This window comes from Brevibacterium atlanticum (genome assembly GCF_011617245.1).
Classification (GTDB): domain Bacteria; phylum Actinomycetota; class Actinomycetes; order Actinomycetales; family Brevibacteriaceae; genus Brevibacterium; species Brevibacterium atlanticum.
In genome coordinates this window covers 3,049,253-3,106,923 of sequence record NZ_CP050152.1, presented here as the reverse complement: position 1 = coordinate 3,106,923, position 57,671 = coordinate 3,049,253, and the positions used below count along the sequence as shown (strand labels likewise).

52 protein-coding genes and 1 pseudogene (2 of these 53 running past the window's edge) are annotated in these 57,671 nt (G+C 66.5%); 41 read left to right on the top strand and 12 right to left on the bottom strand.

Annotation, left to right across the window (positions count from 1 at the left end; all coding sequences use genetic code 11):
- Positions 1-478: the final stretch of a mechanosensitive ion channel gene (locus GUY23_RS13890; RefSeq protein WP_166973227.1), read on the top strand. 950 nt of this gene lie to the left of the window's left edge; only the last 478 of its 1,428 coding nucleotides appear in the window; its start codon lies off the left edge, out of view; the stop codon is at positions 476-478.
- 386 nt (positions 479-864) lie between these two features.
- Here GUY23_RS13890 and GUY23_RS13885 read toward each other — a convergent pair whose 3' ends face one another.
- Entirely contained in the window at positions 865-1,554 is a 690-nt protein-coding gene (locus GUY23_RS13885) for a LysE family translocator (RefSeq protein ID WP_228282353.1), read from the bottom strand.
- Between the two features lie 217 nt (positions 1,555-1,771).
- Between GUY23_RS13885 and GUY23_RS13880 the strand changes: the two genes are divergently transcribed.
- The 8 genes from GUY23_RS13880 (at position 1,772) to GUY23_RS13845 (ending at position 9,581) form a co-directional block, all read left to right on the top strand.
- The gene (locus GUY23_RS13880) at positions 1,772-2,683 is read left to right on the top strand and encodes a LysR family transcriptional regulator (protein ID WP_166973223.1); all 912 of its coding nucleotides are present in this window, start codon (positions 1,772-1,774) and stop codon (positions 2,681-2,683) included.
- Between the two features lie 124 nt (positions 2,684-2,807).
- Positions 2,808-3,941, top strand: a complete 1,134-nt coding sequence (locus GUY23_RS13875) for a GuaB3 family IMP dehydrogenase-related protein (protein WP_166973221.1) — start codon at positions 2,808-2,810, stop codon at positions 3,939-3,941.
- Positions 3,942-3,996: 55 nt separating this feature from the next.
- On the top strand, positions 3,997-4,998 hold the full coding sequence (locus GUY23_RS13870; RefSeq protein ID WP_228282351.1) for an SURF1 family protein: 1,002 nt from the start codon (positions 3,997-3,999) through the stop codon (positions 4,996-4,998).
- Complete coding sequence (locus GUY23_RS13865; RefSeq protein ID WP_166973219.1) at positions 4,995-5,432, top strand: DUF3817 domain-containing protein; 438 nt, start codon at positions 4,995-4,997, stop codon at positions 5,430-5,432. The genes GUY23_RS13870 and GUY23_RS13865 overlap by 4 nt, the downstream gene beginning before the upstream one ends.
- A gap of 156 nt (positions 5,433-5,588) precedes the next feature.
- Complete coding sequence (guaA, locus tag GUY23_RS13860; protein WP_166973217.1) at positions 5,589-7,172, top strand: glutamine-hydrolyzing GMP synthase; 1,584 nt, start codon at positions 5,589-5,591, stop codon at positions 7,170-7,172.
- Positions 7,173-7,378: 206 nt separating this feature from the next.
- Positions 7,379-8,119: a biotin transporter BioY gene (locus tag GUY23_RS13855; protein ID WP_166973215.1), complete on the top strand. Its 741-nt coding sequence runs from the start codon at positions 7,379-7,381 to the stop codon at positions 8,117-8,119.
- Positions 8,116-8,844, top strand: a complete 729-nt coding sequence (locus GUY23_RS13850; protein WP_228282349.1) for an energy-coupling factor ABC transporter ATP-binding protein — start codon at positions 8,116-8,118, stop codon at positions 8,842-8,844. The genes GUY23_RS13855 and GUY23_RS13850 overlap by 4 nt, the downstream gene beginning before the upstream one ends.
- Positions 8,841-9,581, top strand: a complete 741-nt coding sequence (locus GUY23_RS13845; protein WP_228282348.1) for an energy-coupling factor transporter transmembrane component T family protein — start codon at positions 8,841-8,843, stop codon at positions 9,579-9,581. Before GUY23_RS13850 ends, GUY23_RS13845 begins: the two co-directional genes overlap by 4 nt.
- Positions 9,582-10,083: 502 nt before the next feature.
- Here the strand turns inward: GUY23_RS13845 and GUY23_RS13840 are convergent.
- Positions 10,084-10,533 (bottom strand): hypothetical protein, encoded by a 450-nt coding sequence (locus GUY23_RS13840; RefSeq protein ID WP_166973213.1) that lies wholly within the window; start codon positions 10,531-10,533, stop codon positions 10,084-10,086.
- A gap of 615 nt (positions 10,534-11,148) precedes the next feature.
- Between GUY23_RS13840 and GUY23_RS13835 the strand changes: the two genes are divergently transcribed.
- From GUY23_RS13835 to GUY23_RS13825, 3 genes are all read left to right on the top strand, one after another.
- Positions 11,149-11,517, top strand: coding sequence for a CbiQ family ECF transporter T component (locus GUY23_RS13835; RefSeq protein WP_166973211.1), 369 nt, complete (start codon positions 11,149-11,151; stop codon positions 11,515-11,517).
- Positions 11,518-11,627: 110 nt separating this feature from the next.
- Positions 11,628-12,629 (top strand): hypothetical protein, encoded by a 1,002-nt coding sequence (locus GUY23_RS13830; RefSeq protein WP_166973209.1) that lies wholly within the window; start codon positions 11,628-11,630, stop codon positions 12,627-12,629.
- 73 nt (positions 12,630-12,702) lie between these two features.
- Positions 12,703-13,272, top strand: a complete 570-nt coding sequence (locus tag GUY23_RS13825) for a cysteine hydrolase family protein (RefSeq protein WP_228282346.1) — start codon at positions 12,703-12,705, stop codon at positions 13,270-13,272.
- Positions 13,273-13,406: 134 nt separating this feature from the next.
- Here the strand turns inward: GUY23_RS13825 and GUY23_RS13820 are convergent, their stop codons facing one another.
- Positions 13,407-14,588 (bottom strand): glycosyltransferase family 4 protein, encoded by a 1,182-nt coding sequence (locus GUY23_RS13820; protein ID WP_228282344.1) that lies wholly within the window; start codon positions 14,586-14,588, stop codon positions 13,407-13,409.
- 210 nt (positions 14,589-14,798) lie between these two features.
- Between GUY23_RS13820 and GUY23_RS13815 the strand changes: the two genes are divergently transcribed.
- The 3 genes from GUY23_RS13815 to GUY23_RS13805 all read left to right on the top strand — a co-directional run bounded on the left by GUY23_RS13815 (position 14,799) and on the right by GUY23_RS13805 (position 19,067).
- A complete protein-coding gene (locus GUY23_RS13815) occupies positions 14,799-15,404 on the top strand; it encodes a LemA family protein (protein ID WP_166973207.1) in 606 nt (201 codons plus the stop codon).
- Entirely contained in the window at positions 15,401-16,255 is an 855-nt protein-coding gene (gene truA / locus GUY23_RS13810; protein ID WP_166973205.1) for a tRNA pseudouridine(38-40) synthase TruA, read from the top strand. Before GUY23_RS13815 ends, truA begins: the two co-directional genes overlap by 4 nt.
- Positions 16,256-16,451: 196 nt before the next feature.
- Positions 16,452-19,067 carry a bifunctional metallophosphatase/5'-nucleotidase gene (locus GUY23_RS13805; protein WP_166973203.1) on the top strand — a complete coding sequence of 872 codons (2,616 nt, stop codon included), beginning with the start codon at positions 16,452-16,454 and terminating at the stop codon, positions 19,065-19,067.
- A gap of 164 nt (positions 19,068-19,231) precedes the next feature.
- Here the strand turns inward: GUY23_RS13805 and GUY23_RS13800 are convergent, their stop codons facing one another.
- Positions 19,232-21,526 carry an alkaline phosphatase family protein gene (locus tag GUY23_RS13800; protein WP_228282343.1) on the bottom strand — a complete coding sequence of 765 codons (2,295 nt, stop codon included), beginning with the start codon at positions 21,524-21,526 and terminating at the stop codon, positions 19,232-19,234.
- Positions 21,523-24,180 carry a hypothetical protein gene (locus GUY23_RS13795; protein ID WP_166973201.1) on the bottom strand — a complete coding sequence of 886 codons (2,658 nt, stop codon included), beginning with the start codon at positions 24,178-24,180 and terminating at the stop codon, positions 21,523-21,525. Before GUY23_RS13795 ends, GUY23_RS13800 begins: the two co-directional genes overlap by 4 nt.
- A 268-nt stretch (positions 24,181-24,448) precedes the next feature.
- Between GUY23_RS13795 and rplM the strand changes: the two genes are divergently transcribed.
- The 4 genes from rplM (at position 24,449) to GUY23_RS13775 (ending at position 28,442) form a co-directional block, all read left to right on the top strand.
- Entirely contained in the window at positions 24,449-24,892 is a 444-nt protein-coding gene (gene rplM / locus GUY23_RS13790) for a 50S ribosomal protein L13 (protein ID WP_166973198.1), read from the top strand.
- 32 nt (positions 24,893-24,924) lie between these two features.
- Positions 24,925-25,434, top strand: a complete 510-nt coding sequence (gene rpsI / locus GUY23_RS13785; protein WP_166973196.1) for a 30S ribosomal protein S9 — start codon at positions 24,925-24,927, stop codon at positions 25,432-25,434.
- 502 nt (positions 25,435-25,936) lie between these two features.
- Positions 25,937-27,289: a phosphoglucosamine mutase gene (gene glmM / locus GUY23_RS13780; protein WP_166973194.1), complete on the top strand. Its 1,353-nt coding sequence runs from the start codon at positions 25,937-25,939 to the stop codon at positions 27,287-27,289.
- Positions 27,290-27,665: 376 nt separating this feature from the next.
- On the top strand, positions 27,666-28,442 hold the full coding sequence (locus GUY23_RS13775) for a PDDEXK family nuclease (RefSeq protein ID WP_166973192.1): 777 nt from the start codon (positions 27,666-27,668) through the stop codon (positions 28,440-28,442).
- A 201-nt stretch (positions 28,443-28,643) separates the two neighbouring features.
- Here GUY23_RS13775 and GUY23_RS13770 read toward each other — a convergent pair whose 3' ends face one another.
- Both GUY23_RS13770 and coaA read right to left on the bottom strand, forming a co-directional pair.
- Positions 28,644-30,506, bottom strand: coding sequence for an ABC transporter ATP-binding protein (locus tag GUY23_RS13770; protein WP_166973190.1), 1,863 nt, complete (start codon positions 30,504-30,506; stop codon positions 28,644-28,646).
- A gap of 274 nt (positions 30,507-30,780) precedes the next feature.
- Positions 30,781-31,818, bottom strand: a complete 1,038-nt coding sequence (gene coaA / locus GUY23_RS13765) for a type I pantothenate kinase (protein ID WP_166973188.1) — start codon at positions 31,816-31,818, stop codon at positions 30,781-30,783.
- A gap of 14 nt (positions 31,819-31,832) precedes the next feature.
- Here coaA and GUY23_RS13760 point away from each other — a divergent pair, with 14 nt between their 5' ends.
- From GUY23_RS13760 to GUY23_RS13705, 13 genes are all read left to right on the top strand, one after another.
- A complete protein-coding gene (locus GUY23_RS13760; RefSeq protein ID WP_166973186.1) occupies positions 31,833-32,003 on the top strand; it encodes a hypothetical protein in 171 nt (56 codons plus the stop codon).
- A gap of 47 nt (positions 32,004-32,050) precedes the next feature.
- The gene (glmS, locus tag GUY23_RS13755; protein ID WP_166973184.1) at positions 32,051-33,925 is read left to right on the top strand and encodes a glutamine--fructose-6-phosphate transaminase (isomerizing); all 1,875 of its coding nucleotides are present in this window, start codon (positions 32,051-32,053) and stop codon (positions 33,923-33,925) included.
- An 88-nt stretch (positions 33,926-34,013) separates the two neighbouring features.
- A complete protein-coding gene (locus tag GUY23_RS13750; RefSeq protein WP_166973182.1) occupies positions 34,014-34,472 on the top strand; it encodes a holo-ACP synthase in 459 nt (152 codons plus the stop codon).
- A gap of 24 nt (positions 34,473-34,496) precedes the next feature.
- Positions 34,497-34,829, top strand: coding sequence for a DJ-1/PfpI family protein (locus tag GUY23_RS18640; RefSeq protein ID WP_228282846.1), 333 nt, complete (start codon positions 34,497-34,499; stop codon positions 34,827-34,829).
- A gap of 45 nt (positions 34,830-34,874) precedes the next feature.
- A complete protein-coding gene (locus tag GUY23_RS18790; RefSeq protein ID WP_266096808.1) occupies positions 34,875-35,009 on the top strand; it encodes a hypothetical protein in 135 nt (44 codons plus the stop codon).
- A gap of 66 nt (positions 35,010-35,075) precedes the next feature.
- Positions 35,076-35,381 (top strand): nucleotidyltransferase family protein, encoded by a 306-nt coding sequence (locus GUY23_RS13740; RefSeq protein ID WP_166973180.1) that lies wholly within the window; start codon positions 35,076-35,078, stop codon positions 35,379-35,381.
- A complete protein-coding gene (locus GUY23_RS13735; protein ID WP_166973178.1) occupies positions 35,371-35,730 on the top strand; it encodes a HepT-like ribonuclease domain-containing protein in 360 nt (119 codons plus the stop codon). Before GUY23_RS13740 ends, GUY23_RS13735 begins: the two co-directional genes overlap by 11 nt.
- Before the next feature lie 73 nt (positions 35,731-35,803).
- A complete protein-coding gene (locus tag GUY23_RS13730) occupies positions 35,804-37,111 on the top strand; it encodes a M20 metallopeptidase family protein (protein WP_166973176.1) in 1,308 nt (435 codons plus the stop codon).
- Between the two features lie 133 nt (positions 37,112-37,244).
- Complete coding sequence (locus GUY23_RS13725; RefSeq protein WP_166973174.1) at positions 37,245-38,765, top strand: NAD(P)H-hydrate dehydratase; 1,521 nt, start codon at positions 37,245-37,247, stop codon at positions 38,763-38,765.
- An 801-nt stretch (positions 38,766-39,566) separates the two neighbouring features.
- On the top strand, positions 39,567-40,871 hold the full coding sequence (gene alr, locus GUY23_RS13720) for an alanine racemase (protein WP_166973172.1): 1,305 nt from the start codon (positions 39,567-39,569) through the stop codon (positions 40,869-40,871).
- Positions 40,868-41,473, top strand: a complete 606-nt coding sequence (gene tsaE / locus GUY23_RS13715) for a tRNA (adenosine(37)-N6)-threonylcarbamoyltransferase complex ATPase subunit type 1 TsaE (RefSeq protein WP_166973169.1) — start codon at positions 40,868-40,870, stop codon at positions 41,471-41,473. Before alr ends, tsaE begins: the two co-directional genes overlap by 4 nt.
- Positions 41,470-42,243, top strand: a complete 774-nt coding sequence (gene tsaB / locus GUY23_RS13710; RefSeq protein ID WP_166973167.1) for a tRNA (adenosine(37)-N6)-threonylcarbamoyltransferase complex dimerization subunit type 1 TsaB — start codon at positions 41,470-41,472, stop codon at positions 42,241-42,243. The genes tsaE and tsaB overlap by 4 nt, the downstream gene beginning before the upstream one ends.
- Positions 42,240-42,761 carry a GNAT family N-acetyltransferase gene (locus tag GUY23_RS13705; protein WP_166973165.1) on the top strand — a complete coding sequence of 174 codons (522 nt, stop codon included), beginning with the start codon at positions 42,240-42,242 and terminating at the stop codon, positions 42,759-42,761. The genes tsaB and GUY23_RS13705 overlap by 4 nt, the downstream gene beginning before the upstream one ends.
- On the opposite strand, the gene GUY23_RS13700 is transcribed toward GUY23_RS13705, so the two are convergent.
- Complete coding sequence (locus tag GUY23_RS13700; protein WP_166973163.1) at positions 42,758-43,396, bottom strand: biliverdin-producing heme oxygenase; 639 nt, start codon at positions 43,394-43,396, stop codon at positions 42,758-42,760. The two genes, GUY23_RS13705 and GUY23_RS13700, sit on opposite strands and share 4 nt — an antisense overlap.
- A 173-nt stretch (positions 43,397-43,569) precedes the next feature.
- On the opposite strand from GUY23_RS13700, the gene GUY23_RS13695 reads away from it, so the two are divergent.
- Genes GUY23_RS13695 through GUY23_RS13680 form a run of 4 tightly spaced genes read left to right on the top strand, consistent with a single transcriptional unit; the run spans position 43,570 to position 46,739 of the window.
- The gene (locus GUY23_RS13695) at positions 43,570-44,517 is read left to right on the top strand and encodes an aldo/keto reductase (protein WP_228282342.1); all 948 of its coding nucleotides are present in this window, start codon (positions 43,570-43,572) and stop codon (positions 44,515-44,517) included.
- A complete protein-coding gene (locus GUY23_RS13690; protein ID WP_166973161.1) occupies positions 44,514-45,122 on the top strand; it encodes an SRPBCC family protein in 609 nt (202 codons plus the stop codon). Before GUY23_RS13695 ends, GUY23_RS13690 begins: the two co-directional genes overlap by 4 nt.
- On the top strand, positions 45,119-46,198 hold the full coding sequence (gene tsaD / locus GUY23_RS13685) for a tRNA (adenosine(37)-N6)-threonylcarbamoyltransferase complex transferase subunit TsaD (protein ID WP_166973159.1): 1,080 nt from the start codon (positions 45,119-45,121) through the stop codon (positions 46,196-46,198). The genes GUY23_RS13690 and tsaD overlap by 4 nt, the downstream gene beginning before the upstream one ends.
- Positions 46,185-46,739 carry an NUDIX domain-containing protein gene (locus GUY23_RS13680; RefSeq protein ID WP_166973157.1) on the top strand — a complete coding sequence of 185 codons (555 nt, stop codon included), beginning with the start codon at positions 46,185-46,187 and terminating at the stop codon, positions 46,737-46,739. Before tsaD ends, GUY23_RS13680 begins: the two co-directional genes overlap by 14 nt.
- 306 nt (positions 46,740-47,045) lie before the next feature.
- Here GUY23_RS13680 and GUY23_RS13675 read toward each other — a convergent pair.
- The 4 genes and pseudogenes from GUY23_RS13675 to GUY23_RS13660 form a co-directional block, all read right to left on the bottom strand.
- Positions 47,046-48,174 (bottom strand): annotated as a pseudogene (locus tag GUY23_RS13675) (glutamate--cysteine ligase).
- 131 nt (positions 48,175-48,305) lie between these two features.
- Entirely contained in the window at positions 48,306-49,403 is a 1,098-nt protein-coding gene (locus tag GUY23_RS13670; RefSeq protein ID WP_166973155.1) for an ABC transporter ATP-binding protein, read from the bottom strand.
- Between the two features lie 7 nt (positions 49,404-49,410).
- On the bottom strand, positions 49,411-51,000 hold the full coding sequence (locus GUY23_RS13665; protein ID WP_166973153.1) for a xylulokinase: 1,590 nt from the start codon (positions 50,998-51,000) through the stop codon (positions 49,411-49,413).
- Positions 50,997-52,040 (bottom strand): sugar-binding domain-containing protein, encoded by a 1,044-nt coding sequence (locus GUY23_RS13660; protein WP_166973151.1) that lies wholly within the window; start codon positions 52,038-52,040, stop codon positions 50,997-50,999. The genes GUY23_RS13665 and GUY23_RS13660 overlap by 4 nt, the downstream gene beginning before the upstream one ends.
- A gap of 131 nt (positions 52,041-52,171) precedes the next feature.
- On the opposite strand from GUY23_RS13660, the gene GUY23_RS13655 reads away from it, so the two are divergent.
- The 5 genes from GUY23_RS13655 to GUY23_RS13635 all read left to right on the top strand — a co-directional run.
- Positions 52,172-53,530: an ABC transporter substrate-binding protein gene (locus tag GUY23_RS13655; protein WP_166973149.1), complete on the top strand. Its 1,359-nt coding sequence runs from the start codon at positions 52,172-52,174 to the stop codon at positions 53,528-53,530.
- 106 nt (positions 53,531-53,636) lie between these two features.
- A complete protein-coding gene (locus GUY23_RS13650; RefSeq protein ID WP_407647363.1) occupies positions 53,637-54,578 on the top strand; it encodes a carbohydrate ABC transporter permease in 942 nt (313 codons plus the stop codon).
- Positions 54,575-55,534 carry a carbohydrate ABC transporter permease gene (locus GUY23_RS13645; protein WP_228282338.1) on the top strand — a complete coding sequence of 320 codons (960 nt, stop codon included), beginning with the start codon at positions 54,575-54,577 and terminating at the stop codon, positions 55,532-55,534. Before GUY23_RS13650 ends, GUY23_RS13645 begins: the two co-directional genes overlap by 4 nt.
- Positions 55,531-57,099, top strand: a complete 1,569-nt coding sequence (locus GUY23_RS13640) for a mannitol dehydrogenase family protein (protein WP_166973145.1) — start codon at positions 55,531-55,533, stop codon at positions 57,097-57,099. Before GUY23_RS13645 ends, GUY23_RS13640 begins: the two co-directional genes overlap by 4 nt.
- 119 nt (positions 57,100-57,218) lie before the next feature.
- A protein-coding gene (locus GUY23_RS13635) for a glycoside hydrolase family 3 N-terminal domain-containing protein (protein WP_228282336.1) crosses the window boundary here: on the top strand, positions 57,219-57,671 show its 5' portion. The gene runs 1,194 nt beyond the window's last position; only the first 453 of its 1,647 coding nucleotides appear in the window; the start codon lies at positions 57,219-57,221; its stop codon lies beyond the right edge, outside the window.

The window sequence follows — 57,671 nt, the reverse complement described above, 5'->3', positions numbered from 1 at the left end:
GATCATGGCCACCCGGATGCTCGGCTTCCCCGAGATCACGAACATCCTCAACGAGATCCTCGACCTCGGCGGCAGCGTCCTCTTCGGTGCTGCGATCATCGCCGCCGGCTTCCTCATCGCCGCGATCATCGGGAAGTTCATCACGAACAACCTCGCGTCGAAGGTCCTGCGCTACTCGGCCATCGCGCTGTTCATCGCGATGGGGCTGCGCTACATGGGACTGGCCGATTCGATCATCAACCTCGCCTTCGGCGCGGTCGTCATCGGCGGTGCAGCGGCAGCGGCTCTGGCCTTCGGCCTCGGCGGCCGTGATGCGGCGGCGAAGATGCTCGACAAGGTCGACCTCGACGAGGTGGCCGATGACAAGGGCGCAGGCGGAACCACGCACACCGGCACCGTCGGCAACGGCGGGGTCGCCGGAAACGGCGGACCCGGTGCCAGCGGAGGAGCCGCCTCGGCGGGTGATCCTCAGAACTGATGGACTGAACCGATTCGCGACCGGCACCTGAGGTCGGGCGCGACCAGGGGTGGGGAGTCGAGACAGAATCTCGACGCCCCACCCCTTCATCGTCCCCGCCCATGAGGAGAACAGCCCTATTCCGACCCCCGGGAGTGGGAGCGGGTAGCCCCGTGATCTCCACGTGCGGTCATTTCACCGTGGAGGTTCCGTCGGTTACGCGGATCCTCCTCGACGCGTGTCATCACGCTTGTTGGGTGGGCGAAATGGTCGGGAGATCTCGCGGAATCTCCGACCATTTCGCCCACCCAGGATGCTCCGCGAAGCGCCGTTGAGTGATGACCAACGAGCCGCGGATGACGGGCGCGGAACTGAGCTCGGGAAGCCGTGCGGCGAATGTCGCTGGTTCAGATCGGGATGGCGATGACGGCGATGCCGATGACGAGCAGAATGATCGAGGAGGCCGACTCGATGACGAAATCGGCGCTGCGATGGGCCATCGCCGAGGCGGCGAGGCTCGCCATGCACGCGAGGATCAGCTGATACGACAGCAGCACGCCGAGGACGAGGACGATGAGGACCGCGTAGTCGACTCCGCTCGGTGAGGCGGGCACGAGCGTGGGCAGGATGGCGAGGAAGAACAGGCCGACCTTCGGGTTGCTCAGCGAGGAGATGATGCCGCGGCGGTAGGACACGACCGAGCGCAGGTGCCCTCGCGTACTCGACTCCATGACGGTCGCGATCTCGCTGACCGGGCCCTCGGACGGGCTCGCCGAGGTGGCCCGCAGTTCGTCGCGCAGCCGACGACGGAGCCGGATGGCCTGGCGGGCGGCGAGGATCCCGAGGAAGCAGAGGTAGAGGCCGCCGATGATCTTGAGGACCTGCACTGCCGCGGGGTAGACGGTCAGCAGCGCGGAGACGCCGGTGAGTGCGAGCACCATCCAGATGACGGTGCCGGTGGCCGTGCCGAGTGCGTAGACGAGTCCGGCCTTCCGGCGCAGGGAGGAGAGGCGGATGGTGAGGATCGTCTCGGGGCCGGGTGTGACGGCGAGGGCGGCAGCGGCGCCGGTGACGGTGATGATCTCGGGACCGGTCACGGCTCTCCTTCGGGTGGGGCGGGCGGTTGGTGTGCGTCCATCGGCGGTGCGGTTGGTCCGGCCGGTGCGGTCCGGGCCGGGAGGAGTGCGCCCCGTGGAAACGACACGTATCCCACGGGGCACAAGACCATTCTGCAGGCCTCGATCAATCATGAAAAGCAATTGATGATGAATGATCATCAGGTTTTCTCTAATGGTTGTGGGCTAGGCTGTGACCATGTGGGATCTCAATCGGCTGCGGGTCTGGCGAGCCGTCGTCGCCACCGGCTCCGTCGTGGCCGCGGCGAAGAGCCTCAACTACACGCCCGCGACGGTCAGTCAGCACATCACCACGCTGCAGAAGTCGGTCGGCGCCTCGCTGTACCGGCGGTCTGGCCGCGGCATCGAGATCACCGAGTTCGGCAAACGTCTGGCCGAGGACTCCGGCGAGGTCTTCGCTTCGGTGGCCAAGCTCGACGATCTCGTCGAGAGCTTCCGCAACGTCAGCCGACCCCGCATGCGCATCGCCGCCTTCACCTCCTTCAACGCCCGCCTGCTGCCGGGCATCATCGAGGCCGTCGCCACGGAACATCCAGACCTGCGCTTCGACATCCAGCTCAACGAGCCGGCGAAGGGCGGGCGCAGCCACTGCCTCATCGAGGTCCGCGCCGAAGTGCCGCAGGAAGGCGAGGTCCATCTGCCCGGGATGACGCGCATCCCGCTCTTCGACGACGACTATCGGGTCGTCGTCTCCGAACGCCACGAGCTCGCCGGCTGCGAGTCGGTGCCGTTCATCGGCCTCGCCGAGCAGCATTGGGTCGACCACGACCTGTGGGCGGGACCGACGAGCACGGTCGTCGACCTCGCATGCGCGGCCGCGGGATTCGAGCCGCGGAACTTCGCGGCCTGCGAGGACGACTTCGCGGCACTCGCGCTCGTGGCCTCGAACCTCGCGATCACCGTGCTGCCCCGTCTGTCGACGCTGCAGCTGCCGCCGGGCCTCGTCGCCGTCGACCTCACCGATCCGGTGCCGGTTCGGCGGATCGTCATGCATGTGCGAGACAAGGATGCGCACCTGCCGCACGTGCGTGCCTTCACGACCGCCGCCGAGGCCGCCGTCGCCACCCACCTCACCTCTCTTACTACCTGACGGCGGCCCAGCAACCTGGCGCGAGGTTGCTGGGCCGCCGTCAGGTAGTTCTGGGAGGGGAGACGCCGTGTTCCTCATAGTGGGCTGAGACCCCGCGCAGAGGGTGGTGGGATAGGCTGTTGGCGTGAGTTCTGAAATCGAAATCGGCAAAGGCAAGCGCGGCCGTCGCGCCTATTCGCTCGACGACATCGCCATCGTCCCCGCTCGGCGCACCCGCGATCCCGAAGACGTGTCCCTGAACTGGCAGATCGACGCCTACCAGTTCGAGCTGCCGTTCATCGGCGCCCCGATGGACTCGGCCATGTCGCCGGAGACCGTCATCGCCCTCGGCCGCTTCGGTGGTCTCGGCGTACTCGACCTCGAAGGCCTGTGGACCCGGTACGAGGACCCCACCCCGCTGCTGGCCGAGATCGCCCAGCTGCCGGCTGAGATGGCGACCTCACGGATGCAGGAACTCTACTCCGCACCCATCCAGGCCGAACTCATCACCGCCCGCCTCGAGCAGATCCGTGAGGCCGGAGTCACCGTCGCCGGAGCACTGACCCCACAACGGACCCAGCAGTTCTACAAGACCGTCATCGATGCCGGCGTCGACATCTTCGTCATCCGCGGCACCACCGTCTCGGCCGAACACGTCTCGACTCACACCGAACCGCTCAACCTCAAGCAGTTCATCTACGAACTCGACGTGCCCGTCATCGTCGGCGGCGCCGCCACCTACACCGCGGCCCTGCACCTCATGCGCACCGGTGCCGCCGGCGTCCTCGTCGGCTTCGGCGGGGGAGCGGCTGCCACGACCCGCAAAACTCTGGGCATCCACGCCCCGATGGCCACGGCCGTCGCCGACGTCCACGCCGCCCGCCGGGACTACATGGACGAATCCGGCGGCCGCTATGTCCACGTCATCGCCGACGGCGGACTGGGCACCAGCGGCGACATCGTCAAGGCCTTCGGCGTCGGAGCCGACGCCGTCATGCTCGGCACCGCCCTGGCCCGGTCGACCGAGGCTCCGGGCCGCGGCATGCACTGGGGCGCCGAGGCTCACCACCCGGAGCTGCCGCGCGGCCACCGCGTGGAACTCGGCACCGTCGGCAGCCTCGAACAGGTGCTCTTCGGACCCGGCCGCACCGCGATCGGCGAACTCAACCTCGCCGGTGCCCTGCGTCGCGCCCTGGCCACCACCGGCTACCTCGACCTCAAGGAATTCCAACGCGTCGACGTCACCGTCTCGCCCTACCAGACCGGAACGGTGGTCTGATCTGTTCCGCCTGGCACTGACCCCCAAATGGCTGGGGTCCCTGCTCCTCGTCCTGGTGCTCGTCACCTGCTTCGTCGGTCTCTCGGCGTGGCAGGTCAACCGCGCCCAGCACAAGAACGACGTCGAGGAGTCCTCCGAGGTCGAGAAGCTCAAGGACTTCAACGACGTCATGGACGCCCAGGCCCCGATGCCCGGCATCCTCGCCGATCAGCGGGTCAGCCTGTCCGGGCACTGGCTGCCCGAGGACCAGGTCGTCGTCCCCGGCCGCGTCCAGGACGGCAAGGACGGGTACTGGGTGGTCACGATGTTCGCCCCCGACGGGGCCCACCTCGGCGAGGGCATCAAAGCGACGGATGCCGATGAGAAGACGATCGCGATCCCCGTCGTGCGTGGTTTCACCACCGACGCCGAGGCGGCCGCGAAGTCCCGTGCCGGTGAGGGCAAGGTCGATCTGACCGCCCGCATCGGACCGATCGAGGGCCCCGAACCGGGCAATGATCTGCCCGATGGTCAGGTGCGCACCGTGTCGACCTCGCAGCTGATCAACATGTTCCCCGACCTGCTCACATATTCGGGGTTCCTCATCCCCGAGACCGCCAGCGGGGCCGCCGCCTCGGTCGGCACCGACGGTCTGGCCCAGGTCCCGCCGACGACGACCCGCGACGAAGGCGGATTCGATCTGAAGTCGGCGGTCTACGCGGTCGAATGGCTGATCTTCGCCGCGATGTCCCTCTACATGTGGTTCCAGCTGCTGCGCGATGACTTCCTCAAGCGCCGCCTCGGCGAGGATTCCCAGGATCCGGAGAACCCGGTCGAGTATGTTGTCGTCAAGGCCGCCGGCCGATCGACCATCGACCCCGAGGTGATGTCGGGCATGACCGGGCTCCCGGCCCACCGCCACGGTGGCAAGAAGCCCGCCAAATCGGCCAAGCGCGGCGGCCGCACCGCCGACACCTCGACAGGCATCGACACCTCGACAGGCGCCGGAGATTCCACAGACACTGGCACCGACAGCACCACCACCGACAACCGCACGACCGGAGGAAACTCATCGTGAGCGACGACCGCGAGTCCTTGGACGCCCGCCCCGACTTCGACGAGAGCAACGTATGGAGCGTCAAACGCTTCACCTCGGCACGCAATGCGCTGAAGTTCTACCGCGTGATGGCCCTCATCACCGGCACCATGCTGCTCATCCTCACGGTCGAGATGATCTACAAATACCTCATCGCCGCCGACTCCGAGACCGCCCTGAACTTCGGCGGCTTCAACCTCGCCGCGGCCATCGCGATCTGCCACGGCTGGTGCTACGTCGTCTACCTCATCGGCTGCTTCTGGCTCAATCAGCAGATGCGCTGGAGCCTCGGCCGCTACCTCATCCTCGCGCTCGCCGGCGTCGTGCCGGTGATGTCGTTCATCCTCGAACGCCGCATCCACCGTCAGGTCGACGCCGAACTCGAAGCCGCCGTCGTCGTCGCCCCCAAGAGCTGAGAGCCCGTGGTCGGCCGGCGATTCACCTCGCCGAGGCGGTCCTGACCTTCCGTGCCCACCCTCGCCGAGGTGGCCCCGACCGGGCCGCAGACGTGGCCTGACCGTGGGGTGTGGCCCGAATTCGGGCGACGCGTCACCGGCGCATAGAATTGGACCATGACGCAATCCCAGTCCACGCAGGTGCCCCCTGTCCTCGTCGTCGATTTCGGCGCCCAGTATGCCCAGCTCATCGCTCGCCGCATCCGCGAGGCCGGCCTGTACTCGGAGATCATCGCCCATGATGCCCCGGCCGCCGAGTTCGCGGCGAAGAAGCCGGTGGCCATCGTGCTCTCCGGCGGACCCTCGAGCGTCAACGACGAGGGAGCACCGAGCTTCGACACGTCCGTGTTCGACCTCGGCATCCCGACCATGGGCATCTGCTACGGCTTCCAGCTCATGTCGGTAAGCCTCGGCGGACGTGTGGCGAAGACGAACAAGCGCGAATACGGTTCGACCCCACTGGCCGTGAGCGATCAGGGATCGCTCCTGGCCGACACCCCCGCCGCGTACAAGGTGTGGATGTCCCACGGTGACTCCGTCGCCGAGGCGCCCGCCGGCTTCGATGTCCTCGCCTCCACCCCCGACACCCCCGTGGCCGCCTTCGAATGCCCAGAGAAGAAGTTCGCCGGCGTGCAGTGGCACCCCGAGGTCCTCCACTCGGAGAACGGGCAGAAGATCCTCGAGAACTTCCTCTTCAACGTCGCCGGCCTCACCGCCGACTGGACGAACGAGTCTGTCATCGATGAGCAGGTCGAACTCATCCGCGCCCAGGTCGGAAACAAGAAGGTCATCTGCGCTCTGTCCGGCGGAGTCGACTCCTCGGTGGCCGCCGCACTCGTCCACAAGGCCATCGGCGACCAGCTCACCTGCGTCTTCGTCGACCACGGTCTGCTGCGTCAGGACGAGCGGAAACAGGTCGAGAACGACTACGTCGATTCGATCGGCGTCCGCCTCGTCACCGTCGATGCCCAGGAGCAGTTCCTGTCCCAGCTCGCCGGGGTCACCGACCCGGAGGAGAAGCGGAAGATCATCGGCCGCGAGTTCATCCGCACCTTCGAACAGGCTGCCTCCGACCTCGTCCTCGAAGCACAGGAAGGTGACGGCGAGGAGATCGCCTTCCTCGTCCAGGGCACCCTCTACCCCGACGTCGTCGAATCCGGCGGCGGATCGGGTACAGCGAACATCAAGAGCCACCACAACGTCGGCGGTCTGCCCGATGACATCCAGTTCGAGCTCATCGAACCCCTGCGCGCTCTGTTCAAGGATGAGGTCCGCGCCATCGGTCGTGAACTCGGCGTGCCTGAGGTCATCGTCTCGCGCCAGCCCTTCCCCGGACCGGGACTGGGCATCCGCATCATCGGTGAGGTCACCGAAGAGCGCCTCGACATCCTGCGCAAGGCCGACGCCATCGCCCGTGAAGAGCTGACGAAGGCAGGCCTCGACGGGGAGATCTGGCAGTGTCCGGTCGTCCTGCTCGCCGATGTCCGCTCCGTCGGCGTCCAGGGTGACGGCCGCACCTACGGCCACCCCGTCGTGCTGCGCCCTGTCTCGAGCGAGGACGCGATGACCGCCGACTGGACCCGGATTCCCTACGATGTGCTCTCCGTGATCTCGAACCGCATCACCAACGAAGTCGACGACATCAACCGAGTCGTCCTCGACGTCACCTCGAAGCCCCCGGGAACCATCGAATGGGAATGATCGTCTGCCCGCCGACCAGCTGAACCGTACCTCCCGCGCGGGGCAGCAGATGATCGGCACCGGCAGCGCCGAGGCGGCCACCGGAGCCCCCGAATTCCACTCCTGAACAGCGTTCAGTTACAGTGGTGGGGTGCCCGGGGTCGCCTCGGGCGCATCCGGACGCCGTTGGCCGGCGGACCGGATGGATCACGAACAACGGAGTACACATGTCTCAGGCACCCAGCACCGCCTCGGCGGGTCTCACTCGCCCCCGCTCTGCCGGCCGCGCCGGTGATATCGCGCTCATCGCGGTCTTCGCCGCCCTGCTCGCGGCGTTTGCGATGATGCCCCCGGTCCCCGTCGGCCCGGCCGGCGTGCCGATCACCCTGCAGACCTTCGCGATCGCGCTGTGCGGCCTGGTGCTCGGACCCTGGCGGGGCGCTGCCTCAACCCTGCTCTACGTGGTGCTCGGTCTGCTCGGACTGCCGATCTTCTCGGGTATGAGCGGCGGCATCGGCGTGCTCGCCGGCCCCAGTGCCGGCTACATCCTCTCCTTCACCCTCTACGCCCTGGTCGCCGGGCTCATCGCCCGCTGGGCCGTGCGCCGCTTCCGCGGCATGAGGCTCGGCATCGCCCTGTTCATCGGCGGATTCGCCGCGAGCCTGCTGCTCAATCACCCGCTGGGCATCCTCGGGATGTCGATCAACGCCGACCTGCCGCTGCGGGTCGCAGCCGTCGCCGATCTCGCCTACTGGCCCGGTGACATCATCAAGAACATCCTCGCCGCCTCGGTGGCCGTGCTCATCCATCGTGCGTTCCCCGATGTGCTGCGTCGCCGCGGGGTGAGCGTGGCTTCCGTGGGTGGCTCCGGTTCGGCCGCTTCGGGACCGGCGGATCCGGCTTCCGGGCGGTCCGTCGTCAACGGTGGGGCCGCCTCGGCGCCGGAGAAGGAATCGGACGCCAAGTGACCCGAGAGATCCGCTTCATCGACGTCGGCGTCGGAGTCCTCGACGAGGGACCCGACGGCGATGTCGTCCGGCCGATCCTCCAGGACGTCGGCTTCAACCTGACCGAGGACATCGTCGCTGTCATCGGAGCCAACGGTTCGGGCAAGTCGACCCTGCTGCAGCTATTCAACGGTCTGGTCACGGCGAATGCGGGTCAGGTCCTCATCGACGGCCTCGACCCGTATCGGGAGCCGGCGAAGGTGCGCTCCCGCGTCGGCTTCGTCTTCACCGATCCGGCCGCGCAGCTGGTCATGCCCACACCGATCGAGGACATCGAACTGTCTCTGCGCAAGTCGGTGCCCAAGGGGAAGCGACGGGCGGCTGCCCTGGCCGTGCTCGACGAGCTTGGCATCGCTGACCTGGGCGAACGCAGCGTCTACGAACTCTCCGGCGGGCAGCGGCAGCTCGTCGCGTTGGCGGCCGTGCTCGCCGTCGACCCGCAGATCCTCGTCCTCGACGAACCGACGACGCTGCTCGACCTGCGCAACCGAGAGCGGCTGCGGGTGCACCTGCGCGAGCTCGTCGCCCGGCGGGGAATGCGGATCGTGCTGACCACCCATGACCTGGAATTCGCGCAGATCGCCCAGCGTGCCCTCGTCGTCGAGGATGGCCGCATCGTTGCCGATGCCACCCCAGCCGAGGCGGTCGAGACCTACCGAGACCTCATCATGAGCGATACGCCATGAGCGGGGACTTCCACGGTTCCGGTGAAAGGGCGGGCGTCGGTAGGGCCGCCGGTCACGGCGTCGGCCGCGCCGCCGGCAGCGTCAGAGGCCCTGCCTCGGCGACGTGGCGGAAGAACGCGGGCATGGAACCGCGCCCGCAGCTCTTCGGCAAGGTCGCGCCCACCCGCGGATGGCTGCACTCGGTCCCGACCGGGGTGAAGCTCGCACTCATCGCAGCGATCGGCATCGTTGCGCTCATCTTCCGCGATCCCGTGATCAACTGGTCGATGTTCGCAGTCCTCGTCGTCATCGGTTTCACGGCGCGCCTGCGCGTCACGTACTTCCTGCGCACGTGGCTCTACGTCGCCGTGCTGGTGGCCATCGTCATGACCCTGCAGTTCTTCTTCGGGTCACTGCAGTCGGGTCTGGCTGTCGGCGGCACCGTATTCGCCTGCGTGCAGGCGGCTCTGCTGCTGACGTTGACGACGTCGGTCGCGCAGCTGCTCGACACCTTCACCGTGATCGTGTCTCCGCTGCGCTTCTTCGGCGCCAACACGGAGGCGATCGCACTGACGGCGAGCCTCATGGTGCGGGCGATCTCGCACATCTCTGGGCTGTTGGGGGAGGCCGAGCGGGCTGCCCGCGCCCGTGGTCTCGATTCGAGCATCAAGGCTCGGGTGGTGCCGGCGATCCTGCGATCGGTGAAGTACGCGCAGGACACGGGGCGAGCACTCGACGCCCGCGGCATCGTGGACTGAGGGCATGGGCGCGATCCGTCTGGTCGTCGGCAGTGCAGTTGTTTGCTCTGGGGCAGACAGGGACCCGTGATCCCCTGTGCTAGATGCGTTCACTGCGGGGAGGGGGCGCGTTGTCCTCTGGAGGCCAGAGGAGACCGACTCGAATCAGCGCAACGAGATGGCGAAGTACGAAACGAAGTCGTTGCCACGAAGCGAAGAGGGTGTGGACGATGGCTGACCATGACGACCTACGAAACCGCATCGAGCACGTGCTCCACCGCGCCGCCGGGTGGACTGCGCTGACACCACGTAAACAATCATCGACGCTCTGGGGCCCAAGAGGCAGACGGTCACCGTGTGGGAGGGAGACGGGGCTGAGGCGCATTACGCGTCGTGAAGCGCATCGTTGGACGGGGGAGTCGCGATGAGTAACCAGCGGCGACATGAAGCCCAAGAGATCATCATCAATTCTGTTACACAACTGCGATAGTTGCCACCTGTTGGTCACAGGTGACAATGAGCCTCACCGGGGAGTCCCTTGTAGCGAAGGGGCAGGAAGGTTCCAGGGCTGGGCGCAGGCCGAGATGGCACCGCCAAAGGGATATAAACTGGCAACCCCGCCCACGAAGAAGAAATACGGAACGACGGAATGGGTGGCGTGCGGCGACAAAAGCGATCCGCAATCTTCGAACATGGAAGTGAGCGAAGAGATAGTTGTCACCTTCGCCCCAATCGACTGAAATGGACCGAAATGAGAGCTCACGAAACAGTTCATTCCGAGTGCTCCTACCAAGATGACGCGCCAACGTACAGAGTCAACTTTTGGGAACGCGATGGAACGACCGCCTGGAACCTCCAGGCTTTCGTCCTCTCCGACGTGGATAACGTGCAGGAAGCCTTGGGCTGGGTAAAGAGACACGAGAGCGGGCGCCTTGCTGAGTTGTTCGTCGAAATCGACAATGAAGAAATTCATCCGTTCGGCACCCCGCGGAAAACTGATCTGATTCGTCTGTACGGTTTCGACCCGAACTAGGGCTCAGAGCCCGCCACGTTCAGGGCCCACAGTTGACAAGCACTGGTCGCATTGTTTGACAGGGCGGCCCGTACCGAATCGTACGGGCCGCCCTATTCTTTTCTCCAGTGCCGCCCTTGGTAACTCCGCCGTGCGTGGGCGCAAGCTACGAACATGATCGTCACACTTGTCAGTGACTTCGGGCTGGAACGCATAGGTGCCTCCGTCAATTGCTCAGCTTGCTCCGCATTCGGCTACTGACACTGTGGCACCCTCTACGTTATCCGTGCCGCCGCACCAAGTAGCCTCAACCTCCAGACCCACGACCACCTATATGCGGCCCGGGTTGGGGCGCTTGAGGGCAAGCAGTCCGTGAGTATGAGGCAGTCCCTGGCTACTTGTGCAAAAACCAAGGTGCCGACCGCTCTGGGGCCGGGACTGTCCGGTAGCCGGGGAGTACGATGATGCTTCTCTCTCATGAGATCCGCGTAGATCGGAGCCGACATCGGATCAGCCTGTGGTACTGGTTCGGTCTCAGTGAGCACTGCTCCCTGACTCGGCTGACTATTCGGGGTCATGACACTGCAGTTTTGCAGGTCCCTGCGGTCGGGGCAGGCCGTCGGCGGAACCGTGTTCGCCTGTGTGCAAGCAGCGCTGCTGCTGACGTTGACGACGACGGTCGCGCAGCTGCTCGACACCTTCACCGTGATCGTGTCTCCGCTGCGCTTCTTCGGCGCCAACACGGAGGCGATCGCACTGACGGCGAGCCTCATGGTGCGGGCGATCTCGCACATCTCTGGGCTGTTGGGGGAGGCCGAGCGGGCCGCCCGCGCCCGTGGTCTCGATTCGAGCATCAAGGCTCGGGTGGTGCCGGCGATCCTGCGATCGGTGAAGTACGCGCAGGACACGGGGCGAGCACTCGACGCCCGCGGCATCGTGGACTGAGGTCATTGTCCGCCGCGACTGATTCCGTCTGACCGTGGCTTGATTCTCAGCAGCTCCGTTCCGTGTCATGGGCGACCCGTAGAGTGCTGGCACGTCATCGGATCAAAGCAATGTTGCTGGATGACAGCCCGGATGAAAGCGGAGACATGTCGAGCCCAAGCCTACGGTCGCCTGTACTGGAGAGGTTCTACCTCGCCGCGTCCCCGAACCCGATCGCGTTCGTCGACGAGTCGATGCGGCAGCCGACCAGTGTGGGGGAGGGCCCGGCAGGTGAGGAGGTTTCGTTCTATCAGATGGCCGCTGTCATCTTCTCTCACGCTCGCTTGGATGCCATTCGCGAGCGACTGGTGGACTTAGCCGGCAGTACGTATTGGCATACGAACAAGAAGTTCCGCGGAACTCTCGCCGACCGCGGTGACATCGTGGACATGGTCGAAGTGATCACTCAGGTATCAGAGTGGAATGTCATTGCTGTGAAGCTGCCGTTGGCGGGCAGCTCCCAAGGCGATATTGCTCGGGCCAGGGCACTGTGTCTGGACCGGCTCGTCCGTCACCTCACTAGCGGTACCGGAGAGGAGGCTGTTCGCGGGATCGTCGCGGACAACAATAGGGACCACAGGCTCAACGGCGCTGATGAGCGGGTAGTCGACAGATTGCGGAGGTCGGGTGCGATTCACCCTGATGTCGCGTTCACCCACGGGCGGATGGGCGACGAACCGCTGCTGTGGTCTGCGGACGTAGTCTCGTGGGCGGTGCAGCGCAACATCGCGCGTGATGACGGGAGGTTCATCTTGCCAGCTGTGAACGAGGGCAGATTGACGGTGATCGATGCTGTCGACGGAAAGCTCTTGAATATGAAGCACCCCCTGGGTGCTTCCGCATTCGCCAGGGGGCCGTCTTCCCAAAGGCCGGGATTATCCGGTAGCCCGGGGCATGACGTTGCTTCACCAACGGTACCAGCGCGTTTTGCGGTCGACAACGGAGAGCTGTTTGTGCCCGGGCAGTCGGTGGCCCGCGATCTGCTGCGCCGGATTCGTTCTCGGAGGGAGGCAGCTCGGAAGGGGCGGGTGGTCTTCGATGTTCATTCGGTTTCAGGAGGCATTGAGCCGTAACCCAGCGGACCATCCGGAGCAAGGAGTAGCCTCGTCGGAAGAGGGTCCGAACCTCTCGCGAACCGAAGGAGACATGATGACTGACGCTGATCGAACCGTCCTGCTGGCCATGGACTTTCAGAATGGTATCGCCGGGGACGAGGCCTTCACCTCCACCGGAGTCCTCGAACGCGCACGCGACGCCGTTGCCGCCGCACGCGGGCACGACATTCCAGTGGTGTGGGTGCGGGTGGCGCTGCGCGAGGGCCAACCGGAGCTGGCCGCGACCGCATCATTCGCGCAGATCGCCGCGCACGGGGATCTCGATGAGGCCCATGCCTCGACGAGCATTCATGAGACGCTCGACCGGCATCAGGGTGAGCCGATCGTGACGAAGCGGCGCATCAGCGCGTTCACCGGCAGTGACCTCGAGGTGCTACTGCGCGGGTACGGGGCCTCCTCCTTGGTGCTGACCGGAGTCGCCACAAGCGGGGTCGTGCTCTCAACCGTGCGACAGGCCGCGGACCTCGACTTCGAACTCACCGTGCTTGCCGATGCCTGTGCCGACCGCGACCCCGAGGTCCATCGGCTGCTCACCGAAAAGGTGTTCCCGAAACAGGCGACTGTGACGACTGTCCAGGACTGGATCGCCAGCCTCGGCTGACGTACGTTCCTGCTGCTGCACTGAGGTCGGCGCCTCACTCGCCGACCGCTTGCGCTGGCGACAACCGCTCACCGCACAACGTCGCTAACGTGAGCGGTCGGCGGAAGGCAGAGGGGGAGCGGCGGAATACCGGGTCAGAAGGGCAGGGTGTCCTCGAGGCGGGAGTTGACCATCGACGCGAACCCGCGTCCGAGCACCTGCGGCGCCGGATTCTCGATCGCCCTCGAGTAGTGGCCCACGAGCTGCGAGCACACGCTTTTCCAGCTCCGTGACTGCACCTGTTCACGCCCGGCCACGCCGAAGGCCCGACGCTTCGCCTCGTCACCGAGCAGGTCGACGGCGTGCGCACGCATGGCACCGAGATCCTTCGGGGTGTACAGCCAACCGGTGCGGGAAGAGTCGACGAGGTCGAGCGGTCCGCCGCGAGCTGGGGCGATGACGGGAACCTCGGAGGCCATGGCCTCCTGGATCGTCTGGCAGAAGGTCTCGAGTTCGCCGGGAGCGACCATGACATCGAAGCTGGCGACCGCCTGCGCCAAGGCGTCCCCGCCGAGGAACCCGGTGAAGTGAGCATTCGGCATCGACCGTTCCAGACGCGTCCGCCACGGTCCGTCGCCGACGATGACGACCTTGGTTCCGGGCAGATCGGTGAGCACCGCGAGATCGTCGACCTGCTTCTCCGCCGCCAGCCGGCCGACGAAGCCGATGATCTTCTCCCCGTTCGGGGCCACGGATCGGCGCCACGCCTCGGAACGATGACCGGGGTCGAAGCGGGAGGAATCGACCCCACGGGCCCACAGGGCCACCTCGTCGACACCGAGTCCCTCCAGCTGATCGATTGTGTAGCTCGACGGTGCGAGCGTGAGCGAGGAATGCTGGTGGATGTTGCGGACGTGGTTCCACAGCATCGCCTCGATGCCGTGCATGCCGTAGCGGGCAGCGTAGGCAGGCACCTCGGTCTGGTAGATCGCGACGGTCGGGAGGTTGAGCGTCTGCGCGGCGAGCACCCCGCGCCAGCCGAGCACGAAAGGGCTGGCGAGGTGGACGACGTCGGGGGCGAAGCGCTGCAGGAGCCGGCGGATGCGGGTCACCCCGCCCGGGGCGACGCGGATGCGCCGGTATTTCGGCAAGGCGATCGAGGGAACCCTGACGATGCGGGCACCGGCGACCTCCTTCGGACCGTCCCTGCGAGTGCCCGGGGCGATGACGAGGACCTCGTCGCCACGGTCGGCCAGATGGTCGAGGACCCGCAGGAGTGAGTGGGTGACCCCATTCATATTGGGGAGGAAGGATTCTGCAATGATCGCTACTCTCACGTTTCCCAGCCAAGACCTCTTCGGTGACCAAAGCGTGACCCGAAGGCGACGCGTCGGCGACTTCTGGCCGAAATCGACCGCAGGCAGTACACCTGAGTGTCCACGTAGTGTCCCTTTCGCGACGAGTCTGAACCCCGCGTAAACTGAGGTGTCGGAAAAGCTCGGTTGTGCACGCATCATCCGAGAAGAACACAGGCGAGGGGAGTGGCCGTGGGCTGGTACATCGTCGGCGGGTGCGTCCTCGCCGCCCTGGTCGTCATGTTCGTCGTCCTCACGGTGCTGCGCTTCAACCAACTGTCTATGGCACGGTCGCTGTGCGATGAGGCCAAGCGCCAGCTCATCGGCGAGATCCGCGCCCGCCATGCCCTCGTGCCCGCCTATATCGGCACACTCCAGCAGATCGCCGGACAGGATCTGTCCCGGCTCGAACTCGCGCTCGCCTCGGCCGAACGCGCCCCCTTCGACCACCGCGGTGCCGCCGCCGAGAACGCTCTGACCGCTGCCGTCAACGATGCCGCGCTCATCCCGTCGGCGCGGACGGAGAAGTCGCTGTCCTCGGACTTCGCCCGTTCGCAGACCGCGGCGGTCAATGAGGAGATCGACACGACGATCGGTCTCCTGCACGGTCAGCTGCAGGTGCTCACCGAGCGGATCCTCGCGGGTGCTCGGTTCTATAACACGAACGTCGAACGCTATCACCGGCAGCGGATGCGTCCGATCTCCCGCCTGTTCCAGGGCGTCTTCCGGGCCCGCGAGCCGTTCACCGAGGTGGCCGACGACGAGGGCAGCACCACCTCGGCGAAGGTCGTCTCGTGACTCGATTCCGCATCGACCTAGGCTACCAGGGCACGGATTTCCACGGCTGGGGGAAGCAGCCGGGCCTGCGCACCGTGCAGGACGCCGTCGAATCCGGGCTCGCCCGCATCACCGGCACCGAGGTGGCCACCGTCGTCGCCGGCCGCACCGACGCCGGCGTCCACGCCCGCCGGCAGGTCGTCCACATCGACCTGGACGAGGCCGCCGTCGACAAGCTCGTCGGGCGGTCGAATCGCCTCGCCGGGGTGGCCCTGCTCTCACGTCTGCGCGGAGTCCTCGCCGCCGGGGACTTCCCCGATATCGTCATCCACGCCGTGGCCGAGGTGCCCGAGACCTTCGACGCCAGGTTCTCCGCACTGTGGCGGTCCTATCAGTACCGACTCGCCGACCACCGGTCGTTCATCGACCCTCTGCTCACCGCCGTGACTCCCCGGCACAAGGGCGAACTCGACGCCGAGTCCATGGCCGAAGCCGCTGCTGAGGTCCACGGTCTGCACGACTTCCTGCCCTTCTGCAAACCGCGTGAGGGCGCCACGACGATCCGCACCCTCTACGAGCTGAGCGTCGAACGCGATCAGGACGCGGTCATCGTCATCGACCTGCGCGCCGACGCCTTCTGCCATCACATGGTCCGCGCCCTGGTCGGCGGGCTGATCAAAGTCGGGTCGGGCAGCTGGCCGGTCACCCGGCCGGCCGAACTCATCGCCGAGGCGGACGCCGGGATCACCCCGGACGTGCCCATGTTCGTCACGTCCGCCGAAGGGCTCGTCCTCACCGAGGTCGGGTACCCCGCACCCGAGGACTACGCTGCTCGCGCTTCACAGACGATGGCCCGCCGCGACCAGGAATGATCGGGGTGTGATCGTCCGGATCGGTTGATCGATGTCAGCAATATGGGAGAATTCCTCTTCCCAGTTGTGAGAATCCTGTGTAGATTCACATTAAGGTAACTCACAGTTCGCATTGACACTGCAGGATGGAATCCGGCTTCATCTCCACAAGCACGGTTGATGTGCGCCCGACTTGACGATCGAAGGAACCGAATACATGTCGAAACTTGTGACCAAAGTGCTGGCCACGGGTGCTGCGGTGTCGATGCTGACACTGCCGGGACTCGCGCCGGTCGTCGCGGCGCCCAGCCTGGGAAACGGAGACTCGACTGAAGACAGCGCAGCGTCCTCGAGCGATTCGGCTCCGGCGAACACAGGCGAGTCATCGCGCGACTCGTCCGGCGGCAGCACGCCCGCGACGTCGGAGAGTCCCGCCGACGACGCGCAGGACTCCGACAGCGATGCCCAGTCTGCGCCCGAAGGCACCAAGGTCCAGCTGCTCAACATCACCGACTTCCACGGACGCATCTCCGAGTCAGGCACGCAGGTCGCTTCGGTGGTCGAGGAAGAGCGCGCCGACTTCGGCACCGGCGGCGACAACGCGGGCACTGCGATGCTGTCGACCGGTGACAACATCGGCGCCTCCACCTATACCTCGTCGTCACAGAACGATTCGCCCACCCTCGACGTCCTCAACGCGATCGGCGTGCAGGCCGCGGCTGTGGGCAACCACGAATTCGACAAAGGCCTCGACGACCTCACCGGACGCGTGAGCGACGAAGCCGATTTCCCGTACTCGGCGGCCAATGTCTATGACAAAGGAACAGAGAACGTCGTCGACGGACTCGACGAATACTCCGTCATCGACGTCGGCGGTGTGAAGATCGCCGTCATCGGAGTCGTCACCCGGGACACCGCCTCGCTGGTCTCTCCTGACGGCATCGCCGACATCGACTTCGGCGACCCCACGGACGCCGTCAACCGCGTCGCCGAGGACATCGAAGCACTGCCTGACGAGGAACGACCGGACATGACCGTCGTCGAGGCCCACCTCGGCGCCACGAACACGGAGAGCCTCGAGGACGCGGAAGCCTCGAACGCCGAATTCAAGAAGCTCGTCACCGAGACTGATGCCTCGGTCGACGCGATGTTCACCGGTCACACCCACCTGCCCTATGCCTTCGAAGCACCGGTCCCCGGGGAGCCCGATCGCACCCGTCCCGTCATCGAAGCCGGCAGCTACGGCGAATATGTCGGTCGGGTGACGATGCGCTCCGACGGCAACGGCGATTGGCAGGCCGACGGACTCGACCTCATCGAGACCGAGGACAAGAGCTACGACTCCGCAGTCGTCGACGAGGTCGCCGAAATCGTCAGCGCCGCCGAAGACAAGGCGAAGGAACTCGGTTCCGAGGTCTCCGGCACGATCAGTGAGGACATCACGCGTGCGAAGAAGGACGGCGAGGAAGACCGCGGTGCCGAATCCACGCTGGGCAACCTCGTTGCGGATGCACTCAAGGAAGGTGTCGAGGAGACCCAGCTGGAGGAGGCCGACTTCGGGATCACGAACCCCGGCGGTCTGCGCACCGACCTGCTCTGCGATGAGATCTACAACACCGAGGACGAGTGCGAAGTCACCGTCGCGGAGCTCAACAGTGTGCTGCCGTTCGCCAACGACCACGGCGTCGTGACGATGAAGGGCGAAGACGTCATCGGTCTCTTCGAGGAGCAGTGGCAGCCTGAGGATGCCTCGCGGGCATTCCTGCACCTGGGCATCTCCGATGACCTCGACGTCGTCTACGATTCGAACGCGAACCAGGGCGAACACGTGAAGTCGGTCAAGGTCGACGGCGAAGAGATCGACCCGGACAAGGAGTACCGGGTCGCGACGCTGAGCTTCCTCGCCGCCGGTGGTGACAACTTCTTCTCGTTCGCCGAAGGCGACTTCGAACAGTCCGGTCTCACCGACTTCGAGACCTGGGAGAACTACTTCAACAAACATCAGGACGAGGGCAAGGACGTCACCCCGGACAAGAACGAACGCCAGGCCGATGCGGCCAAGGACGTCATCGACAGCGGCGATCTCACCGCAGAGCTGACCGGCCCGAAGGCCGTCAACCCCGGTGAGAGTGCCGACTTCGTCCTCAAAACGGACGCGAAGTCGAAGGTGGCAGGTCCGGTCGATGTCACCGTCGATCTGCCGGACGGATACACCGCCGAGGCTGTCGAGAAGTCCTCGACCCAGTCGGCTTCCGCTGACGCTCCCGAGGTCAGTGCCGAGGCCGAGAACGCGAAGACGATCACGCTCGATTCGATCCCGGCAGGGAAGTCCGAGACTCCCGTGACCGTGACGGCGCCGAAGGACGCTTCCGGCAAGGTGACCGTCAAGGTCAGCCTGCAGGCGAATGCCGAGGGCCCTTGGTGGGATGACAACCCGTTGCCGCTGGCGCATCAGTTCGAGGCCGAAGCTGCGGTCGGCGACGACGCGAATGCCTCCGCAGGTGACGACGGGTCGGCCGACGGCGGTGCTGCTGACGGTGGTGCCGACGGCGGCAATGCCGATGGTGGCGACAGTGCGGCCGGCGGTGCGGACGGCGGTGCGGACGGTTCATCCGCGGCCGACGGGGCGAGTGCCGACGCTGATGGTGCGAACGCCTCGGCCGAGGGCGGTTCTGCTGACGGCTCTGGTTCGGATGCGAACGGTTCGAAGGACGGCGGCGATCTGCCGCGCACCGGCTTCGAGACCTTCAACATCGTCGCTGCGGCTCTGGCGCTCATCGTCGCCGGCGGCACAGCGGTCACGCTCGTCCGTCGTCGGAAGATCAACAGCTGACACCGACAGCTGACGCTGACGTTGCCGAGCATCCCTCACCGGCAGCGACACGTCCTCATCTGAGCGGCTTGTCGCACAGGTGCTTCGGTAAGTTCTACGGCTACTGCGATGAAATGGCGCGAAGTGTGGGCGCTGCGGCTGACGGTGATGGATGCTGCGGGTAGCTAGCTGCGGGATTCGTCGTCCGCAGCGTCGCGGGACTCCGCCGTGTCGCTCTTGGCGGCCACGCCGGCATCGCCGGACTCCGCCCCGTCGCCCGAGGCGGCCACACCAACACCCTCAGGCACCCGCGGCAGGCCGGCGCGGAACGTCTCGAGGTGCGCGAGGATCGGGACGAGGAAGAGGACGCCGACGGCCGGCACGACGATGCCCGAGTCGTTGATGACGGTGCCGACTCCGAGCAGGATCGCGAGGCTGATGACCGCCGCTCGCAGCAGCGGAATCCGCCGGTAGGTGTCCTCGATCCCGCGCAGACCGAATCGGTGCGGGTCGAGTGCGAGCCAGAAGACGCCGATGATGAACAGCGGCAGCACCAGCGTCATCCACGACTGTGTGAGGATGTCGATGTTCATCCCGATCTTCCGGGCGAGCACGCCCAACGCCTGACCGCTGATGATCGAGTCGAAGAACCGGCCGAAGTGTGTGCGCTGGTCAGCCGGGCGAAGCCAGTCGAGGAACAGCACCGCGAGCATGACGAATCCGGCGATGCCGACTGTCAGTCCCAGACGTTTGATGGAGAAGCGGATACTCGCCGCGGCCAGCACCAGGTAGGCCACGCCGATGATGAGGGTCGGCACCGACCCGAACTTCGTGCCCAGACCCGGTGCGGCGAGGATGACGCAGGAGGCGAGCACGGGCAGCGTGACGATGAGAACGCGGTGCAACGGCTTCGTCACCAGGGACGCGAACCCGGCCACGGCCAAGAGCAGCGCACAGCAGTACAGCGCCAACGCCGAGTTGCCGATCCCGTAGAACCGGGAGGCGATGAGCAGCGGTTCACCCAGCAGTGTCGACATCTGCAGCTGCGAACCGGTCATCACGTCATAGGCGAGCACACAGACGGTGATCACCGAGACGAAGAGCACCGGCCCGAACTTGTGCCTGCGCCACGGCCCGAGCAGAGCCAAGACTCCCAGCAGCAGCGACCACCCGACCAGCGCGCCGAGCATAGCAATATCCGGGTTCGTCGCCCGCTCCCACGGCACCGTATTGACCAGATACGTCGAGATCGGCATCGCCGCAAACACGACGCCGAGGCGGTAGGCCGCCGAATGGATGAGCTCGCGATGGTTCTTCCGCAGGAACCATGCCAGAGCCAGCAGCCCGAGCATGAGCGTGGCGACGACGGGGAAGAACCACGTCGACAGATCGTTCTGCGTCTTCACCGCCACCTGCCGGTCGAGCACGGCCTGATAGCGGACCTTCCAATCGGTCCCTTCCGATCCGACGGTCATCGGCGCACCGGCGGCGTTGTCCATCTCCTCGGCTCCGGAGAGCTGAACGAGGGTCGGCGCGAGGTCCGGCACCTGCACGAGCCCCGGCTGCCGCGTCGACGATGACGTCAGCAGGCCGGCAGACTGGCCGGGCCGCAGCATCATCGTCGCCTGCATCGACGACCCCTTGTGCGCGCCATCGGCGATCGAGGAGAACACGATCGGCGTGCGCCCCTCACCCATCCGATTCGGCCGATCGGCGTCCATCCACCCGGTCGCCTCGAGGATGTCCCCGACCTGAGCGTCGAGTTTCTTGAGCGAATACCCGTCGGCGGCGGTGTTGCCGAGATCGACGAGGGTGAGCTCCCCATCAGCGGCCGACTTCGCCACGTCCGATCCCAGCTGAGAGCTCACCGGCGACCAGTTCTTCACATGCCCGGTCGGGGTGGCGGCGGCGATCGCGGCACCGTTGCCGAAGGAACGGATGTCGGGGACCGCCTCGGCGAGGGAGCCGAGTGCGGCATCGTAGTTGTCACCGCGTGCGACCTGCGCATACACGTCCCAATCGGCGACCCAGCCGTCCATCGGCGGGGCCGGTTCGCGGCACTGATCGCGGGGTTCGTCGGCGGCCCGCCGGCCCGATCCCAGCCCGAGCCAGCCGTCGACCGGGCAGCTCGTTGACCGCACGCTGCGCGGAGTGATCGTCCCGATCTGCGCGTTCTTCATCATCACCCACAGGTGCGGGGTCGTGCGCGGATCGAGGTCCTCGAAGCTGAATCCGGAAACGCTGACCGACACGGCGCCGTTCTCCTTCGCCGAGGCGGCCCCGCCCGAATCCGCGGCCCCGCCCTGTGCGTCGGCAGCCGATCCGGCACTCACCGAGGCGGCCCTGCCGTTCGATGACGACCGATCCGACGCGTGGACCTGGGTCGCTGTGGCAGCCTGCGGCAGACCGAGGAGGACGAGCACGACGGCAAGTGCCCCGAGGAGGACCCGAACCGCGGTGGTGGGAACGCGCGTGGTCATCGGCGCACCTCCTCGGCACCGGTGACGGAGTCAGTGTGAGTGTCAGTGGAAGTTTCGTCATCGCCCGAGTTCGGCCGGGTGCGCGGTCCGGCCACGGTGTCCTCGGCGTGGTCGGCGCTGAGCGCGAGCAGGAAGGGCAGGAGCACCATGGCTCCGGTCGAGGGCACGGCGACACCGGAATCGGTGAGCACGAGACCGACGCCGAGGCCGGTGACCGCGGCGAGGAACCCGTAGTGGAGGTCGGAGTCGGCGAACACCTGCGGCAGCTTGCCCCGCCACTTGTTCGCCAGCCGCCCGGCACGACTGCCGCCGTCGCCGCTGCCGCCGTGCCCACCGTCGTCGTGCCCACTGCCGCCGAAACCGTTCGCGGAGAACCGGGGGAAGACCATGAGGTAGCGGAGGAAGAAGAGGACCGCGATGACCGCGAGCGGGGTGACGATCGCCAGCGCCGGATTGATCTGGATGATGTGGAGGTTCGCGCCGAGCTTGCGTCCGATGACCTGCAGCGCCTCACCCGTGACGATCTGGTCGAAGAAGGTGCCGAAGTGCGAACGCGAACCGGCCGGGCGCAGCCAGTCGAGGAACGCGATGCCGATGAGCACTGCCAGCGACGCCAGCCCGATGAGCCCCAGACGCAGCAGGGACAGGCGGATCTTCGACAGCAGCGCCAGCAGCACCATGAGACCGGCGAGGATCGCGATCGTGCCGCCGAACTTCGCACCCCACGAGGGATTGCCGGAGACGAACACCGCGGCGAGTCCGATGATGAGCGGAACGACGATGACAGCCTTGCGGCGGCCGCGAGCCCGCAGCCAGGAGACGAGGAGTCCGAGGAAGACGAAGAGACTGACGATGAAGATCGCGGCCCCCTGATTGCCGAGGCCGTAGTAGCGGCCGCCGACTATCGGGTTGTAGCCGAGCAGGGAATTCGCCTGCAGGTGCGAACCGGTCGCCAGGTCCGTGGCGAGGATGAGCACATTCGCCGCGGACAGGGCTCCGACCCGGCCTCGCCAGGACCGTCCCCACGGCGGGATGAGCGAGACCGCGAAGAGCGCGGCGGCGGTGCCGAGCACTGACAGCAGCAGACCGAGATCCGGCTGGCTCATCCGCGACCAGGGTATGAGTCCGGCGAGGAAGGCCCCCGTCGGCAGGGCCGCGATGCCGAGGGACACCCAGCCCAATGATCGGTGGACGAGCGGTGCCAGGGTGGCCCCGCCTCGGCGGCCGAGGATCGACCGGCTCAGCAGCAGCCCGCAGGCGATGAAGAGGCAGTAGAAGACGATGTCGAGAGTGATCGAGAACGTTGAGAGGTGCGCATAGATCGACGTCGACTTCTGCGCATGCGCGACGAGGTCGTCGATGCGGGTCTGCGGATCGTCATCGGTCGCAGTCTGGGTGAAGCTGATCCCGCTCGACGATGGCACGTCGAGGAGGTCGAGGATGCCCGGGGCCAGGTCCGTGATCTGCAGCAGCCCAGGAGTTCGGGTCGTCGGTGAGGACAGGGATGAGGGTTCGATGCCGGGACCGGAGGCGATGAAGGCACGCAGCTGCGGCAGCCCCGAACTGTCGCCGAGGCCGGCGACGATGACCGTCGGATCGGCCGCCCCGTCCTTCGCGTTCTCCCGCACCTCCTCGAGCTTGACGCCGAGGCGGCGGTCCGCCTCGGCGACGCGGTCCTCCCGGTCGACGTTCGGCGGCACCGTGTAGGAGTAGTTCGGGATCGGGTCGTACAGCCACGACCGAATGCCGATGGCGCCGAGGTCGACGAGGTCGAGTCGGCAGTCCGTGGCGCCTGCATCCTCGGCATAGTTCGTCACCACTCCGTCCTCGTCGGCGGCGGCGTAGGCGCCGCCCGGGCCTTCGGCGGCGACGCAGGGTTCGAGGAGCGAGTCCTCGGCCTCGGCCGACGTCCCGTCAGGCACGACCTTGCCATGCTCGGCCACGGCACGAGCGAGCATCCCGTAGTCCACGGAGTAGCCCGACCTGCTGTTCGGCTCCTTGACGGAGTCGAAGCCGTCGATTCTCGCCGTGGTCGCCCCGGCTACGGATCTCCCGGCATGAGTTTCGTCACTCTCTCCCGCGGAATCGGTCGCGGACTCACCCTCGTGGATGGGCTCGGAGGCGCCCTCATCGGAGTCGACCGAGTCGGTCTCGACGTCCGTGGTCGGGGCGATCATCGCCGGGCAGCGGGCCGAATCGTCGGCATCTGCCGCCTCGGCGTCGGGGGAAGGGCCGGCCTGTGCGCGGGATCCGGCGCCGAAGGACAGCCACCCCGATGCCGGACAGGTGGCCGAGCCGATCGTGCGCACATTGAGGTTCGCCGCGGCCCCCTCGGAGAGCAAGCGGTAGAGGTTCGGGGTGCGCTGTGCGTCGATATCGTTGATGGTCAGGCCGGGTATGCCGAAGACGATCGTCTTCCCCGCCGGGTCCGTCGAGGCATTCGCCGAGGTGGCCCCGGCGCTGCCGTCCGACCCCTGCGCGGCGGTCGATCCCTCCGCCGAGGCGGTTCTGCTCTCCGAGGACGACGCCGTCGTGACTCCATCCGCCGAGGCGGGGGAGAGTCCGAGTCCCATCGTCACGAGCCCGACCAGGAGGCCCAGCACCAGGATTCTGAATACGGGAAGTCGTGGGAGCAGGCTGGAGTGAGTCGGCACAGATCAATACTATCGGCTCGGGTTTCGGCCCGTCCTGAGACCGCTCTGAGCGTTTGCTCCCCGGGCTGGGAGCCATGTATATTTGATTGTCGTTGTGTGTGCTTGTCGCACTCCCTTACATAGCCTCATGCGTTGCAGGCCCGTAGGTGAGGGGAATGCGTCGATAGGTTCACCCGATTGAAGACAACCAGCGCTTGAGACCCATTGGACTCACGACCCGATGAGGATCCGGCGCTGCACTGAACAAGATACGAAAAGAAGGCTACTTTTGCGTACGTACACAGCTAAGCCCGGTGACATTGAGCACCAGTGGCACGTCATTGACGCCACTGATCAGGTGCTCGGTCGCCTTGCTTCGCAGGTTGCACGCCTCCTGCGCGGCAAGCACAAGACCACGTTCACTCCGAACACCGACACCGGTGACTTCGTCATCATCATCAACGCCGATAAGGTCGCGCTGACCGGTGCGAAGCTCGAGAAGAAGCGCGCTTACCGTCACTCCGGTTACCCGGGTGGCCTCAAGAGCGTCAACTACGCCGAGCTCCTCGCCACTCACCCCGAGCGTGCAGTCGAAAAGGCTGTCGCCGGTATGGTCCCGAAGAATCGTCTTGGACGTGCCCAGATGCAGAAGCTGAAGGTCTATGCAGGTGCCGAGCACCCGCATGCCGCTCAGAATCCGCAGCCGTACGAACTCAGCCAGGTCGCGCAGTAAGCGCCTGAGCTCTAGACATCCCGAGGAGAACCGTGGCTGATACCACCAACGCGACAGAATCTGTCGAAGAAGAGATCACCGAATACACTTCCGAGACTCCCGCATCTGCCGGCCTGGGCGAAAGCACCGCTGGCGGACGTGGACAGTCCCTGACCGCTCCCGGCAACGGAGTGGGCCGCCGCAAGCAGGCCATTGCTCGCGTGCGCCTCGTTCCCGGCACCGGTGAGTGGACGATCAACGGACGTACTCTCGAAGAGTACTTCCCGAACAAGCTGCACCAGCAGCTCGTCAACGAGCCCTTCACCCTGCTGGACCTCGGTGGACGTTTCGACGTCATCGTGCGCATCTCCGGCGGTGGACCTTCCGGCCAGGCCGGAGCCGTCCGTCTGGGCGTGGCTCGCTCGCTCAACCAGATCGACGCGGAGTCCAACCGCGCCGAGCTGAAGAAGGCCGGTTACCTGCGCCGCGACGCTCGCGTCCCCGAGCGCAAGAAGGCCGGACTCAAGAAGGCCCGCAAGGCACCTCAGTTCTCGAAGCGCTGATCAACCTGTTCGAGAAGCTGCGACTGGTCTGCCACTGAGTCGCAGTCATCGACAGTTCGGTTCGACGAACTTGAGCATGCGGCCCCGAACCTCGTTCGGGGCCGCATTTCTCATATCCAGCTGCGGCGGTGTGGCTGCTGCGGCGCTGTGCGGTTGCTGCGGCGGTCCGGCTGCGGCGGCGCAGCTGCGGTTGTTGCGGCTCAGCTGCGGTGGCGCACGGTCGCTGGTCGCCGGTGGCCGTTGGCCGGTCGCCAAAGTGTGTCGTGCAGATCCGTCGTTCAAGCCGCAGCGCGTCTATCGACTGCCCCACGCGCCGCAACCCGTCGTTCAAGCCGCCGCGCATCCATCGAACGGTTCGCCGGTCGATATGTGCGCTCCGCCTTGAACGAGCCCGTACCAACCCGCAATCGCTGCGCTGACTGCCGGGGCCACGGCTGCGATCAGCCGCCTCGGCGAGGGAATCGACTAAGATCGACTCCGACATTGACGAAAGGATCCCCACATGTCTCGACTCTTCGGCACCGATGGTGTGCGCGGACTGGCCAATCGCGACATCACGGCCAAACTCGCGCTCCAGCTCTCGGTCGCAGGTTCCCGCGTGCTCAGCCGCGGCTGGAGCGGGGAGAAGCGCCCCTTCGCTGTCGTCGGACGTGATCCTCGTGTCTCCGGAGAGTTCCTCTCGGCGGCCCTGAGCGCCGGCATCGCCTCGACCGGTGTCGACGTGCTCGATGCCGGAATGCTGCCGACACCGGGCATCGCGCAGGTGGTCAAGGACACCGGAGCCGCGTTCGGCGTCGTCATCTCCGCCTCGCACAACCCGATGCCCGATAACGGCATCAAGTTCTTCGCCGCCGGCGGCAAGAAGCTCGACGATGCGGTCGAGGATGAGATCATCGCGATCTTCGACGACGAGTGGGAACGGCCGACCGGCGCGGACATCGGGCGCATCTCCCGCTACCCGGCCGCTGCCGACGAATATACCGAGCATCTGGTCGCCTGCCTCGACACCGAGGGTGTGCGCCCCCTGTCCGGTCTCAAGGTCGTCGTCGACTGCGCCAACGGTGCCGCGTCGATCGTCGGACCCGCCGCTCTGCGCCAGGCCGGCGCCGAGGTGATCGTCTCGGCCGCCGAACCCGATGGCCTGAACATCAACGACGGAGTCGGCTCCACCCACCTCGGCCCGCTGCAGCGTCTCGTCGTCGAGACGCAGTCCGACCTCGGTGTGGCCTTCGACGGTGACGCCGATCGCTGCTTGGCCGTCGATGCCCTCGGCCGGGTCGTCAACGGCGACCAAGTCATGGGCATCCTTGCCATCGGACTCAAGGAGCTCGGCGAACTGCGCGGGAACACTCTCGTCACCACCGTCATGTCGAACCTGGGGCTCAAGCAGGCGATGGACAAGTACGGCATCAACACCGTCCAGACGGCTGTGGGCGACCGGTACGTACTTGAGCGGATGCTTGCTGACGGGTATGCCCTCGGCGGAGAGCAGTCCGGGCACGTGCTCATGCTTGACCACGGTACGACCGGTGACGGTGTGCAGACGGCCCTGCATCTGATGAAGCGGATGGCCGATGCCAAGCGCACTCTGGCCGACCTCGCCGCGGAGATCCCGCAGCTGCCGCAGGCACTCGTCAACGTCAAGGGCGTGGACAAGAACAACGTCGATCACCCGCAGGTCGCCGCCGAGGTGGCCGCCGTCGAGGCCGAACTCGCCGACACCGGGCGGGTGCTGCTGCGCGCCTCGGGCACGGAACAGCTCATCCGCGTGATGGTCGAGGCTGCTACCGAAGACACCGCCACCGAGCAGGCCGAACGCCTCGCTGCCTCGGTCAAGGAGCACCTGGCGCTGTAACCGACCGTGGGGCTTTGCTGCCCTCAGGTAACGCGAAACTCGAAAAAGTCGTCGCCAGTGACGACTTTTTCGAGTTTCGCGTTACCTGAGCCTGTGTGTTCGAGTACGCAGTTATCCACAGGCCATTCTCTCGCCCTTGCGCACGGGTGCCACGCACCGCGATGGTGGGTCTATGTTCGCGTGTCTGACGTCGGCAGAGCTCGGCGCCGCTGGATTGAGCTCCCACCAGCTTCGGTTGGCTGAGCGCTGTTGCCTGAGGAGAGTCCGTCGCGGTATCTACGTGGTGACGGCGGTCTGCGACGATCCGGCGCATCGAGTCATCTCGACTGTCGGGTCGGCACCTGGAACCACCTTGCCGCAGGAGACGGGAGGGGCAATGAAGCGGAACGAAGATCTGCGCATCCTCGTGCGATCCTATGTCGACGATCTGCCGGATGGAGCGGCCTTCTCTCACCGGAGCGCTCTGATCGTCCACGGCCTCTCGATCCCGTACTCCGAGAAGGGGCCGCCAACCCGTGTGGAGTTCGCCCATCCGGAGGTCGGGGCGCAGCGTTCCTTCGTGCACGTCTGGAAGAGGCCTCTGGAGGGGAGCATCGAAGTCGTCGACAGGTGCAGGGTCACCACCTTGCCTCGGACGTTGCGCGACGTTGCCCGTGACTGCCCTCTGGCATTCGCCGTCGCCGTCGTGGACGAGGCGATCCGTCGGAATCTCACCTCTGCGCGAGAATTCGCAGACTACTGTGCTCGCAACCTTGTGAGAACCCGCCAGCGACGCATCGACGCGGTTCTCGCGAATGTCGATGGTCGGCGGGAATCTGTGGCCGAATCGATCACCGCGGTTCGGTTCGTCGAATATTCAGTACCGGGCTTCGAACCGCAGGTGGTGATCTGTGATGAGAACGGCGACTTCGTCGCGCGGACCGACTTCGCCAATCGGAAGGCGCGTGTCATCGCTGAGTTCGATGGTGCAGGGAAGTACTACCTCGACGGAGCCGATCCGAAGCGGGCGTTCGAGCATGAGCGCCGCCGGGAGTATTCGCTGCGCAATCTGGGCTACCAGGTCTTCAGGATCACCTGGAAGGATCTTTTCAGCGGCGACCTCTTCCTGCGAATCAAGGAGAGCGTCAAGAGGCGGAGTGCGCAGACGGTGTAGTCGGCGAACTCTGCGCGGGAATGTGCGATGGGGCGCACACGAAACTGGCAAGCAGCGGATCGCGCGAAAACCAGTGCCTTTCAGGGTGCCGCATCGCAGCGAGTTCCGCTCAGGTCGCGCGAATCTCGAAAATATCGTCACTGGCGACGAGCTTTTCGAGTTTCGCGTGGCCTGAAGCCCGAGGGGCAGTCGGCCCGAGGCTCAGCTCGCGGCGAACTGGGTGGCGTAGAGCTCGGCGTAGCGACCGCCGCGGCTGACAAGTTCCTCATGCGTCCCGGATTCGACGATGCGACCGGCCTCGACGACGAGGATCGTATCGGCCTGCCGGACCGTTGAGAGCCGGTGCGCGATCACAAGTGCCGTACGCCCGTGCATCGCCTGGGCCAGGGCCTGCTGGATCGCGGCCTCGTTCGTCGAATCCAGCGCCGAGGTGGCCTCGTCGAGGACGACGATCTCCGGACTGGCCAGCAGCATGCGGGCGATCGTCAGTCGCTGACGCTCACCGCCGGAGAGACGGTACCCGCGCTCACCGACGACAGTGTCCAGACCGTCGGGCAGAGTATCGATGACGCGTCGCAGCTGTGCGCGAGTGAGCGCGTCCCACATCTGCTCCTCGGTGGCGTCGGGATCGACGAGCTGAAGGTTCGCGCGGATCGACTCGTGGAAGACGTGGCCGTCCTGGGTGACGACACCGACGGCTTCGCGCAGATCGGCGAACGACAGGTCCCGCACATCGACTCCGCCGATGCTGATCGTGCCTCCCGTGACGTCGTAGAGGCGGGGCAGCAGCGACGCGATCGTCGACTTGCCGGCACCGGAGGACCCGACGAGGGCGACCGTGTGCCCGGCCGGAATCGTGAAGCTGAGGTCGTGGATGACTTCGTCGCCGCTGCGGGAGTCGAGCACGGACACGTCCTCGAGGCTGGCCAGGCTGACCTGTTCGGCACTCGGGTAGGCGAAGTCGACATGGTCGAAGGACACGTCCAACCCGCCGGCAGGCAGGGCCTTCGGCTTCTCAGGTTCCTTGAAGTACGGCACGAGGTCGAGGATCTCGAACACGCGCTGGAACGACACGACCGCGCTCTGGATATCCAGGCGGGCATTGGCGAGCATCGTCAGCGGAGTGTAGAGGCGGGTGAGCAGCAGCGCCAGGGTCACGACCTGACCGGCATTGAGGTTGCCGAGCACGGCCTGCGCACCGCCGACGCCGTAGACCAGGGCCAGGGCGAGGGCTGACACCAGGGTCAGCGAGGACACGAAGGTCGACTGCAGCATCGCGACCTTGACCCCGATGTCGCGGACCTGCCCGGCGCGGTCGGCGAACTCCTCGTTCTCCTTGCGGGGATTGCCGAAGAGTTTGATCAGGGTGGCACCGGCTGCGGAGAACCGCTCCGTCATCCGTGTCGACATGTCCGCGGAGTTGTTCGCGGCTTCGAACTGGAGGGATGCGAGCCTGCCCGACAGCATGCGGGTGGGGATGATGAACAGCGGCAGCAGCAGGATCGACATCACGGTCACCTGCCACGAGATCGTGACCATGACGCCGACGGTCAGTGCCAGGGAGACGAAGTTCGACACGATGCCGGACAGAGTGTTGGAAAACGCCCTCTGTGCACCGATGACGTCGGTGTTGAGCCGGGAGACGAGGGCGCCGGTGCGGGTGCGGTTGAAGAAGGCGATCGGCATCGCCTGGACGTGGTCGTAGACGGCCGTGCGCAGGTCGAAGATGAGTCCCTCGCCGATGCGGGAGGACAGGTACCGGTTGGTGATCGAGATCGCGGCGTCGACGATGGCGAGTCCGCCGATCGCGATGGCCAGCCACACCACTGTGGCCACGGGGCCGCCGCCGGTGATCGCGTTGACGACGTCGCCGGCGAGCACCGGGTTGAGGACGCCGATGCCTGCGGTGAGGACGGAGAGGATGAGGAAGACGATGAGTTTGCGCTTGTGCCGAGAAGCGTACCCGGCGATTCTGCGGTAGATGCCCGGCTGGATGGACGTCTGCGGGGTCTTCTGGGTCTTGACCGAGGTGTACATCACACGGTGCGCGGAGGGCATACTCATGGTGGGCCCCTTTCTGCTGCCGATGCGACCGAGGTTCCATGGGGATCACGAGCGGTGACGTGAGGGACCACCCGTGGCGATGCAGGGATCGCCCGCATCCGGTCGCCGCCGTGGGCGGGTGGCCCGCCGGCGAAGAATAGAACAGTGCACACAGTGCAACTGTCTGGGAGGCGAAACTATTTCCTCACCCGCTGGCGAAGTGGGTCACAGTGCGAATGCCCTGTACGAGAGGTCCGTACAGGAGGCCCGCTGAGCCGCCCGCGGCAACCGCGCCTCATAGCTTCCGCAGCTGCACCTTCCGGATCGTATGGTCAGCGGACTTGTGGAGCACGAGGTCGGCGCGACCGCGGCTGGGCTGGACGTTCTCACGCAGGTTCGGGAAGTTGATCGAGTCCCAGATCTCCGTGGCCAGGGTGATCGCCTCATCGTCGCCGAGCTTCGAATACCGGTGGAAGTATGAGTCCGGGTCCTGGAAAGCCCCGTGCTTGAGTTTGAGGAATCGCGAGACGTACCACTCGCGGATGTCCCTCGACCGGGCGTCGACATAGACGGAGAAGTCGAAGTAGTCGCTGATCGACAGACCCAGCGTGCCGTCGCTGCGCGGGCGGGCCGGCTGGAGGACGTTGAGGCCTTCGACGATGAGCACATCGGGGGACCGGACGACCACCTCGGCGCCGGGGACGATGTCGTAGGTGTGGTGGGAGTACACGGGCGCGCGGACCTCGGGGGATCCGGCCTTGACTGCGGCGATGAACTGCAGCAGCTTGCGCCGGTCGTAGGATTCGGGGAACCCTTTGCGCCCGTTGAGGCGGCGGCGTTCGAGTTCGGCATTGGGATAGAGGAACCCGTCGGTGGTGATGAGCTCGACCCGCGGGGTGTCGGGCCAGCGCGCCAGCAGTTCGCGCAGCACACGGGCCGTCGTCGACTTGCCCACGGCGACGGACCCGGCGACGCCGATGACGAACGGCGTTCGCTTGGCCTCCTGCGGTTCCAAGCCGCGATCGTGAAGCGGGGAGAAGAACTCCCTGGTCATGTCGTGTTTGGCCCGCCGGGCGGAGACGTAGAGGTTGAGCAGCCGCGACAGCGGCAGGTACACCTGGGCCACCTCGTCGAGGTTGATCCGATCGCCGAGGCCGCGCAGCCTCTCGATGTCACGCTGCTTCAACGGCAGGGGAGTGGCCTGGGCGAGCGTGCCCCACACCTCCCGGTCGAACTCCCAGAACGGGGACACCGATTCGGACTCGAGGCGGCGTCCGGTATTCAGACCGGCGAGGCGGCGCGCACGGTCCAGCTGAGGGTCGACATGGCTCATTCGACCATTGTGTCATGCGTCATGTTCGCCCCCATCGCCGAGGTGGCTGTCGACTGCCGTACCCATCCTCGCGGAGGCGGCCGACGACCCTCATCGCCGAGGTGGTCGTCGGTGCCCGTGATCGCCCCGTCGCCGAGGTGGTCGTCCGCCCCCGCGTGCGGTTCGTCACGTTGACCGGATCGTGACTCGCCGGAATGCGCGAGAATCGGCGGGAGTGCGTAAAATCTCCCTCATGTGTGGAATCGTTGGCTATGTATCCAAGGCCCCCGTTGACAATGCCGATCATCTGGCGCTCGACGTCGTTCTCGGTGGGCTGAAGAGGCTCGAATACCGCGGCTACGACTCCGCCGGGGTCGCGCTCGTGACGCCTGAGGGCGAACTCGCCTCGGCGAAGAAGGCCGGGAAGTTCTCCGCCCTGACCGAGGAGATCGAAGCCCATCCTCTGCCGGCCGCGCAGACCGGCATCGGCCACACCCGCTGGGCCACCCACGGTGGACCCACCGATCTCAACGCGCACCCGCATCTGGCCGACGGCGGCAAGCTCGCGCTCATCCACAACGGCATCATCGAGAACTTCGCCCAGCTGAAGAAGGACCTCGTCGCCGAGGGCGTCGAGTTCCTCTCCGAGACCGACACCGAGGTGGCCGCCGCTCAGCTGGCCAAGAACTACCGTGCGACCGGCGACCTCACCGCCGCGATGCGCGTGACCGCGAGCCAGCTCGAAGGTGCGTTCACTCTGCTGGCCGTCCACGCCGACCTGCCCGGTCAGGTCGTGGCCGCCCGCCGGAACTCGCCGCTGGTCATCGGCCTCGGCGAGGGCGAGAACTTCCTCGGCTCCGACGTCGCCGCGTTCATCGACTACACCCGCACCGCCGTGGAGATCGGTCAGGACGAGGTCGTGACGATCACCCCCGATGAGGTCACGATCACGGATATCGAGGGCAACCTCGTCGAAGGTGAGCAGTTCGAGGTCGACTGGGACACCGCCTCGGCGGAGAAGGGCGGCTTCGCCTCCTTCATGGACAAGGAGATCCACGATCAGCCGCAGGCCGTGGCCGATACTCTGCTCGGCCGCCTCGACACCGAGGGCCACCTGACCCTTGATGAGATGCACATCGACGAGAACGTGCTCAAGACCGTCGACAAGATCGTCGTCATCGCCTGCGGCACCGCCGCGTACGCCGGTCAGGTCGCGAAGTACGCGATCGAGCACTGGTGCCGCATCCCCACCGAGGTGGAGCTCGCCCACGAATTCCGCTACCGGGATCCGGTGGTGACGGAGAAGACCCTCGTCGTGGCGATCTCCCAGTCGGGGGAGACCATGGACACGATCATGGCCGTCCGCCACGCCCGTCAGCAGGGCGCGAAGGTCATCGCGATCTGCAACACCTTCGGCTCGACGATTCCGCGCGAATCAGACGCTGCGCTCTACACGCACGCCGGCCCGGAGATCGCCGTGGCTTCGACGAAGGCGTTCCTGTCCCAGGTCGTCGCCTGCTACCTGCTCGGCCTCTACCTCGCCCAGCTGCGGGGGAACAAGTTCCGCGACGAGATCGCCACGATCCTTTCCGAACTGCAGACGATTCCTGCGAAGATCCAGCGGATCCTCGATGATACGAAGGCGCAGGTCCTCGCCCTGGCCGACCGGAACAAGGACGTCGGCTCGGTGCTGTTCCTCGGTCGTCACGTCGGCTACCCGGTGGCGATGGAGGGTGCGCTCAAGCTCAAGGAGCTCGCCTACATCCACGCCGAGGGCTTCGCGGCCGGTGAGCTCAAGCACGGACCGATCGCGCTCATCGACGACGGTCAGCTCGTCATCATCGTCGTGCCCTCGAAGCGCGGCCGCGATTCGCTGCACGCGAAGGTCATCTCGAACATCCAGGAGGTCCGCGCCCGTGGTGCGAACACCGTCGTCATCGCCGAGGAAGGGGATGAAGAGGTCGACCAGTTCGCCTCCGAGGTCATCGCCGTTCCGGAGACGACGACGCTCTTGGCGCCGCTGCTGACGACCGTTCCGCTGCAGATCTTCGCGATGGAACTCGCCACGGCCAAGGGCCTCGACGTCGACCAGCCGCGCAACCTTGCGAAGTCGGTCACCGTCGAGTGACCCACCTCGGTGCCGGGTACGGAAAGCTCCGTCCCGGTACCGCGTACCTGATCGGCTTTGCCGCCGTGGATTCTGAGGAGGGGCGAATATGGCGATTCTGGGGATCGGCACTGACATCGCCGATGTGCCGCGCTTCGCCGAGCACATCGAACGCGTGCCCGAACTCCTCGACCGACTGCTCACGCCGGGCGAGCAGCTCAAACGCAACGGCAAACGCCGCACCGATGCGTCCTTGGCGGCCCGGTTCTCCGCGAAGGAGGCGTTGAAGAAGGCGATCGGCTTCCCCGGGTGGCTGCCCTGGCAGTCCGCCGAGGTGGTCCCCGCCCGCTCCGGTGCGCCCAGCTTCCGTCTGCGTGGGCTCGTCCTCGAACACTTCAAACGCATCGGCGGGACGAACATCCACCTCTCGATCACCCACGATGCGCACCTGACGATGACGTTCGTCATCGCCGAGGGGGAGGGGCCCTCGCTGAGCCCCGGAATCGAGGGCGTCGCCGAGCATTTCACCCATTCGATGTACGGACGAGTTCTTCGGCCGGAAGACTGAGGCCCCAGGACTGGCGCCCGGGGCCTGACCTATGTCGCGACGCAGCCGGGACGTGTGCGCAGTGCCCAGGGCGTCGAGGTCATCGCCTCCAAGCCCTTTGAGATCGCGAACACCCCGGACATCGTCATGGTCCCCGGCGGGATGGGCACCCGACAGCTGGTCGACGACCCACGCTTCCTCGACAGCCTCGTGAATTGGTCGGCCGGTGCCGAGCTCATCACCTCGGTGTGCACCGGATCGGCAGTCCTCGCGGCGGCGGGCCTGCTCGACGGGTACCGGGCGACGTCGAACAAGAAGGCGTTCACCTGGGCGTCCGAACACGGTGAGGACGTCACTTGGATACCGCAGGCGCGCTGAGTCGAAGACCGTGATCGTTGGACCTCATCTGGAGCGGCCGCGGGCATGGACATGACCGCCGCACTCATCGCCCATCTCCACGGCGCCGAGGCGGCAGCGACCGTCGCGCGCGACATCGAGCTCGACATCCACACCGATTCCGACTGGGATCCCTTTGCCGCCCACCACGGTCTGGTGTGAGGGTCGGATTCGCAGCGAACTGTCGGCGGTCTGGTTGAGTCGCTCTCGATCTGGGAGAATAGATGTATGAAATCCGCCGTGGTACTCGACACTGACGCAATCAGGAGCGCCTGCGAAAGATTCGGTGTGGAACGACTTCGCATTTTCGGTTCCGTGCTCACTGATCGGTTCAACCCGGAGACGAGCGACATTGACTTCCTCGTCACTTTTCAACCGGGTCGGGAGAATTTGTTCCACGACTACTTCGATCTGAAGTCTGAGCTGGAGCGGATAGTCGGACGGCGAGTCGATCTGGTCACGGAACGCTCGGTGAAGAACCCCTTCTTCAAAGCGGCCGCGTTCGGGAGTGCGCAGGACGTCTATGCGGCGTGAAGCAGGCGCGCATCTCTGGGATGCAGCTGAAGCGGCTAAGTTAGTCCGTGAGTTCGCGGGCGGCAAGACCGAAACAGAATTCAACTCCGATCTCGTCGTTCGCTCGGCGATCGAGCGCCAATTGGAGATTCTGGGTGAGGCGCTGAAACGCCTTCGCAGAGACGATGCAGATACCGCTTCTCGAGTGCCTGGACTTGAGCGAATCGTCGGGATGCGGAATGTCCTTGCCCACGAGTATGGAGACATCGACTATGAAATACTTTGGCGTGCGACCACGAACGAAATCCCCGGCTTGATCACGATTCTCAATCAGCTTGTCGAAGAGGCCAGGGGCGCTGCGGGGCTGTAACAGCACCACGGGGGAGCAAGACTAATGCTCGGTCGCAATCCTCCGACGTCGGGCGGGTAATAGACTCAGCACCATGAGCTCTCTTCCCAACGATGCCGACAACACTCCCACCGCGAACGACGCAGATACCCCCACAGCCGCTGCTGCAGCACCCGTCATCCACCTGCCCACCGCCGAGGATGCCGCAGACATCGCGCCCGGACTCGTCACCCTCCGCCGCGCACTGCATGAGAACGTCGAGGTCGGACTCGACCTGCCCGTGACGCAGAAGCTCGTCCTCGACGCCATCGAAGGCCTCGACGTCGAAGTGAGCACGGGCGTGAACCTATCCTCGATCACCGTCGTCCTCCGCGGCGGCGCCCGCAGGGAGGACTCGACCGGCGTCGTGCCCGCCGTGCTCCTGCGCGGGGACATGGACGGACTGCCCGTCACCGAGGCGACCGGATTCGACTTCGCGTCCACCTCGGGGAGGATGCACGCCTGCGGTCACGACCTCCACACCGCCGGCCTCGTCGGCGCGCTCAAACTCCTCCACCGCGACCGCGACTCCCTGCCCGGCGACGTCGTGTTCATGTTCCAACCCGGCGAAGAAGGCTACGACGGGGCGGGGAAGATGATCGACGAAGGCGTCCTCGACGCCGCCGGTCCCCGCGTCAAGGCCGCCTTCGGCATCCATGTCTCCGCCGACGCCGACCTCGGTGTCGCCAGCTCCCGCCCCGGGCCCTATATGGCAGCCTTCTCGAAGATGACGATCACCGTTCACGGCAAAGGCACACACGCCTCTCGCCCCGCCACCGGCAAGGACCCCATCCAGGTCGGCGCCATGCTCGTCGGCCAGCTGCAGGACTACGTCACCCGCCGCTTCGACATCTTCGACCCGCTCGTCGTCACCGTCGGCCAGTTCAACGGCGGCACCGCCCCGAACGTCATTCCCGACTACGCTCAACTCGTCGTCAGCGTCCGCACCTTCTCCGAAGCCGTGACCTCCCGCGCCGAGGTGGAACTGCCCAACCTCGTCCGTGACCTCGTCGCCGCCCACGGTCTCACCGCCGAGGTGGACTACGAGCAGATCCTTCCCCCGACGATCAACAACGACGCCGAAGCCGAATTCTTCCTCGCCACCTTCACCGACCTCTTCGGTGAGGAGCGGACCGTGCGCAAAGCCAACCCGCTGCCCGGCTCCGAAGACTTCTCCCGCGTCCTCGACGCCGTCCCCGGCGCCTACGGACACTTCGGAGTGGCGCTGCCGAACCTGCCGGTCGACGAACGCGAAGCCAATCACTCACCACGCGCTCGCCACAGCGACGACGGACTGGCCGACCAGGCACTGTTCCTCGCCCATCTCGCCGGCCGCAGGCTCGCACAGCTGGCCGAGGACTGAGAACAACCGAGTCCGGCCACAACCGGGGCCCGCAGCACCCGAGCCCGGCGGCAACCGACTCTCACCACGGTCGGCTCTGGCCCCGGAGGGTGGAAACGGCATACGGTGCAGGGATGGACGTGAAGGAGCAGCGATGAGTGTGTTTGCCTACCCCAGCGAGGTCATCCGCGACGCCGAGGTGCCCCTCCTCGACGCCGGAGTCCCGCTCATGGCCCGAGCAGCCCGCGCCCTGGCGAACATCGGCCTCGAGACGCTCAGAGCCGACCACGGCCGGGTCACCGGGACCCGAGTGAGCGTGTTGGCCGGACCCGGCAACAACGCCGGAGACGCCCTCTTCGCCGCAGCCGCACTCGCCCGGCGCGGGGCGGCGATCACAGTCATCACCCTCTTCGACCGCACCCACACCGAAGGAGTCGCCGCGGCCCGCAGCGCCGGGGCACAGGTCATCGCGTTCACGCCGACCGAGGACGGCACCTCCCGCGCCGACGTCCTCCACGAACTGACCCGGGCCGATCTCGTCCTCGACGGCATTCTCGGCACCGGCGGCCGGCGCGGACTGCCCGACCACATCACCGCACTCATCGCCGACTGGGCCCCGCACCGAACCGGCCGCCTCATCGCCGTCGACGTCCCCTCCGACCTCGATCCCGACCCTGACGGTGCCGACCAGCGCCTCCATGCCGACCGGACCGTGACCTTCGGGGGTCTCAAATCCGAACTCGTCGACCCCCGAGTCACCGCGTTCACCGGATCGATCGACGTCATCGACATCGGACTCGACCTCGACCCGGAGCTCGCCGACTCCGAACTCCTCGACTCAGCCGACCTCGCCGCCGACTTCCCCCGCCCCGAGCCGACCGGGCACAAATACTCCCGCGGCATCACCGGGGTCCTCGCCGGATCCGAGGACTATCCGGGGGCGGGCGTGCTCACGACCACCTCGGCGGTCAACGCCGGAGCCGGAATGGTCCGCTATCTCGGATCCCCTCTCGTCGCCGAATTCGTCGTCGGTCTCCACCCCGAAGTGGTCAGCGCTTCCGGTCGGGTCGACGCGGTCGTGCTGGGGCCAGGGGACCCCGAAGCCGACCACATCCAGGCCGTTGTCGACGGGCTGAGCGACACGAACACCCCGGTCGTCATCGACGCCGGGGGACTGGACATGGTCGGCCGCGCCGAGGCGATGGCCGGCACCTGGCTGGCGCATCGCCCCCTCATCATCACCCCGCACGCCGGTGAGCTGGCACGGCTGCTCAGCCGCCTCCTCGGCGAGATCATCACCGCAGGCAGGATCGGTCAGGACCCGGCCGGGTGGGCCAGGCAGGCGGCGGAGCTGACCGGGACGATCGTCCTGCTCAAAGGCCACCACACGGTCATCGCCGCACCCGACGGCTTCGTCGTCCTCCCCGAACCGGGCCCGGCGAGCCTCGCCACGGCCGGAGCCGGGGACGTGCTCGCCGGAATCCTCGGGACGCTGTGCGCGATCGCCTCGGCACGCAGCCGCTACGGCGCCGACGAGGCACCGCTGCCGCAGCGGCAGTGGGCCCACCAGGCCGGACTCGCGGTGCTGCTGCACAACGAGGCCGGCCGGCGGGCGATCACCGCGGCCGGTTTCGCCGATGCCCTCGCCGAGGTGGTCGACGAGCTCATCCGCTGACCTCCGTGGATGACGATCTGCGTCGTCGTCGACCCCTCCCACTTCATCGCCTTGACGAGGCTTGATTCGTACATCGACACGCATCCGGCGGTCTTCATCGACTCGGTGTTCGCGTGGAGGAAGATCGCCGATCCCTTACCCGGGGTGCGGGCCTCGTTGTAGCCGATGACCTGGGCGTACTTGTACGGCTTCGGCTGGTAGAGCGATTCACCCTTGTATCCCTTCGACTTCAGCTGCATCGTGTTGTAGCCCTGCGCCTTGGTGGCCGTACCGTCGACCCAGACGTGATCGCGGGTGACCTTCGTCCACGTCTTCTTCAGTCCCGGATTCGCCGAGGTGCCGAAGCCGTCGCGCATCCAGAACACGCCCTTCGGGGTCTTCCCGTCGCCCTCACGTTTGCTCGCCGTCGTCCCGTTGTAGCCCAGACGCGCCTTGTACGGGCCGCTGTCGCGGACGTAGCGTGACCCGGACTTCGAGCACAGGTAGATGTCCGCGGTGATCGTCGAACGCTGTTTGACCTCGATGGCCTTGCCGGCCGTGACCTTCGAGTTCGATTCGATGCCGGTGCAGTACTTCGCCGCCGCCGAGGCTGCCCCGGCCCCCGAGACGAGGGTGAGGACCGCAGCGAACAGCGCGGTCACGAGCACCATGGCCAGGGTGCGGGCGGATGTGGTGGTGTGCATGACTTCTCCTTTGTCAGCGGTTGGGTCCGCGCACCTCGGCAGGCTCGCCGAGACGTGCGGGGGATCATCGTAACCACCGGTGAGGTCGGCGACATGGTGTCGGCGGTAGTCTTGTTCAGTGACATCTTTCGACATTCCCGAGGCACTCGTGCGGGCAGAGATCGACGAGGCGGCCCTGCGCGCCAACGCCTCCGTCCTCGCCGAACGGCTCGCCCCCGCCCGCCTCAAATGCGTCGTCAAGGCCAATGCGTACGGCCACGGCGTCGATCTCGTCGCCCCGGCTCTCTTCGCCGCCGGATGGCGCGAGTTCTGCGTGGCCACGATCCCCGAAGCACTGGAGCTGCGCGAGCTGCTCGGCCCCGAGGCCGAGATCCTCGCCTGGCTCTACGGACCCACCACCGACCTCGATGCGGCGCTGCAGGCCGATATTGCCCTCGGCGTCTCGACGCTCGGCAGCTTCGACCGCCTCGCCGAGGCGGCCCTGCGCACCGGCACCACCGCCCGACTGCATCTGAAGATCGACACCGGACTCGGCCGCAACGGCCTCGCCCCGGACGACCTCGTTCGCGCGTTCGACTGGCTGCGCAGTCATGACGAGGAACGCCGTCTCGCTGCCGACAATGCTCGACCGGGCGAGCCGAGCCACGCCGCCGCACCGGGGATCCGCATCGTCGGCATCATGAGCCACTTCGCCGTCGCCGACGAACCAGAACGCCCCGAGACCGCCGCCCAGAGCGCGGTCTTCTCCTCCGCCCACGGGCAGCTGCGGGCCGTTCTCGACGCCGCGGACGGTCGCCTCGGCGAATCGGAGGCACTCGATGTGCACATCGCGAACTCACCGGGCGCGCTCACCCTCGGTCCATGCCCGGGCACCTCGGCCAGGGTGGGGCTCGCACTCTACGGTCTCTCCCCACTCGCGGACGGAGATGCGGCTGCCCTCGGGCTGCGCCCGGCGCTGCGGCTGCTCTCGACGGTCATCAATCTCAAGGACATTCCCGCAGGTCACGGCGCTTCCTACGGGCTGACGTTCACGGCCGCGACCGACACCCGCTTCGCGCTCGTGCCCGGCGGGTACGGGGACGGGCTTCCTCGGGCGGCGTCCAACCGCGCCGAGGTGGCCATCCGCGGGCGCCGATACCCCGTCGTCGGGCGCATCGCCATGGACCAGATGATCATCGACATCGGCTGCGGGAACGACGACGTGGCCATCGGCGACGAGGTCGTCATCTTCGGCCCGGGCGGACCCAGCGCCGCCGAGTGGGGGACCTGGGCGGACACGATCAACTACGAGATCGTCACCCAGCTCAGCGCTCGCGTGGAGCGGTTCGCACGCGGGGACGGTGCAGAATCGGCCGGTACAGAGTCGACCAACGCAGAATCGACCGGCCGGCAGCCGGCCGGGGCGGACGGTGTCGAGCGATGAGGGTGCATCTCGGATCACTTGCGGACATGCGCACCTTCGCCGAGGAACTCGCCGGGCACCTGCGCGCCGGTGACCTGCTCATCCTCACAGGCAACCTCGGCGCCGGAAAGACGACGTTCACCCAGTCATTGGGGCGGGCGCTCGACGTGTCGGGACGGATCACCTCGCCGACGTTCATCATCGCCCGCGAACACCCCTCGCGCTCCGGCGGACCGGCCCTCGTCCACGTCGACGCCTACCGGCTGGCCGACGGGGAGGAGCTCGAAGACCTCGACCTCGACTCAGAACTCGATGAGTCGATCACCGTCGTCGAATGGGGAGCCGGACTGGCCGAGCAGCTGAGCACCGACTACCTCGAGATCACCATCACCCCGGTCTGGGCCGCCGACGACGCGGCTGCCGTGGTCGGCGAAGGCACGGGCGAGAACGGCCTCGTCGAACGGGCCGGCGAGGTGACTGTCGACGTAGACGACGATATCGAGGACGAACGGCGCACCGTCGACCTCACCGGTCACGGCGACTCATGGTCGGGCAGAATGGCCCGCGTGCACGCCGCGATTTCGACGCTCGAGGGCATCACAACCGAGGGAGACGCTTCATGATCATTCTCAGCATCGACACCTCGCAGTCAGCCTCCGTGGCGCTCGTCGACACCGATTCCGACACGGTCATCGCCGCCGAACAGGCTGACGACCAGCGTCGACATGTCGAGTTCATCGGGCCTGCGCTCGCTCGCGTGCTCAAGGCGGATGTGCTGCCCGAACTCGTCGTCGTGGGCATCGGGCCCGGTCCGTTCACGGGGCTGCGGGTCGGCATCGCGGCCGGCATCGCCGTCGGCCAAGCCCGCGGCATCCCCGTCAGGGGACTGCTGTCGCAGGCGGCGATCGCCGAGGAACTCCTGCGCACGACCTCGGACAGCACAATTTCCTCTGACAACGCGACCGCCTCGGACAGCGCGACCGCCACGGACAGCGCAAACGGTACGGACAGCACGCCCGGTACCGGGCATCCGGTGCTCATCGCCTCCGACGCCCGCCGCAAAGAGGTCTACTTCAGCGTCTACGATGCGGCCGATGCCTCCCTGAGCGCGGGACCGTTCGTCGCCAGGCCGTCCGAGGTCGCCGCCGTCCTCGACGAGCACGGGTATGTGTTCGACCGCATCGCTGACCGGCTCGGTCGCGGCTTCCTCCTCTACCCCGAGACCCTCGGTGCTCCGTCTCTCGAGGACCTCACGGACCCACGCGCCGACTACCTCGCCCTCGCGGCCGCACGGGAACTCGCCGCCGGTCGAGAACTGAGCGATCCGATTCCCGAATACCTCCGTGATCCCGATGCGAAACCGACTCCCGTGCGCGGAAGCTCACTGAGATGACCGCAGCGACGACCATCGCCGAGCTGCCCTGGTGGGACCTCGCCGAGGTGGCCGACCACGATGCGACCGTCTTCGGTCCCACCGCGTGGACACCCGGGTACTACTGGTCGGTCAAGGCACAGAACGGCACGATCATGCTCGCGGCCAGGACCACCTCGGCGGGGGAATCGGACTCGGCCGACACCGTCGACGGTTCGACCACGGCACAGGACACCACCGCCTCGGCGGGGGAGCTGACCGGGTGGATCGTCATGTCCGCCTCCGGTGCGGAAGCCGATGTCATGACCATCGCCACCACTGAGGCGGCCCGCGGGCGGGGCATCGGTCGGGCCCTGCTCGACGCGGGGATCGACTGGGCGAAGGACCGTGGAGCCGAGGTCGTCCACCTCGAGGTCGACGAACGCAACACCTCGGCGCTGGGCCTCTACGCCTCCCGCGGATTCGTTGAATGGGGACGGCGCCCGGACTACTATCCGGGCGCCGCGGCCGTTCTCATGCGTCTGCGGGTCGGCGACTAGGCGACCGGGGCCGCCCGCCGTTCCGTCGCCTCGGTGAGGTCGACGAGGAGAGCACCGTTGAGGCGGAAGGCCTCCATCGTCTCGTCGATGACGATCTGCTCATCGCCGCCGGTCGCTGCCACCTCGTCGAGGAGGCGGCGGTAGGAATCCTTGTACGGCTTCGTCTTGCCCAGGGCTGTGAAGTCCCACATCGTCAGGGCGGTCGCCGGCAGGCTGTAGTGCCGACCCATGAGGGTGCCGATCGCCTGGCCGCCGGAGAGATCCCCGAGGTAGCGCGTGTAATGGTGAGCGATGACCTGCTCGGGACGTTCGAGTCGTCCGAGGTGGTCGGCGTAGGCAGTGGCGCTGGGCATCACCGGCAGGTCCTCACCGCCGAGCGCGGCCAGATCGGCTGCGATGCGTTCGGACCGGAAGAGGTTCACGTCGTGGAAGGGTGCGAAGACCGAGGTGTCGGCGAACGTCCGCGACTGGGACTCGAGCACGGCGTAGATGATCTCGTACTGCTTGAGCAGGAGAGCATAGGCCCGAGTGTCCAGACGTCCTTCCATGAGGTCGACCATGAAGGTGGTGTGCTCGACCTCATCGTGGATGGTGGCAGTGCTGGCCCTGAGGCGAGCGGAGAACGGTTCAGACATGATGGCTCCTCGGGGATCACTCGGGGAATGCGGCGATCAGACTGGGACAGAACAACGGTCGCCGCGACAATGATGTGATCGTCATCATTGCCTGACTATAGCTTAGCCTAACCTGCATTTCTGGTGGTGGTCCGGACCCCAGGCCTCTGGGGTCGAAGCGGTAGGCTGGAGGCATGACACGTGTGCAATTGGCAGATACCGATCTCTCCGTCCATCCTCTTCAGTTGGGCGGCAATCCCTTCGGCTGGGGTGCGGATCGGGACCAGAGCTTTGCAGTCCTCGACGCCTATGCTGCCGCCGGCGGAAACTTCATCGACACCGCCGACGCCTACTCGGTCTGGGTCGACGGCAACTCCGGCGGAGAATCCGAGACGATCATCGGCGAATGGATGAAGGCGCGCGGCAACCGCGATGAGATGATCATCGCCACCAAGGTCGGCATGCACCCGAAGCGCAAGGGCCTCGACCCCGCGAACATCCGCAATTGCGTCGATGACTCCCTGCGACGCCTGGGCACCGATCACATCGACGTCTACTACGCCCATCTCGACGATGACGAAGTCGACCAGGTCGCCGTGGCCGAGACCTTCGACGCGCTCGTGCGCTCGGGCAAGGTCAGCTACCTCGGCGCCTCGAATTTCAGTCTTGAGAGGCTGCAGTCGGCGCGGAAGATCTCTACGAAGTTCTCCCTGGCCTGCTATCGCGTCGTCCAGGACCGGTTCAACCTCGTCTCCCGTTCCGCCGTCGACGAACAGAAGCAGGCGTACCTGCGCTCCGAAGGGATCGCCGAACTGCCGTTCCACTCCCTGGCCTCCGGGTTCCTCACCGGCAAACACACCGGAGGTGATGCCACCGGCAGCGTCCGCGGCGAACGCGTCGCTGGATTCGTCGAAGATCAGAAGGCACTCGGCGCCCTCGAGGTCCTCCACGACGTCGCCTCGACCCACTCCGCAACGATGACGGCCACGGCCATCGCCTGGCAGCTCAGCCACGACTTCATTCCCTCGACCATCGCCTCGGCTCGGGTGCCCGAACAGCTCACCGAGCTGTTGACCGGAACCGAGATGCAGCTGAGCGACGAGGAGATCACGGCACTGAACGATTCGTGGGTGGAGGAATGAGCACACCCTCCCCACGCCTCGTCAGCTGGGAGAACGGCACCGACCTCGTCATCGAGCTGCTCCTGGCACGCGATGTCGAGACCGTCTGGGATGCCCTGACCGACAGCGACACTGCGGCGGCCTGGTTCGCGCCGTTCCGCCTCGGCGAGGAATCGGCAGATGCCGGGGATGATGCCGACGTGCCCGCGTCTCGACCGATCACCTTCGAACTCGAAGACATCGACCTGAGTGGGTCGGTGCTCAGCTGCGAAGAGTATGTCCACGTGCTGCTCGAACTCGACGACTTCGGGGTGCTCGGCATCCGGCTCCTGCCGCTCGAAGGCGATTCGGGTGAGGAGACTCTGCTCGTGTTCACCCAGACCGCAGCCGATGTCGACACCGCCCGTGCGCAGGCGACCGAATTCGGACCCATGTGGGACACCCACCTGCGCCTGTTCGCGCGGACCTTCGAACTCGACGCCACCGAGGCGACCGAACCCGAACTCGACGCCACCTATTCCGACCTCGCGCTGGAGGTGGCGGATGCCGGGGACGGGACGGGCTCGGGGGACAGCACTGTTTCGGGGGACGCTGACGCGGTCGACTCTGATGGGGTCGAATCGTGAGCGAACCTCTCGTCCTCGGCATCGAATCCTCCTGCGATGAGACCGGAGTCGGCATCGTCCGCGGACGCACACTGCTGACGAACACGGTGTCCTCATCGATGGACGAACACGTCCGCTTCGGCGGGGTCGTGCCCGAGGTCGCCTCCCGCGCGCACGTGCAGGCCATCGGCCCAGCCATCGCCTCGGCGTGTGAGACCGCCGAGGTGGAGCTGTCCGACATCGACGCTGTGGCCGTCACCGCCGGGCCGGGACTGTCCGGGGCGCTCATGGTCGGTGTGGGCGCGGCCAAGGGGCTCGCCGCGGCACTGAACACACCGCTTTATGGGGTCAACCACCTCGCCGCACACGTCGCCGTCGATCTCGTCGCCGACGATGTCGACGGGCTGACCACTCCGACGATCGCGCTCCTCGTCTCCGGAGGGCACACAGAGATCCTGCGCATCGGCGATGTTGTCACCGACATCGAACTCCTCGGTGCCACGATCGATGATGCCGCAGGTGAGGCCTTCGATAAGACCGCACGCCTGTTGGGGCTGAACTACCCGGGGGGACCGAATATCTCGAAGGCCGCTCTCGGGCTGCTCGACGGCACCGGCGTCCCGGGCGATCGGAAAGCCGTGACGTTCCCGCGCGGCCTGGCGAAGAAGCAGGACCTTCGGGATCCGGAGCGTCGCTACAACTTCTCGTTCTCCGGGCTGAAGACGGCGGCCCTGCGCGAGGTGACCAAGGCCGAAACGCTCGGTGCCGACCTGCGCGTGGCCGATATCGCGGCCGGGTTCGAAGATGCCGTCGTCGACGTGCTCGTAACGAAGACCCTGCTGGCGGCGGCCGACACCGGCATCGACCATGTCGTCCTCGGTGGGGGAGTGGCCGCGAACACTCACCTGCGAGAGGTGTTGGCCACACGGTGCGCCGATGCTGGGGTGACCCTGCGCGTGCCGCCGCTGACACTGTGCACCGACAACGGAGCCATGGTCGCGGCCCTCGGTGCCGAGCTCGTCTCCCGCGGAATCGGGCCGAGTGATCTGTCCTTCGCCGCCGTCTCATCATTGGATGTCGATCATGTCCTCGTCTGAGAACACACCCGACAGCGCAGCCGATCAGAACGCTCAGGCGGCGAAGTCCACGCACCTGCCCGACGGTCGGCCGCCTCGGCGATCGGGTGACGGATGGACCTACGGATCGGACGGGCAGAAGCACTGGGGGCTCAACGGGGCCGCCGGGCTCATGCTCGTCGATCCTGAGCGTGGGGTGCTCATGCAGCATCGGGCGCTGTGGTCGGTCGAGGGCGGAACCTGGGGCTTCCCCGGCGGGGCCCGGGACATGGGGGAGTCGGCGGTCGAGGCCGCGATCCGGGAGTCCTGGGAAGAGGCCGGAGTGCCGGACCAGGACGGATCCGGCATCGAGATCGTCGAGACGCACGTCCTCGACCTCGACACCTGGTCGTACACGACGGTGATCGCGAAGACCCTGCGTCGCTTCGACGCCGTCATCAACGACCCCGAGAGCATCCAGCTGTCGTGGGTGCCGCTCGATGAGCTCGACGACTACGAACTGCACCCGGGAGTCGCCGCCGCGCTGCCGACGCTGTTGGAGCTGTTGCGCCCTCACCTGTGAGGGGCGGCTTTAGGCGGGCACGCCTGGGTTGCCGCTTGCAGGGGCAGCGGATTTGCCGCTTGGTCGCGGTTCCCGCGTTGTGAAGGGTCTCCTCGGTGGATTGTTTGGTCGTTCCACCGTGATTCCGGCGCTCAGAACGCCGCGGATCGACCAAACAACGGCGGGAACAGGCCGGTCAGCGTCACCAGCGACCGGTACGACCTTCGAGACACCGGTGGAGTGCCGAGACAACGGTGGATTGCCGAGACAACGGCGTCTGCACAGTTGTCTCGGCGCTCCACAGGTGTCTCGGCGCTCCGCTGCCCCTCAGGTGTAGGAGGTGCGCAGGTCGCCGATGAGCGAACGGGTCACCTCGGTGAGCGACCCGGTGGCACCGAAGACCTTCTGCAGGCGCTGGTAGGGGACCCCGCGTTCGATGATCGTCGTGATCGAGTGCAGCTCCTCGGTGCAGCCGAGTCGTTCGGCGACCGGGGACAGGCGCTCGATCTCATCGGCCAGGCACTCGGTGACAAGGCGCTCATCGGCCGCTGCATTCTCGATGATGATCGCATCCATTCCGTAGCGGGCGGCGCGCCATTTGTTCTCGTTGTGGAACCAGTCGGGCATCGTCGGCAGGGTCTCCCCGTTATCGAGGCGCTCGGACATGTCGTCGACGAGGCACTGGATGAACGCAGTGATCGCGAGGATCTCCTCGAGCGTCGGCAGTCCGTCGCAGACACGGACCTCGACGGTGCCCCAGTGCGGGGCGGGGCGGATGTCCCAGCGGATCTCATTGATGTGGTCGATGATGCCCGTGGTGAGCATGTCGTCGACGTACTTCTCGTAGTCGGCCCAGGTCTCGAACTGGAAAGGCAGCCCGGCAGTGGGCAGCTGCTGGAACATCATCGCCCGGTTCGAAGCATATCCGGTGTCCGTGCCGCCCCAGAACGGGGAGGAAGCGGACAGCGCCTGCAGATGCGGCACGTAGGCGAGCAGGGCGTTGACGATCGGCAGCACCTTGTCCCGGGAATCGATGCCGACGTGGACGTGGACGCCGAAGATGAGCATGTTCCGGCCCCACCACTGGGTGCGGTCGACGAGTTCGAGGTATCGGTCCTTCGCCCGGACCTCCTGTGTGTGCCACTGTGCGAACGGGTGCGTGCCCGCAGACATGAGCTCGACGCCGCGAGCCTCCGTCAGCTTCCGCAGCGCCCCGATCGAGGCGGCCAGGTCCTCGGGCGACGGTGCCCACCCGCTCGTGCACGCCGGTGACGAGTTCGATCGTGTTCGTGAGCATCTCGCCGACGATCTTCTTCTCGAAATCGGGAGCGTGCTCGGCCACATCCGCCAACAGGGTCTCGGCAGCAGGGGTCAGATCCAGGCTCTGCGAGTCCAACAGAGCCAGTTCCCATTCGACACCGAGAGTGGAGCGGGGAGAGCGTGCAAAATCGACCATGGGTCGATCATAATCGCGCACACCCGATTCCCCTGATTCGGCACTGCGTTTCGGACCGTGTCCTCCCGCGTATTCCTCAGACCGCATCGTTGTGGCACCGCGGCGCGGCAGCCATCGTTTCCGCGCAGCCCTCACGCGGCCTGTCGTGCACCGTCCTCGATCCGTCGCCCCGAATCGGTGTCGAAGAGATGCAGGCGCGCGGCATCGGGCACGACCCGGACACTGTCACCGCGGCGGATCGTCGACCGTCCGGCGACCCGCGCCACGACCGTCCTCTCTTCGCCGGGCAGGCCCGCTCGCCCGTGCACATAGGCATCGGCGCCGAGCTCCTCGACGAGGTCGACCGTGACATCGAAGCCGTGTTCACCCTCGGTGCGCAGGTCCTCGGGGCGCACCCCGACGGTGACCGTCTCACCCGTGACCTGCCCGCGCTGCTCCGCGGTGAGCTCGATCTGCACATCGCCGAGGCGCAGCGTCGATCCCTCGAGGCCGACCTCGACGAGGTTCATCGCGGGAGATCCCATGAACCCTGCGACGAAGAGGTTCGCCGGCCGGTCGTAGAGGTTCGCAGGTGTGTCCACCTGCTGCAGACGCCCGTCGGCGAGGACGGCGACGCGGTCGCCCATCGTCATCGCTTCGACCTGGTCGTGGGTGACATAGACGGTAGTCACGCCGAGGCGGCGGGTCAGCGAGGCGATCTGTGCACGCGTCTGCACCCGCAGCTTCGCATCGAGGTTCGACAGCGGCTCATCCATGAGGAAGACCTGCGGGGAGCGGACGATCGCCCGTCCCATCGCCACGCGCTGCCGCTGTCCGCCCGACAGCGCCTTGGGTTTGCGGTCGAGGAAGGGTTCGAGGTCGAGCAGCCGGGCGGCCTCCTCGACGCGTTCGTCCCGTTCCTTCTTCGCCACCCCCGCGATCTTGAGTGCGAAGGCCATGTTCTCGCGCACGCTCATGTGCGGGTAGAGCGCATAGTTCTGGAAGACCATCGCGATATCGCGTTCGCGTGGGGAGAGTGCGGTGACGTCGTTGTCGCCGATGCGGATGTGCCCGGAATCGACGGGTTCGAGTCCGGCGAGCATGCGCAGGGTCGTCGACTTCCCGCAGCCCGAGGGCCCGACGAGGACGAGGAACTCCCCGTCGTCGATGTCGAGACTGATTTCGTCGACGGAGGGCGTCAGCGCCTCGGGGTACTGACGCAGTGCTTTGTCGAAGGTGACAGTGGCCATGATGTTCTCAACCTTTCGCGGATGCGGGCGCATCCGATGATCGACGGTGATCGTGCAGTGAGGTGTTGTGCAGTGCGTTGTTGTTCATGGGGGACTGGGAGGCTCTGTGCGGAGACGGTGTCTGCGTGTAGGTCCGGTACTGCTGCCGCACCCGAGACGGTCTCGGATGCAGAGTGGCGACGAGTTCGACCGCCCATTCCGGCAGTGACCCCGTCAATGTCCACGCCGCCTGCCGGGCAGCGCCGATGGCCACGTACTCGGCTTGTTCGGGCACATCGATGGGCACGGTGAAGATGTCGCGAGCGACCTCCCGGACCGCCGGATTCCTTGCCGCTCCGCCGATGATGAGCAACCGGCGGGCCGTCAGTCCCTGTGCAAGGACCGCGTCGAGCCCGTCCGCGAGCCCGCAGAGCATGCCCTCGACGAAGGCCCGGGCGACGTTCTCGGCCGAGGCGTTGGCCAAGGTCATCCCTTCGAGCCGGGCGGTGGCATCGGGCAGGTTCGGGGTGCGCTCGCCCTCGAAATAGGGCACGAGCGTGATCCCGCTCGCCCCTGGCGTCGATGCCAGGGCCAGGGCTGCGACCTCGTCGTGGCTGATGCGCAGCAGGGTGCTCGCCGAGACGAGGACCCGCGCGGCGTTGAGAGTCGCGACCAGCGGCAGTCGCCCACCGTCGGCAGAGGCGAAGCCCGCGACCGTCCCGGTGCGATCGGCGATGGGCAGATCCGTAGTGCCGAAGACGGTGCCCGAGGTGCCGATCGAGACGACGACATCCCCCGAGGTGACCCCGAGCCCCAGTGCGGCCGCGGCATTGTCCCCGGCACCGGGCCCGACGAGGATGCCCTCGGCCGTGCGCCCGGCCGCCTCGTTGGGGGCAAGGACCCGGGGAAGGATGACCGCCGAGGCGGCACTCGGGTCGGTGCCGGAAGCTGGGTCGGTGCTCGAGCCAGTCCCCACGGCTTCACGGGCGTGCGTGCCGAAGGCGATGCGGAAGAGGTCGAGATCGTAATCGCCCGAGGCGGGGTCGAAGTAGGCGGTGCCGCTGGCATCGGAGGCGTCGGTGACAAGTGCCTCGAGGACGGGCCCGTTCGCCGAGGAACCGGCAGGTCCGTAACCGAGGATCCGCCAGGTCAGCCAATCGTGGGGGAGGGCGACGGCTGCCACCTCGGCGGCATTGGCGGGTTCGGCGTCGCGCAGCCAGCGCAGCTTTGCACCGGTGAACGAGGCCACCGGCAGGACACCGGTGCGGGCGACGAAATCCTCGGCCCCGACCTCGGCGATGAGATCCCGGGCTGCGGCATCACTGCGCAGGTCATTCCACAACAGGGCGTCGCGGACGACCCGGCCCTCGGCATCGAGGGCGACGAGGCCATGCTGTTGGCCGCTGATGCTCACAGCCGCGACGTCGTCGAGTCCGCCGGCGGCACCGATCGCCTCCTGCAGGGCGATCCACCAATACTGCGGGTCCACCTCGGTGCCGGGAGGGTGTGGTGCCGAACCGGTGCGCAGGATGTCGCCGGTGGTCGGGTCGGCGATGACGACCTTGCAGCTCTGCGTCGAGGAATCGATGCCGGCGACGAGACGGCGGGCGACGGTCATGACACCTTCTCCTCGTCGGAGGCGGACTCGGTGGGAGCAGCATCGGCGGGGTCAGGTTCGGTGGGAGCGCCATCGGCGAGCACGGCATCGGCGAGGGCGCGGTCGATGACGGCGACATCGAGGATGCCCGCCGCACACGCGGCCCGCACCGCACGGGCGCGCTCGGCACCGCGGGCGACCCCGACGGTCGTCGCGGCCCGGCGCAGCTGGTCGAGGGTGACGGCGATGACGCGATCATCGATCGTGGTCACGTCCTCACCGGAGGTATCGAAGAGACGCCCGGACACCTCGGCGACGGCGCCGTCATCGATGCCCGCCTGTCGCTGGGCGGGGGTGCATTTCTCCCACACTGAGGACAACCCCTCGGCCCATGAGGCCACGGAGACCACGGCGAGGTCGAGGTCGTCGGCGGCGGCGAGCGTGCCCGAGATCTCGGGCAGGGCACGTAGATCGGCGGCGGTCTCGGCCTCGGTGACGAGCAGCGGGGCCGGCAGACGGACCATGCTCACGGCCGGATCCTGCCCCAGCCGCGTGAAGATCTCGGAGCTGGGGCGGTGGGATTCGAGCCGCAGGGCACCGGCGAGCTGCACGATCGTGCACCGCGGCAGTGCGGGAGTGAAGGCGGCCGCAGCGTCGAGGGTGCGTGACCAGGACAGGCCGATGCGCATTCCGGCTCGGGCCTTGCGGCCGACGAGTGCGAGGGCGGCCCTGCCCATCTGCTGGGAGGCCTCGGTCTGGTCGGGGATGTCGACGATGACGACCGAGTCCAGGCCGAGGGCGGTGGCCGTGCGGTCGGTGAGGCTGTCGTCTTCGCGGGCATCGGTCTCGATCGTGATAGTGACGACCCCGGTGTCGACGGCTTCTTGGAGGAGGCGGGCGACCTGGAATCGGCTCAGCCCGTTGGCCTTGCCGATCTCGACCTTCGACCGCCCTCCGAGGTAGTGATCGCGGGCCAGCTGCGCGAGGAACCGGCGGTGGCGGGCGGTGGGTGCTGTGCTCATCGTCCTCCCTTCGGCGTCGACGGCAGTGTGTTCGCTCATATGTGAAGTCTTGCACATCTGTGTGTTCCGTGACACAGTATTGCACATATGAGCGCCGATGCTCATATGAATTTCTCGAAGCGAACCCGATGGCGGGCGGCAATCCCGCGATGATGAGGGAAGGCACAACGATGAAACACAGGATCACCGGCCGAGGCGCCACCTGGGCGGCCATCGGCATGGTCGGAGCACTCGCACTCTCCGGGTGCGGCGGGGCCGGCGGCAGCTCCAGCGGTGGGGGAGGCGATGAGGTCAATGTCCTCATGGTCAACAACCCGCAGATGCAGGACCTACAGAAGCTCACGGCCGACCACTTCACGAAGGACACCGGCATCAAGGTCAACTACACCGTGCTGCCGGAGAACGAGGTGCGGGCGAAGATCGGACAGGAGTTCGCCGCCCAAGCCGGCAACTACGACGTCGCGTCGATGTCGAACTACGAAGTCCCGACCTATGCGAACAACAAGTGGCTGACCCCGATGGACGAGGGTGTCGCCGACGCTGACGGCTTCGATCAGGACGACATCCTCACTCCCATGGCCGAATCGCTGAGCGTCGATGACACGATCTACGGTGAGCCCTTCTATGGTGAGGGCTCGTTCCTCATGTACCGCACGGACATCTTCGACAAGGCCGGAGTCGAGATGCCGGAGAACCCGACCTGGGACGAGGTCGCGAAGCTCGCGGCGAAGGTCGACGGGGCCGAGAAGGGCACGAAGGGCATCTGCCTGCGCGGTCTGCCCGGCTGGGGCGAGATGTTCGCTCCGCTGACGACCGTGGTCAACACCTTCGGCGGAACCTGGTACGACAAGGACTGGAACGCCCAGGTGGATTCGAAGGAGTTCAAAGAAGCGACGAACTTCTACGTCGACCTCATCAAGGACCACGGCGAATCCGGTGCCCCGCAGGCCGGGTACACCGAATGCCTGACGAACCTGCAGCAGGGCAAAGTCGCCATGTGGTACGACTCGACGGCCGCCACCGGCACCCTCGAGGCCGACGACTCCCCGGTCAAGGGCAAGATCGGCTATGTCGCCGCCCCGGTGAAGAAGACGGACTCGAGCTCGTGGCTCTACACCTGGGCCTGGGGCATCCAGGCCGCGGGCAAGAACCAGGACGCCGCGAAGCAGTTCGTCGCGTGGGCCTCGTCGAAGGACTACGAAGAGACGGTGGCCGAAGAACTCGGCTGGCAGCACGTTCCGGCCGGCAAACGGACCTCGACCTATGAGAACGCGGACTACCAGAAGGCCGCGAAACCCTTCTACAAGCAGACCGAGGACGCCATCAACTCGGCCGATCCGGAGAACCCGGGCACGCAGCCGCGGCCGACCCTCGGCGTGCAGTTCGTGACGATCCCGGAGTTCGCCGATCTCGCCACAGGCATCTCCGAAGACGTCAGCTCCGCCATCGCCGGACGCACCACCGCGGACAAGGCGCTGGAGAAGGGTCAGAAGGAAGCCGAGAAGGTCGGAGACAAATACAAGAAGTGACCGTGCGGTCACAGCGTTGACTGCGCAGCCTCGGGGCGGAGCGACCCCCGCCCCGAGGCGCCGGCCCCACCCGACCCAGCCCCACCACCGCCCCACAATGCGAAGGATGTTCGACGTGTCAGCACCCGCCGCCGAGCGTACATCGAGACCGATCACGCCGCCGAAGACTCCAGCCAAGGACCGATGGCTCAAACGCGCGCCCATGCTCCCGGCGCTGATCTTCGTCATCATCGTCACCCAGATCCCGTTCGCGATCACCATCATCATCTCGTTCATGAACTGGAACGCGGCCTATCCCGATGACATCGCCTTCGGCACGCTCCAGAACTACGTCACCGTGTTCACCGATGCGAACCTGCTGCGCGCCGTGTTCGTCACCGTCGGGCTCACCGTCGGGGTGGTGCTCGCCTCGGCGCTGTTGGGTCTGGGCATCGCCCTGCTGCTCGACCGGAAGTTCATCGGCCGGGGATTCGTCCGCACCCTGATGATCACCCCGTTCCTCGTCGTGCCCGTGGCCGCGGCGCTGCTGTTCAAGCACGCGATCTTCAACCCCTCGTACGGTCTGCTCAACGGACTGCTGACCGTGGTCTTCGGTGACAACGCCCCGCAGCCGGACCTCATGTCGTCCTCGCCGCTGCTGGGCATCGGGCTCGTGCTCGTGTGGCAGTGGACGCCGTTCATGATGCTCATCATGCTCGCCGGACTCCAGTCACGGCCGATGGACGTCTACGAGGCGGCCCTCGTCGACGGCGCCGGACCCTGGCAGACCTTCCGCTTCATCACCCTGCCGCACCTGCGCCGCTACATCGAACTCGCCGCCCTGCTCGGCACGATCTACATCGTCCAGAACTTCGACATGGTCTTCACCATGACCTCCGGCGGACTGGGCACCGCCACCCTGCCCTACGTCATCTACCAGGAGTTCTTCGTCGCCCAGGACTACGGAGTCTCCTCGGCCGTCGGCGTCATCGTCGTCATCGCCTCGCTGATCATTGCGACCTTCGCCCTGCGCACCGCATCCACCCTGCTCAAGGAGGAGAACTCATGAGCGCCCCCGAGACACAGGCGACCCTGAGCACCCGCCCCGAACCCGGCATCACCCCCACCCCGACCGAACCCGGCTCACCCGGTTCCGGCGGGCCGCCTCGGCGGAAGGCGAACGCACCGAGGCGGCCCGGCCAAGGACGGACCGGAAAGATCCTGCTCGGCCTGCTGGCCTGGCTCGTCGGGCTGCTGTTCGTCTCGCCGCTGCTGTGGATGCTGCTGACCAGCCTCCACACCGAGACCGACGCCTCGACGAACCCGCCGAGCTTCTTCGCCCCGCTGACCCTCGACTCGTATGTGAACTTCTTCGGCGGCGGCAACGGCGCGAACCCGTGGCCGTTCCTCATCAACTCCGCCGTGGCCGCGATCGTCTCGACCCTCATCGTCCTCGTGCTCTCGACGATGGCCGCGTACTCCCTGGCCATCCGCCGCATCGAACGCTGGTCCGATGTGCTCTTCTTCCTGCTGTCGACGAAGATGCTGCCGATGGTCGCGGGCCTCCTGCCCGTCTACCTCGTTGCGAAATCAACCGGCATCCTCGACACCTGGCTGCTGCTCATCATCATCTACTCGGCGATGAACATGCCGATCGCGGTGTGGATGATGCGCTCCTTCCTCGCCGAGGTGCCCATCGAGGTCCTCGAAGCCGCCGAACTCGACGGGGCGAGGCTGCCGCGTGTGTTCGTGCAGATCCTGCTGCCGCTGACCGCGCCGGGACTGGCCGCCACCGCGCTCATCTGCTTCATCTTCTCGTGGAACGAACTCCTCTTCGCCACCGTGCTCACCTCGACCGCAGCGTCGACGGCGCCGGTGTTCCTCACGAGCTTCGTCACCTCCCAGGGGCTGTTCCTGTCCCAGGTGTGCGCGGCCTCGCTCATCATCTCCGTGCCGGTGCTCGTCGCCGGAATCGCCGCCCAGGACAAACTCGTCCAGGGCCTGTCCATGGGAGCCGTCAAATGACCGCATCGACCACTGCCGGAAACTCCGATCCCCGCCGAGGCGGCCCCACCGTGGCCCTGTCCGCGCAGAACCTCGCCCTGTCCGCGCAGAATCTCGCCGAGGCGGCCGACCGCGGCATCGCCGTGCCCACCTATGATCGGTCGGCCGTGCGGCCGGGCATCGTCCACTTCGGCGTCGGGGGATTCCACCGAGCACATATGGCGATGGTCCTCGATGACCTCATGGAGGCGGGTCTGGCCGCCGACTGGGGGATCGTCGGCGCCGGAGTGCTGCCCCATGATGTCGGGATGCGTGATGCTCTGGCCGGCCAGGATCACCTCTACACGCTCACCCTCAAACACCCGGACGGGGCCAAGGAGCGGCGGGTCATCGGGTCGATCATCGACTACCGGTTCGGCCCAGACGATCCTGCCGGCCTCCTCGACCTGCTGACCGATCCGACGATCCGAATCGTCTCGCTCACCGTCACCGAGGGCGGCTACAACGTCAACCCCGTCACCGGGGATTTCATCACCGACGAGCCAGCGATCGCCGCAGACGTCGAAGCACTGCGCGCCGGTGCACTGCCGGCGACCGTCTTCGGGTATGTCGTGGCTGCTCTGCGGCAGCGACGGGAGGCCGGGACACCGGCGTTCACGGTGCAGTCGTGTGACAACATCTCGGAGAACGGTGAGGTCGCCGCGAAGATGTTCACCGCCTTCGCCCGCCTCGTCGATGACGAGTTGGCTGACTGGATCGAGACGAACGTCGCCTTCCCGAATTCGATGGTCGACCGCATCACCCCGGCCACCACCGATGATGACCGAGCCGATCTGCTCAACGAGACCGGTGTCGTCGACGCCTGGCCGGTCGTGGCCGAACCCTTCTTCCAATGGGTGCTCGAAGACGCCTTCACCGACGGTCGCCCGCCGTACGAACGGGCCCGGGTGCAGGTCGTGACCGATGTGCGGCCCTATGAGCACATGAAGCTGCGGCTGCTCAACTCCGGACACCAGGGGCTGGCGTACTTCGGGCTGCTCGCCGGATACACCTACGCGCATGAGGCGATGGAGAATCCGGACATCGCGACCTACCTGCGCCGGTACATGGACGACGAGGGCACCCCGAGCCTGGCACCCCTGCCCGGTATCGACCTCGAGGAGTACAAGGACACGCTCATCGAGCGGTTCAGCAACCCGGAGATCCGGGACACCCTGGCCCGCCTGGGCGCGGAGTCTTCCGACCGCATCCCCAAATGGCTCCTGCCGGTCGTCAGAGACAACCTCGCCTCCGGTCACCCCGTCGAAGTGGCAGCGGCGATCTGTGCCTCCTGGGCCCGCTACGCCGAAGGGCACGATGAGACCGGCGGTCGGTTCACCATCGTCGACCGCTACGCCGAGAAGCTTCAGGCGGTCGCGGGCACACAGGATACTGACCCGCTCGCCTTCATTCGGCAGAAGCAGTTCTTCGGGGATCTGGCCGAAGACCCGCGCTTCACCGAACCGTACCTCGCGGCACTGACATCACTGCACGAACGCGGTGCGAAGGAGACTGTCCGGCGCCTGGCCGCCGGCGAAGCGCTGTGATCCAGGCTCGAGAACGCTGAGGGGGTCGGTCCGAACAGGTCGGCGCTGCCCGGTGATGGGCCTGTCCTCGTGATCAGTCGATTGGGCGCCGAGTCAGGTTCAGCGTCTAGCATGGAGACATGTTGCGTTCTCGCCTGAGCATTCTGGCCCTGACCACGACTCTCGCGCTCGTCGGCTGTTCCGGCGGGACCTCGTCGTCCGATGCAGAGACGAGCGATGCGAAACCGACCGCAGACTCCGGTTCCGCCGCGCAGGCCGCGCCGGAGACCGAGACGGATCTCGATGATCCCGCAGACGCGGATCCGTCCGATTACCAGGACGAGGCCGCCGAGATCGTCGACGGCTTCTCCGACGACGAACTCGCCGGTTCTCTCATCATCGGCACCTGGAACGGCACGGACACGCAGACTCCGGTGGACATGATCAAGCAGAACCACCTCGGCGGGGTCATCGTCATGGGGTACAACCTGTCGGAGAATCCGACGTCGAAGCAGGTCACAGAACTGACGAAGCAGATCTCGGGGGCTCGCACCAAGGGCCAGCCCGTGTCGATCGGCGTCGACCAGGAGGGC

Coding starts and splice junctions, on each gene's coding strand:
- GUY23_RS13880 (WP_166973223.1), top strand. CDS start 1,772: ATGTGGGATCTCAATCGGCTGCGGGTCTGGCGAGCCGTCGTCGCCACC.
- guaA (WP_166973217.1), top strand. CDS start 5,589: ATGACGCAATCCCAGTCCACGCAGGTGCCCCCTGTCCTCGTCGTCGAT.
- GUY23_RS13855 (WP_166973215.1), top strand. CDS start 7,379: ATGTCTCAGGCACCCAGCACCGCCTCGGCGGGTCTCACTCGCCCCCGC.
- GUY23_RS13845 (WP_228282348.1), top strand. CDS start 8,841: ATGAGCGGGGACTTCCACGGTTCCGGTGAAAGGGCGGGCGTCGGTAGG.
- GUY23_RS13840 (WP_166973213.1), bottom strand. CDS start 10,533: ATGAATTTCTTCATTGTCGATTTCGACGAACAACTCAGCAAGGCGCCC.
- GUY23_RS13835 (WP_166973211.1), top strand. CDS start 11,149: ATGACACTGCAGTTTTGCAGGTCCCTGCGGTCGGGGCAGGCCGTCGGC.
- GUY23_RS13830 (WP_166973209.1), top strand. CDS start 11,628: ATGTTGCTGGATGACAGCCCGGATGAAAGCGGAGACATGTCGAGCCCA.
- GUY23_RS13825 (WP_228282346.1), top strand. CDS start 12,703: ATGATGACTGACGCTGATCGAACCGTCCTGCTGGCCATGGACTTTCAG.
- GUY23_RS13805 (WP_166973203.1), top strand. CDS start 16,452: ATGTCGAAACTTGTGACCAAAGTGCTGGCCACGGGTGCTGCGGTGTCG.
- GUY23_RS13800 (WP_228282343.1), bottom strand. CDS start 21,526: ATGACCACGCGCGTTCCCACCACCGCGGTTCGGGTCCTCCTCGGGGCA.
- glmM (WP_166973194.1), top strand. CDS start 25,937: ATGTCTCGACTCTTCGGCACCGATGGTGTGCGCGGACTGGCCAATCGC.
- GUY23_RS13775 (WP_166973192.1), top strand. CDS start 27,666: ATGAAGCGGAACGAAGATCTGCGCATCCTCGTGCGATCCTATGTCGAC.
- GUY23_RS13770 (WP_166973190.1), bottom strand. CDS start 30,506: ATGAGTATGCCCTCCGCGCACCGTGTGATGTACACCTCGGTCAAGACC.
- coaA (WP_166973188.1), bottom strand. CDS start 31,818: ATGAGCCATGTCGACCCTCAGCTGGACCGTGCGCGCCGCCTCGCCGGT.
- GUY23_RS13760 (WP_166973186.1), top strand. CDS start 31,833: ATGCGTCATGTTCGCCCCCATCGCCGAGGTGGCTGTCGACTGCCGTAC.
- glmS (WP_166973184.1), top strand. CDS start 32,051: ATGTGTGGAATCGTTGGCTATGTATCCAAGGCCCCCGTTGACAATGCC.
- GUY23_RS13750 (WP_166973182.1), top strand. CDS start 34,014: ATGGCGATTCTGGGGATCGGCACTGACATCGCCGATGTGCCGCGCTTC.
- GUY23_RS18790 (WP_266096808.1), top strand. CDS start 34,875: ATGGACATGACCGCCGCACTCATCGCCCATCTCCACGGCGCCGAGGCG.
- GUY23_RS13740 (WP_166973180.1), top strand. CDS start 35,076: ATGAAATCCGCCGTGGTACTCGACACTGACGCAATCAGGAGCGCCTGC.
- GUY23_RS13735 (WP_166973178.1), top strand. CDS start 35,371: ATGCGGCGTGAAGCAGGCGCGCATCTCTGGGATGCAGCTGAAGCGGCT.
- GUY23_RS13730 (WP_166973176.1), top strand. CDS start 35,804: ATGAGCTCTCTTCCCAACGATGCCGACAACACTCCCACCGCGAACGAC.
- GUY23_RS13725 (WP_166973174.1), top strand. CDS start 37,245: ATGAGTGTGTTTGCCTACCCCAGCGAGGTCATCCGCGACGCCGAGGTG.
- tsaE (WP_166973169.1), top strand. CDS start 40,868: ATGAGGGTGCATCTCGGATCACTTGCGGACATGCGCACCTTCGCCGAG.
- tsaB (WP_166973167.1), top strand. CDS start 41,470: ATGATCATTCTCAGCATCGACACCTCGCAGTCAGCCTCCGTGGCGCTC.
- GUY23_RS13705 (WP_166973165.1), top strand. CDS start 42,240: ATGACCGCAGCGACGACCATCGCCGAGCTGCCCTGGTGGGACCTCGCC.
- GUY23_RS13700 (WP_166973163.1), bottom strand. CDS start 43,396: ATGTCTGAACCGTTCTCCGCTCGCCTCAGGGCCAGCACTGCCACCATC.
- GUY23_RS13695 (WP_228282342.1), top strand. CDS start 43,570: ATGACACGTGTGCAATTGGCAGATACCGATCTCTCCGTCCATCCTCTT.
- GUY23_RS13690 (WP_166973161.1), top strand. CDS start 44,514: ATGAGCACACCCTCCCCACGCCTCGTCAGCTGGGAGAACGGCACCGAC.
- GUY23_RS13680 (WP_166973157.1), top strand. CDS start 46,185: ATGTCCTCGTCTGAGAACACACCCGACAGCGCAGCCGATCAGAACGCT.
- GUY23_RS13670 (WP_166973155.1), bottom strand. CDS start 49,403: ATGGCCACTGTCACCTTCGACAAAGCACTGCGTCAGTACCCCGAGGCG.
- GUY23_RS13665 (WP_166973153.1), bottom strand. CDS start 51,000: ATGACCGTCGCCCGCCGTCTCGTCGCCGGCATCGATTCCTCGACGCAG.
- GUY23_RS13660 (WP_166973151.1), bottom strand. CDS start 52,040: ATGAGCGAACACACTGCCGTCGACGCCGAAGGGAGGACGATGAGCACA.
- GUY23_RS13655 (WP_166973149.1), top strand. CDS start 52,172: ATGAAACACAGGATCACCGGCCGAGGCGCCACCTGGGCGGCCATCGGC.
- GUY23_RS13650 (WP_407647363.1), top strand. CDS start 53,637: ATGTTCGACGTGTCAGCACCCGCCGCCGAGCGTACATCGAGACCGATC.
- GUY23_RS13645 (WP_228282338.1), top strand. CDS start 54,575: ATGAGCGCCCCCGAGACACAGGCGACCCTGAGCACCCGCCCCGAACCC.
- GUY23_RS13640 (WP_166973145.1), top strand. CDS start 55,531: ATGACCGCATCGACCACTGCCGGAAACTCCGATCCCCGCCGAGGCGGC.